Here is a 57063-nt window from a genome sequence, read left to right on the forward strand (position 1 = left end):
GCCCCCCCCCCCGCCGGCGCGGGCGCCCCCCCCCGCCCGCCCCCCCCCCCGCGGCCGGAGGGTGGAGCCGGATTTCCGAGGTCAGTCCGCCGAGGGCGGTGCCGTGCTGGAGCGCACCGTGAGGGTCGTCGCGATCTCCAGCCCGACCTGGGGGGCCTGCTCGCCGCGGCCGAGGGTGAGCGCCAGTTCGGTCGCGGCCACGGCCATTTCGGTCAGGGGCTGGTGGACGGTGGTCAGGGGCGGGTCCACCCAGGCCACGACCGGCAGGTCGTCGAAGCCCACGACGCTCAGATCGGCCGGAATACGCAGGCCCACCTCGCGCGCCGCCTGGTAGACACCGAGGGCCTGGAGGTCGTTGGACGCGAAGATCGCCGTAGGGCGCTCGGGCAGGTCGAGCAAGGTACGCGCCGCGGTAAGACCGTCCTCGCGGGTGAGGTCGGCGTGCACGACGAGTTCCGGGTCGGCCGCCAGTCCGGCGGAGCGAAGCGCGGAGCGGTAGCCGTCGAGGCGGGCGGAGCAGCACAGCTGGTCCTCGGGACCGCCGATCATCGCGATGCGCCGGTGCCCCAGATCGGCCAGGTGACGGGTCGCGGCCCGGCCACCGGACCAGTTGGTCGCCCCCACGAACGGCACGTCGTCCGGCAGTTCCATGATCGGGTCGAAGACGACGAACGGGATCCCCTTCGCCGTCAGTTGCTCACGCTCGGCCTCGGAGAGCTGCGCCACCGACAGTACGCAGTTCGGGCGCCGGGAGACCGTGTCCTCCCAGATCGGGGTGGTCGCGTCGTGCAGTCCGAACTCCGAGACCATGACCCCGACGCGGTGCTGGCGGGCCACCCGCTCCACACCCCGGATGATCTCCACGGCCCACATGTCCTTCAGCTCGCGGAAGACCAGTTCCACGACGTTGCTACGTCCGGCTCCGGCCGGCTTGCGGTAGCCGTAGCGGTTGATGAGTTCCTCGACCCGGGCGCGGGTGTCCGCGGACACCCCCGACTTGCCGTTGAGCACCTTGGACACGGTCGGGACCGACACACCGGCCGACTCGGCGATGTACGCGATCGTGACCGACTTGGGAGCGGCCTTCGTCTCGCCGCCCTCCACGCCGTCCCCGTCGGCCGGCTCCTCGATGTCCCGGCCGGCCCGTCCGTCTGCTGCGTAGTCCGCCAAGGTCGCCTTCCCGATCGTCGAACCGGCCGCGATCCGCCGGTGCCCGGCCCGAAAGCCGGTTGGACAGCTTGCGTGCCGTGCCCGGCATTCTCGCATCTCTTACCGCTGAACCTGTGGCCTCGGGCACATGTTCATGTTAATTTCTCCGCCGCGAACAACGAAACTTTCTCTCGCCGCAGTTCCCGCCCGACAGCTGGTGACCGATGATCGCCCCGGCGACCGAGAGTCCAGCCCACGTGTCGAACGCTTCTGGCAGTGACCTCTCGGGGTCCGAGCCGCCGACCCACCGAAAGGTGCGCGTGATGACGAGGAGACCGGCAAGATTCCTTCCGCGACGGCACCGCGCGTCGCGTCCCCTGCGGAGACTGGCCGCGCTCCTCCTGGCGGTGGCCCTGCTCCCGCTGGTGCCCGCCACGGCCCACGCCGCCGATCCCCCAGAGCCCCCGCCGAGCGCCCCGGCCGCCCGCACCATGGTCGCGGCCATGCAGCCCGGCTGGAACCTGGGCAACACCTACGACGCCATCCCCGACGAGACCTCCTGGGGCAACCCGCCCGTGACCCGGGCGCTGTTCAGGAAACTCAGGTCGCAGGGCTTCCGGAGTATCCGGGTGCCCGTCACCTGGGGCATCCACCAGGGCGCCGGGCCGGCCTACACCATCGACCCGGCATGGATGGCGAAGGTACGGCAGGTCGTCGACTGGGCGCTGGACGAGCACCTGTACGTGCTGCTGAACATGCACCACGACTCCTGGATGTGGGTCAACAACCTCTCGACCGACCACGACGCCGTCCTCGCCAGGTACGACGCCACCTGGACCCAGATCGCCGCGGAGTTCCGCGACGAGCCGTCCAAGCTGGTGTTCGAGAGCATCAACGAGCCGACGTTCAGCGGCAGTTCGGGTGACGACGAGAACTACCGGCTGCTGGCGGAGCTCGATCGCGAGTTCCACCGGATCGTCCGCGGATCGGGCGGCGCCAATGCGCACCGGCTGCTCGTCCTGCCCACTCTGTACACCAACTCCGACCAGGGCCGGCTGGACGCGCTGGCCGTCGAACTCACCGCGCTGCACGACCCGATGGTCGCCACGACGATCCACTTCTACGGCTTCTGGCCGTTCAGCGTGAACATCGCCGGGTACACCCGGTTCGACGTCACCGTGCAGCAGGACCTCACCGATCAGTTCGACCGCGTGTACAACACGTTCGTCGCCCACGGCGTCCCGGTCATCGTCGGCGAGTACGCCCTGCTCGCCTACGACCCCGACCGGCCCGGCATCATCGAACGCGGCGAGCAGCGCAAGTACTTCGAGTTCCTGGGCAACTACGCCCGCAAACGCAGGCTGACCACCATGCTGTGGGACGCCGGCCAGTTCCTGAACCGGGACACCCTGCAGTGGCGGGACCCCGAGCTGTTCGCCCAGATCAGGTCGAGCTGGACCACCCGCTCCGGCACCGCCTCCACCGACCAGGTGTTCCTCCCGAAGTCGAGCCCCATCACGAGCCAGACCCTCACCCTCAACACCAACGGCACCGACTTCCAGGGCCTCCGGTACGGCTCCCGCAACCTGCTCAAGGGCAGGGACTACACCCTCTCCGGCGACCGGCTCACGCTGACGTCCGCCGCGCTGACCGAGCTCGCCGGCGACCGTGCCTACGGCGTCGACGCGACGCTCCAGGCCCGGTTCTCCCGTGGCGTCCCGTGGCGGATCGACCTGATCGGCTACGACCCGCCCGCCCTGTCGGACGCGGCGGGCAACACCGACGGCTTGACGATCCCCACCCGGTTCCGCGGTGACCAGCTGGCGACCATGGAGGCCACGTACGACTCCGACGGCGGCAACGCGGGCCCGGCGAGCTGGACCCCGTACCAGCAGTGGGACAGCGCCTTCACCGCGTACACCGGCGACTCCGTCAAGCTGACCGCCGACTTCGTCAACTCGCTCAAGGACGGCTCCCCGGCCACGCTCACCTTCCACTTCTGGAGCGGCGCCACGGTGACTTACCACGTCACCAGGACCGACACCACCGTGACCGGCACAACCGCCTGACCTCGACGGTACGAGGTCGTCAGCTCACCAGGCCCGTCGTTGAAGCGCTTCGACACGAAAGCAGCCCGACCATGACTGAGCAGATGAACCGCAGAACCCTCCTGAACACGGCCGTGGCCGTGGCCGGCACCGCCGCGCTGGCGCCGCTGCTGTCCGCCTGCGGCAACGGCGGCGGCCAGGGCTCCGGCGGAGCCAGCACCAAGAAGGGCCTCAAGGCGGTACTCCCCGCCTACGTGCCCGACAGCTCCGTCAAGCCGGACATCCCTTCGGTGGCCGGCGGCACGGACATCGCCACCGACCCCGGCTTCCTCACTTACCCGGCCGCACGGCCCCGGACGGTGGACTCGGTCCCCGGCAAGGGGGGCAGCTACACGGCGGTCACACCGCTCTGGGGGACCATCCCCTCCCCCGGCAACTCCTTCTACCAGGCAATGAACAAGGCGCTGGGTCTCGACCTCACGATCAAGCCGGCCGACGGCAACAACTACCTCACCATCATCCCCACGATGACCTCGGCCAAGAAGCTGCCCGACTGGATCCAGCTGCCGGCCTGGTGGAACTCCGGTTTCAACACCGGCGGCCTGGCCGGCACCCAGCTCGCCGACCTCACCCCGTACCTGGCCGGAGACAAGATCAAGAAGTATCCGAACCTGGCGGCGATCCCCAGCGGCGCCTGGCAGGCCGGCGCCTGGGGCAACAAGATCTACGGCATACCGTCGTACTCCAGCAGCGCCGTCGTCTCGGGCACCACCTTCTACCGGCGCGACATCCTGGAGACCAAGGGCGTCACCGCCGACCATGTCAAGTCCGCCGACGACCTGTTCGCCCTCGGCAAGGAACTCACCGACGCCAAGCGGGGCGTCTGGGCCTTCGACGACGTGTGGACCTACCTCTTCCCCTTCTGGGGCGTGCCCAACAAGTGGAAGGTCGAGAACGGCAAGCTGGTCAACAAGTACGAGATGCCGGAGTTCCTGGAGGCACTCGACTGGCACTACAAGCTCGCCAAGGCCGGGTACGTCCATCCTGACGCGCTGGCCGGGCAGGACGCTGCCGGAGCCACCCGGTTCTACGCCGGGAAGGTACTGATCTCCGGTGGCGGCACCGGGGCGTGGAACCTGAGCGACCAGCAGTCCGGGGCGGCCGCCGACAAGAACTACCGGCGGGGCGCCGTCAACATCTTCGCGGCCGACGGAAGTTCCAAGCCCAGCCTGTTCCTCGGCAACTCCACCGGCACCATCAGCTACCTCAACCGCAGGCTGAAGAAGGACCAGATCGAGGAACTGCTGGCCGTCGCCGACTACTTGGCCGCACCCTACGGTTCGGCCGAGTACACCATGGTCAACTACGGAGTCGAAGGCGTCCACCACACCATGGTCAAGGGCGTTCCCACCTTCACCGACGCCGGCAAGAAGTACGTGCAGCCGCAGACCTACTCCTTCCTGGCCTCCTGCCCCCAGGTGATCAGCAACCCCGGCGCCGACCAGGTGACCAAGGACTTCGCCGCCTGGCAGGCCGCCAACGTCGAGTACCTCTACAAGCCGGTGTTCTGGAACATGAACATCAGCCTGCCCGCCACGCTGGCCACCGCGGACGCGGCCCAGTCGGTCGAGGACACGATCAAGGACTGCTGCCACGGCAAGCAGAAGGTCTCCGACGTCCAGGACGCGATCTCCGCCTGGAAGAGCAGCGGCGACCGGCTCAGGCAATGGCTGACAAGCAACGTCCTGGAGAAGTACGGCACAGGGCAGTGAGGGGAGCCGGAACCATGGCCGCCTCAGTCGCCGCCGAGACCGACCAGCACCAGGCCAAGGCGCCCGTGCAGCACGGACACGTCAAACTCCACTGGCGGATCCGGCTGCGCCGGGACCGGTCCCTCGTCATCATGACGATCCCGGCCGTCGTCCTGCTCCTGGTCTTCAACTACGCACCGCTCTTCGGCCTGATCACGGCCTTCCAGTACTACGACCCGCTGGTCGGCGTGTGGCACAGCCAGTGGGCGGGCCTGGAGCAGTTCACCGCCCTCTTTCAGGACCCCTTGTTCTGGGGCGCGTTGCGGAACACGCTCTACCTGAGCTTCGTCCAGCTGATCCTCTTCTTCCCCATCCCGATCGCCCTGGCCCTGCTGCTCAACACCGTGCTCAGCGAGCGGCTGCGCAATCTGATCCAGTCGATCGTCTATCTGCCGCACTTCTTCTCCTGGGTGCTGACGATCACCATCTTCCAGCAGATGCTCGGCGGCGCCGGCGTGCTCAACCAGTTCCTGCGCCAGCACGACCTCGGCACCTGGGACGTCATGACCAACTCGCACACCTTCGCGCTGCTGGTCACCTTCCAGGCCGTCTGGAAGGAGGCCGGCTGGGGCATCATCGTCTTCCTCGCCGCGCTCGCCGCCATCGACACCACCCTCTACGAGGCCGCGACGGTGGACGGAGCCGGCCCCTGGCGCCGCATGTGGCACATCACGCTGCCCGGGATGCGCGGCGTGATCGTCCTGATGCTGGTGCTGCGCCTGGGCAACGCCCTGACCGTGGGCTTCGAGCAACTCCTGCTCCAGCGCGTGGCCGTGGGCCACCAGGCGGCGGACGTGCTGGACACCTTCTCCTTCTACTACGGCATCGCCACCAACAACTACAGCTACGGCGCCGCGGCCGGCCTCTTCAAGAGCGTCATCTCGCTGCTGCTGATCTGGGGCGCGAACAAGATCGCGCACGCCTTCGGAGAGGACGGGTTGTACCGCTCATGAGCACCGCCATCCCGCTGCGCCGACGCGGCAGCGGCAGACGTCCGGTCTGGGACGGGCAGCCAACACTCGCGGGGAACACCGGCAAGGGCACGGCGCTCACCCTGGTCGTCGCAGCCGTCCTGGTCCCCCTGTGGATCATCGTGGTCACCAGCTTCTCCACCCAGGCAGCCGTCAACCGCGCGGGCGGCCTGGTCATCTGGCCGGACGGCCTCACCACCTCCGCCTACCGGGAGATGCTGGGCGACCCGACCGTACGCACCTCGGTTCTGGTGAGCCTCGGCATCACCGTCATCGGCACCGCGCTCTCCATGGTCGTGTCCGTGCTGTGCGCCTACGGCCTCTCCCGCGCCCGCTCCTACGGGCACCGGCCCATCCTGGCCCTGCTGGTCGTCACCATGTTCGTCAGCGGCGGCCTGATCCCGACCTTCCTGGTCGTCACCGGCCTCGGCGGCTACGGCCGGTACTGGTCCCTGATCCTGCCCAGCGCGGTGTCGGTCTTCAACATCCTCGTGCTGCGCTCCTTCTACTCCAGCACCTCGGCGGAGCTCATCGACGCCGCCCGGATGGACGGGGCCGGTGACTGGCGGATCCTGTGGTCGGTGGTGCTTCCCACGTCCCGCGCGGTGACCGCTGCCATCACCCTCTTCTACGCCGTCGGCTACTGGAACGCGTTCTTCAACGTCATGCTCTACATGCCCACGGAGAGCCAGAAATGGCCCCTGCAGTACGTCCTGCTCACCTACGTCAACCGCGGCAACGGCCTGCCGGGTTCCGTCAACAACGGTTTCGGCAACGCCCACGCGGAGACCGCACCCCTGTCCCTGCAGATGGCAGTGGTCGTACTGACCCTGGTGCCGTTGCTGGTCGTGTACCCCTTCATGCAGAGGCACTTCAGGACCGGCGTACTCACCGGCGCCATCAAGGGCTGACATCCGCCACGGGTCTGCCGGTGCCGGGCGCGGAGCCCGGCACCGGCAGGATGTGTCGGCAGGTCAGCCCACGACGAAGGTGTAGTCGCCTGCGGAGACCCGGTAGGACGCGGTGGAGGCGGTGCGGGCCTCGGGCGTCGGCCGCCTGGATCCGGTGGCGATGACGTTGTCCTGGGCGTCCGCGGGCGCGCGGACCACGGCCGTGCTGCCCACCGGGACACGGACCTTCAGGGTGAAGTGGCCGCGGCTGTCCTTCCGCCAGTCGCTGCTCACCAGTCCTTGGGGCGTGCGGTAGCTGCCGGAGGCGTGGGTGAGGTCCCCGACGACGGCCGGAGCGATCTCCAGCTCGCGGTAACCGACCGATTCCGGCGTCTGGTTGATGCCGGCGAGCCCGTTGACCAGCCAGGCGTCGACCTGGCCGAGGAAGTGGTGGTTCTGGGAGCCGGAGCCGTCGAGGGACTCGGCGAGGGTGGTGTGGCCGCTGGTGACGAGGTAGCCGTAACCGGGTGAGGTGGGGTTGACGACCATGTCGTAGAGGACGTCGTCGCGTCCGCCCGCGTGCAGGGCCCGGAAGAGCGGGCCGAGCCCGACCGAGCCGCTGGTGATGTGGTTGCCGGCCGTGCGGACGGAGGCGACCAGCCGGTCCAGGACCTGCTGCCGGTCGGCGGCGGGCACCAGGCCGGCGTCCAGCGCCATCGCGTTCGAGGTCTCGCTGTCACTCCCGTAGTAGACCCCCTGGGCGTCCTCGTGGCGGAACCTGGTGGTGAACTCGCCGGCCAGGGTCGAGGCGAGCGCGGCGTACTTCACCTGATCCGCCTTCTTGTCCAGCACCTGCGCGATCTGCGCCATGTCGTGCGCGGCGGTGTAGTAGCCGGCGAGGATCGCCAGTTGCATGGGGGTGGTGTTGTCGGCGGCGGACCAGTCGCCGAGGCCCGGGATGTCGCCGTTGTTCGCGGCCTTGTTGGCGGCTTCGTAGTCGAGCCACTTGACCATGTTGTCGTAGTACAGCGACATGGTCCGGGTGTCCCCGTAGGTCTTGTACAGCTGCCAGGGGATGCGGATGACGGCGCTGCCCCAGTTGACCTCGTCGAGGAACTCGATCGTCCCCTGCGGATACTGGAGTTTGACCGGGGCGACCCGGTGGAACTCCGGAGCGATGTTCGCGATCAGCCCCGGTGACTCGTCGCCGGGCTGCCGCTGCGCGGTGGCCATGTTGCGGACCAGCTGCGGCTCGTAGGAGGACAGGTCGTAGTCGGTGAGCAGGGCGTCTATGTTGTGCAGGTTGTCGCCAGTGTACGGGCCCTTCTCGCGGTCCGGGCAGTCGGTGAGGACCGACATCATGTTGCTCTGCGTCGCCCGGAGCGTGATGGCGTGGATCTCGTTGATGAGCTGGTTCGACGAGGTGAAGTCACTGGCCCTGGGGTTCGACGCGTGGACCACCTGCATGGTGACGGTGCCGGCCTTGGGCGCGGCGGGCAGGCCGTCGACCTTCAGATAGCGGAAGCCGCTGTAGGTGAAGCGCGGGTGCCAGGTCTCCCTGCCGTGCCCGGAGAGGGTGTAGCGGTAGGCGATCTGGTTCGCGGCCGTGGCGCCCGTGGAGGAGATGTCCAGGCTCCCGTCGGCGTCGAGCTTCTCCGCCGGGATCATGGAGACCGTGGTCCCGGCGGGCCCGGACACCCGCAGGCTGGGCCAACCGGAGCGGTTGGCGCCGAAGTCGAGGAGGTACGCCCCCTTGCCGTCCGGCGTGACGGACACCGGCTCGACGGTCTCGGCGACCGTGACCGGGGGCCGCGGGTCGGCCCGCAACGGCGTGGTGTCCCGCGGGGTCGTGGTGGAGGTGAGCTCGGCCAGGGACGCGTTCTGCCAGTCGGGCCCGTCCAGTCGGGTCGCGGAGGTGGGGGCGGTCGCGGAGCGACGGGCGTCGTACTCCTCGCCGCTCCACCAGGACGAGTACGTCGTGGGGCCGAGGGCGGTACGCCAGGAGGTGTCCGTGCCCAAGGTTTCGCGCCGGCCGTCGGTGTAGGTGATCTCCAGCTGGGCAATCGCCTTCGGCTCCCCGTAGACGGTGTACGACTCCAGGCGGCCTCCGAAGAAGTAGTGCCCGGGCGTCTTGACCCGCTGATAGGCGCCGCTGCCCGTCTCGATGCCCAACGTGTTCGTGCCGTACCGGAGTTGGCGGGTGAGGTCGTAGGTGCGGTAGTCGACCTCGGCGGAGTACGTCGTCTGGCCGGGCTCCAGCACGTTCGTGCTGACAGGCCTCCCGTTGAGCGTGGTGGCGTACATGCCCAGGCCGGTCATGTACAGCCGGGCCTTGGCCACCTTGCCGCGTACGGCGAACGCCTTGCCGAAGACGGGCAGCGGCGACACCGTGCCGTCGGGGCGGGTGTAGTCGTAGGACGAGTTCTCGATCCAACGGGCGGACCAGTCCGAGGCGTTCAGCAGGCCCATCTCGAAGGTGGCCGGGGAACTCCAGTCGGAGACACGGCCGCCGCCGTCCCAGACGCGGACCTGCCAGGCGACCGTCTCCCGGGCCGTGAGCGCGGCGGAGAAGGGGATGCCCGTGGACACGGACGAGACGACCTTGCCCGTTCGCCATACGTCGGCCCGGCCCTTGCGCAGGGCGTCCGCCGAGTGGGCCGCCCTGATCTCGTACGCGGTCTGCGGACTGCCCGCCGAACGCCAGGAGAGCAGGGGCGCGCGATCGTCGATGCCGATCGGGTCGACCTTGTTCTCCGTCTTCAGGTCGACGGCGTACGGATGGGTGGAACGGTGCGTCCCGGGCGCGGCATGGGCCACGCCGGAGACGGTGAGTGCCAGTGCGGCCGCGAGCGCGGCCGCACCAGTGTGGGTGCCTCTCACCAGGGCTTCCCTTCGAATGCTATGAAACGTTTCAGTCGCGGGTGTGGAAAGGTCCGCGCGGGGTCAGCGCAGGCTGCTCGTCAGGCGGTACGAGCCGGAGGGCAGCAGGTAGGAGGCGGTGCCGTCGGCGTGCCCGAGGAAGCGCACGCCGGCCACGCTCGACAGCGGGGTGCGTCCTTCTCGGACGGAGTCGGCGGAGACGGCTGTGAGTCGCAGCGTGGCCTCGCTGTTGGCCGGGACCGTCAGGTCGTACGACAACGTCTCGCCGCCGTCCGTGATCCGCCATTCGCTCCTGATCTCGCCGTACGGCGACTGGTGGGTGCCCGCGACATGGGTGATCTTCCCGGTGGGATCGAGGTGCGGTTGCAGCACGAAGTGCTTGAAGCCGGGGTTGTCGGGGTCACGAGCGATGCCGGCCATGTAGGCGTACATCCACTCCATGACGGCGCCGTAGGCGTAGTGGTTGAAGGAGTTCATGCTGACCGGGCCGAACCCGTCGGTCCTGGAGTAGGAGTTCCAGCGCTCCCAGACGGTGGTGGCGCCGCCTCGCACCGAGAACAGCCAGGACGGCAGCGCGTCCTGGTGCAGCAGCTTGTACGCCAGGTCCGTGCGGCCCTCGTCACTGAGGACGGGGGCGAGGACGTTGACGCCGAGGAAGCCCACCGACAGCGTGTTCTCGGCGTACTTGACCCGGCTGCTCTTCGGATGGGCTGCCTTGTAGGCCGCGTCGTTGCCAATGTTGTCCGCCAAGTGGCCGACCAGGGCCCGGTGTTGGGCCTCGGTGTCGTAGAAGCCGAGCTTGAGGACCCACAGGAGGGCGGTCTGGCTGTTGTCCTCGGTCTTCTGGTCGGGGTCGGAGCCCGGTTCGATCGGGGAGGCGTCGCCGAGGCTGGACTTCAGGATGACCGTGCCGTCCTCGGTGCTGAGGTACTTGGTGATGAACGCCCTCTTGATGTCGCCGAAGAGCTGCTCGTAGGCGGCGGCCTCGGCCGGGCGGTCGGTGGCTCGGGCCATCTGCGCCATGAGCTGGGCGACATAGCCGTAGTAGACGTCGCTCATGAGCTGCGCGCTGGTTTTCTGCGGGGCGAGCCAGTCGCCGGTGAGGGAGCCCTGCCCGGCGTAGGTGTCGCCGGTCTGCTCCCGGATCCAGTCGAGGTAACGGGTCATAGCCGGCCAACTGCTGTCGACGACGGCCGGGTCGCCGGTCATCTGCCACAGCGTCCACGGCAGCACGACCCCGCAGTCCGCCCAACCGCTGCCGCCGCCGGGGAAGTTGTAGCGTCCGCCCGGGGCGACCCCGGTGAACTGGGCCTTGTCCTGCCCGTAGATGGTCTGGGAGTCGATGACGGTGTGCTGGAAGTGGTCGAGGAAGAGACCGGCGTCCGCGTTGTACAGGCCCGTGGTGGCGAAGACCTGGGTGTCGCCGGTCCAGCCGAGGCGCTCGTCGCGCTGCGGGCAGTCGGTGGGCACCCAGAGGTAGTTGCCACGCTGCCCCCAACGGATGTTGCTGATGAGCTGGTTGGTGTCGGCGTCATCCGTGGTGACGGTGCCGGTCTCCTCGGTCGCGGAGGTGGCGACCTTGCCGGTCAGGCCGGTGATCGTGACCGTCTCGGTCGCGGTGACGGAGGCGTACCGGAAGCCGTAGAAGGTCAGGGAGTCCTGGTGGGTCTCGCCGTGGCGGTCGCCCTTGAGGATGTAGGTGCTGGTGGCCTTGGCGCTGCGGAGGTTGGCCCGGTAGAGGGAGCCTTCGGGGCCGTCGGCGCCGGCGCTGCTGTCGTTGAGCATCTCGCCGAACCGGAAGGTGACCTGGGCTCCGGCCGGACCGCGCAGGCGGTAGCGGGGTACGCCGACCATGTTCTGGCCCAGGTCGAAGATCGCGGTGTCGCCGGCGCCGATGGTGACGTGGGCGGAGACCGCCCGGTGCGGGTCGGTCACCGTCCGGTCGGGGTCGACGACGACTCTGCCCTTGCCCTCGCCGGTCACGCCCGTGCAGACGGTGATCGACTGCGGGCGGCGGTCCCAGCGGCTCATCAACCGGGCGGTCTCGGCCGGGTAGGCGGTGAGCCGCGCGTCGGGGTACCTGGTCTCATAGGAGACGCGTTCGGTGTCCGACCAGGCGGAGTCGTCGAAGCCGGACGACGTCCAGCCGGGCAGCTCCGCTCGGGCGTCGTAGGTCTGGCCGTCGTAGATGTCGTCGGCCCGGTAGGGACCGGTGTCGGTGGCCTTCCACGAACCTTCCGCCCGGGTGACGACGGACTCGCTCGTGCCGTCGGTGTAGCGGATCAGCAGCCTGGCCTTGAGGGCGAGGGCGTTGCCGTCCTCGGAGTAGTAGGTGCTTCCCTCGGAGATACGGCCGTTGTACCAGCCGTTGCCGAGGACGGCCGCCAGGGTGACGGCCGGTTCCCGGGCCACGAGGTGCGTGACGTCGTAAGTGAGGTAGTTGGCGCGCGCGTCGTAGTTCGTCCAGCCAGGGGCGAGCAGTTCCAGGGTTGCGGCGCCGTCCTGCGGGACGGTCACCTGGTGGCCGCTGACGTGCAGGTCGTAGATCCCGAGGGCGGAGACGTAGAGCCGCGCCTCGCGGACCCGGCTGCGCAGTGGGGCTTCGGTGCGCAGCATCGGGGCGCCGGGCGAGTTCGGCGTCTTGCCTGTCATCCCGATCCACTGCGCGCCGTCCCAGCCGGTGACGCCGTCCGTGCTCATCAGGCCCGTCTCGAACCAGGCCACGGGTCCGCTGCCGACCAGGCGGCCCGCGGTGTCCCAGACGGTGACGGTCCAGTAGTAGCGGTTCGAGGCGGTGAGGGGCGGGCCACCGTAGCGGACGGCCACCGAGTCGGTGGACCGGACCCGGCCGCTGTTCCAGACGTCGGCTCTGCCGCCGGTCAGCTTTCCAGGCGAACTGGCCACGGCGATCTCGTACGCGCCCTGGCTCCGCCCGCGTCCGACGGCCCGCATCAGCCAGCCGAAGCGGGGGTGCGTGGCGTCCACGCCGAGCGGGTCGATGCGGTGCTCCACCGTCAGTCCGTACACGGCGCCATCCTCCATGGGGCGATTCGGTGCGGCCTGTGCAGTGCCGCCGGTCAGGGCCGCCACTACCGGCACCGCGCCCGCGGTCGCCGCGAGCAGGGTCCGGCGGCGGGGTCCCGTCGTGCGCTGTCTGCCATCGTCTCCACTTCCTCTCCCGTCAAGCCGCACGTCGCCCGTGTCGCGCTCGTCATGGCTCACTCCGTTGTCCTCTCGGCCGCCGGCACCGCGCTCACGAGCCGGCCTTGTAGTCGGTGTCCATCTCCTTGAGGAGCTTGTCGGGCGTGGACTGCCCGCTGAAGATCTCCTGGAGGCCGCTGAGCATGGTCTGCTGCACCTTGGCGTTGGGCCAGCGCTGGTCCATGAAGGGCACGGTGCGGTTCGACTTGATGAACGTGGACAGTTCGGTGAGCGAGGGGTCGACCGCGAAACCCGTGTCCGGGAGGGAGGGCAGGCCGCCCTGCTTCTTGACGAACAGGTTCATGCCCTCGGGGGACATCACGAAGTCCACGAACTTCAGGGCCAGTTCGGGGTTCTTGGCCTTGGCGTTGACGCTGTAGCCGGCGCCCGCCGCGGCCGGGATGACGGTCTGGGACGGGTCGTCCGTCGCCGGGAGAGCCTTGAGGGCGAAGGTGCCCTGCGGGTTCTTCTGCTTGAGGAGGGCGATGACCCAGTTGCCCTGGACGATGCCGAGCGTCTTGCCGGTGGCGGCAAGCTGCTGGCTGGCCTCGTAGTTGGTGCCCAGCGGGTTCTTCTGGAAGCAGCCGGTCTTCTCCATCGTCACGTACTTGTTCAGGGCCGTGGTCCACGCGGACTGCGCGAAGGTCGTCTGCCCGGACTGCATCTTCTGGTCGAAGCCGCGGTCGGGGCCGTAGACGGTGGTGGCGACCAGCGAGTAGAGCACGAGCTGGGTCACCCAGTTGTCCTGGATGCCCAGCGCGAACGCGGGGGTTCCCTTCGCCTTGGCGGCCCGGCAGAAGGCCAGCAGCTTCGTCCAGGTGTCCGGCGGGGTGAGCCCGGCCTTCGCCATGGCCTGCTGGTTGTAGACCGCGCCGATGCCGTTCTGCCCGAAGACCGCGGTGTACGTCTTGCCCTGGTACTGGGCGACGCTCTTCATCGCCTCAGGCATCTTCCCGGCCCAGGGCTGGTCCGAGAGGTCGCGGAGGTAGCCGGGCTTGGCGAGGACGTAGGTGGCGCCCGGGTTTCCGTTGCCGGGCCAGACCGACATCACGTCCGGTGCGGTGCCGGAGGACAGCTGGGTGCGGATCTGCTGCTGGTACTGGTCAGCGCCGCTGGTGGTGTACCGGACCTTGACGCCCGGGTTGGCCTGCTCGAACGCCTTGACGACGTCCTCGACGGAGCCCTGGTCGACCGAGGCGAGGGTCAGCGTCTTGGAGCCGCCGCCACCGGAGCCCCGGGCCTGGGTGCCGCCGCTGCAGGCGGCGAGCAGGGCGGCGGCCGTCGTCGTGGCGACCAGAGCCGTGAGTGTGCGTGTCTTCATGGTGTCTCCTTCGAGGAGCAGAAGGCGGGGCTCATCCCCGCAGCCCTCCGGCAAAGCCGTTGATGATGCTGCGTTGCAGGAGGAAGTAGACGAGCAGGACGGGCAGGATGCTGATCACCAGGGCGGCGAAGATGAGGTTCCAGTCGGTGACGTACTGACCGACGAAGCCGGCGATCGCGACCGGCATGGTCTGCTGGGCGCTTCCGCTGAGGTACAGCAGCGGGGTGAAGAAGTCGTTCCAGACGGCGACCGCGTTGAGGACGAGGGCGGTCACGGTGACGGGTTTGAGCATCGGCAGGACGACGTGCCGGAAACCCTGCAGCGGGGTGCAGCCGTCGATCAGCGCCGCGTCCTCGAAGTCACGAGGCAGGGCGCGCAGGAAACCGACGTAGAGGAAGACGGTGAACGGCACCTGGAGGCCGGAGTAGAAGAGGACGAGTGCCCAGGGGGTGCCGAGGAGGCCGAGGTCGCGCATGGTCTGGTAGAGCGGGAGCGAGGCGAGCTGGAAGGGCAGCACCAGGCCGAGCAGGACGAGCAGGTAGGTGCCGCGCGACCAGCGGGCCGTCACGCGTGCCAGTGGAAAGGCGGCGAGGGCGGAGACGGCCAGGACGATCACGACGCTGCACACCGTGACCAGCACACTGTTGGCCAGAGCCCCGCCGAGCGAGCCCTGCTGCCAGGCGTGGGTGAAGTTCTCCAGGGTCGGCGAAGCGGTCGGGCGCAGCGGCGACGTGTTGTCCGACGCCGGCCGTACGGCGAGGTTGACCAGGACGTAGAGCGGGAAGCCGACCACCAGGGCGGCGGCGATCATGGCCAGTTCGAGTGCGAGGGTGCGCGGGCGGTAGCGGTTCATGCGGCGGCCCTCTCGCTGCGGGAGAGCGCCGCGTACTGTCCGGTGGAGACGACCGCCACGACGATCGTGAGGACCACCGCGAGGGCGATGCTGTAGCCGAACTCGCCTAGCGTGAAGGCGTCCTTGTAGATGAGGGTCGACAGGGTGTCGGTCGCGTGCCCGGGCCCGCCGCCGGTCAGCGCATAGACCTGGTCGAAGAGCTTGATCCCGCCGATGATCGACAGCATCAGGTTGATCGTGAACGCCGGGGCGAGCAGCGGCCGGGTCACCGACCAGAAGCGGCGTACCGGACCGGCCCCGTCGAGCGCCGCCGCCTCGTGGACCTCCTGGGGCACGGACTGCAGTCCCGCCAGGAAGATGACCATCGAGTAGCCCGCGAACTGCCACACGATCACCCCGACCACCGCCCACAGCGCCAGGTCCGGACTGCCCAGCCAGTCCTGCCGCCAGGCGCCCAGACCCACCGCGCCGAGCAGGCTGTTGACCGCACCGTCCGGGCCGAGCAGGTTGCGCCACAGGTAGGCGGTGACGATCGGGGTGACCACCGCGGGGGCGAACAGGAACACCCTGAGCACGTTGCGGGTCCTGATGGCCGAGTTGACGCCGAGGGCGAGCAGCAGTCCCACCGCGTTCTGCACGACCGTGATCGACACGGCGATCAGCAGGGTGTGCCACACGGCCTGCACCGCGTCGCCGTCACGGACCATGTCGGCGAAATTGCCCAGGCCCACGAAGCCGTAGTGGGGATCGAGGCCGTCCCAGTCGGTGAACGCGTAGTACACACCGCGAGCGCTCGGCACCAGGACGACGAAGGCGAACAGGAGCAGGGCCGGCGCCATGAACCACCACGGCGGCGTGGTACGGGCGCGACGGACCGAGTCCGCGGGGGCACGGTCCGGAGGGTGGCTGCGGTCCGGGAGTTGGGCATTCGAGGCGAGAGTCACAGGCGGACCTGCTTCCTTGAAACGTTTCAAAGAGTGCTCGGTGAGGGGCGTACCAGCTGGACGGGCTGAGGTACCTGCCGACTTCTTGGATTGCGGGATGCGGGCGGCGCCGAATGACACGCCCTCGGCGGCCCAGTGGGTAACGTTTCCCACCGGGTGTTGCCAGACCCTAGAGAGCGCTCTGCGTGACGTCAAGACGCTGCGCACGCTGCAGGATTGTTACGGTTACGCGTCGAACGGGGCGGCCCCGGCCAGAGAGCCGCCCCTTACCGAGGTGGAGGTTCGTCCGTACACTTTCAGCCAACGTTGCCCACGGCGTCGGAGGAAGTCACATGGAGCCGCCCGCATCACCCCGTCGCGTCACCATCATCGACGTCGCCCGTCACGCCCAGGTCTCCACTACGGCCGTGTCCAAGGTGCTGCGCAACGCCTACGGTGCCAGCCCGGCGATGCGGGCGAAAGTGCGCCAGGCGATCGACGAGCTGGGCTACCGGCCCCTGGCGGCGGCGCGGGCGTTGCGCGGGCAGACGTATACGATCGGCGTGATGCTGCCCGACATCCGCAACCCCTTCTTCCCCGAGATCCTCGACGGCATCACCGGCTGCCTGGCGGACAGCGAGTACCAGGTCCTCCTGGGCCCGGGCTGCAACGGTGAAAGGGAGGAGGCCCGGGTCATCGAGGCCATGATCGACCGCGGTATGGACGGCCTCGTCCTGGTCGCCCCCGTCTCGTCGCGCACCCGTTTGGAAGCTGTCGCCTCCGTCGTGCCGACCGTCGTGGTCGGCCGCCACGGCCACTCGCCGGTGTACGACACCGTCGCGGCCGACGACGTCGCGGGCGCGGCCCTGGTCGTCGGTCACCTGGCCGAGCTCGGGCACCGCCGGATCGCGCACATCGAGCACCACGAGACCGATCCGACACGCATCGCCGAGATGCCCAACACCCAGCGCGCCGACGGATACCGGCAGGCCATGCGGAACGTGGGCATGGCCGCGGAGATCGACGTCGCCTCCACCAGCTACACCCAGCAGGGCGGATACGACGGCATGCGAGAGCTGCTCGCGCGCCCCCGGCGGCCCACGGCCGTCTTCGCGGGCGCGGACATCGTCGCCATGGGTGTCCTGGATGCGCTCACCGAAGCCGGCCTCTCGGTGCCCGGTGACGTCTCGGTCGCGGGTTACGACAACACGACCTTCGCGGCGTTCGGCCCGATCTCCCTGACGAGCGTGGACCAGGCCGGCCATGAGCTCGGCCGGAACGCGGCCCGGCTCGTCCTGGAACGCATAGCGGACCGCGGCAAGCCGCCGGTCCAGGTCAAACTCTCCCCCTCGCTGGTGACGCGCCGCACCACGGCCGCGCCGTCGGCATAGGCCAGCGGCGCTACCAGACCACGGGGGAACTTCCGGTTTCTTGAGTCAGTGACTGCCGGGGAGGCCCGCGTGGGCCTCGGGTTCGGGCAGGGGTTCGGTGTTGCGGCTGCTGAGGCCGTCGAGAGAGATACGCAGGAGACGGCGCCACTGACCTGGGTGACTGTCGCCGGTCGTCAGGACGGCCTGGCTCAGGGAGCCGCTGAGCAGGACCAGGTCGTCGGTGGTGACATCGGGGCGCAGGAGGCCGGCGTCCATGCAGCGGGTGCGCAGCTCGTCGATGAAGGTGTAGCAGCGCTGGGCGCAGGAGGGAGTGGGGCCGCCCCTGGTGGTGTAGCTCTCGACGACGGCGCGGTTGCCGGCCTGCGTGGTGAGCATGTGCTCGAAGAACCCGGTCAGCGCCTGCCAGGGATCTTCGGTGGCGGTGGCCTGCTGGTGGGCGGCGGTGAGCCAGGAGCCGAATTGCTGTTCCAGGACGGTGAGAAGCAGGTCGTCCTTGGTCGGGAAGTGGCGGTAGAGCGTACCCATGCCGACGCCGCTGCGGCGGGCGATCTCCCGGACGTCGACGGTGCCGCCGTACTCGGCGAAGACGGCGCCGGCCGCCTCCATGATCGCGGCACGGTTGCGTTCGGCGTCCGCGCGGCGGCCGCGCGGTGCGGGCTGTTCGGGTGCAGGGGTCGGCTGCTCGGCGAGGGTCACAGCGTTCAGGGTACAGGGATCTCCGGCATTTCGGAGCACTCGCTCCGGTTGCGCTGGACTCAAGGGGAGCACTCGCTCCGGTTATGCTACCTTCAACAGGAGCACGCGCTCCGGTTTGATGATGCGGAGGGCTCTGGCCTTCGCCTGCCCCTTCCCGCCTGGGCCCGGCTTGCTACGAGAACCACCGGCGGACCGCACGGTCCGCGATATGAGGAGATTCCTTCCATGGCAACCCTTGGCTTCATCGGCAGCGGCAATATCGGCACGAACCTCGCGCGGCTCGCCGTCGCGGCGGGTATTGATGTCGTGCTGTCCAACTCCCGCGGCCCCGAGACCCTGGCCGAGACCGTGGCGGCGCTCGGCGAGCGGGCCCGCGCCACGACGCCCGAGGAGGCGGCCCGGGCTGGTGACTGGGTGATGGTGAGCATCCCGCTGGCCGCCTACCAGCAGCTTCCCGTCGCCGCACTGGAGGGCAAGGTCGTGCTCGACACGATCAACTACTACGCGATGCGCGACGGGCACATCGAGGTCCTCGACTCGGGCAGGACCACCACCAGCGAACTCGTCCAGGAACACCTGGCCGGCGCAAAGCTCGTCAAGGCGTTCAACAACATCAGCGACTTCCACATCCCCGCACTCGCCCGCCCCGCAGGTGCCGCCGACCGCACCGCCCTGCCCATCGCCGGCGATGACGCGCACGCCAAAGCGGACGTCGCGGCGCTGATCAGCCGGCTCGGCTTCGACACCGTCGACGCCGGCTCACTGGCCGAAAGCTGGCGCTTCGAGCCGGAGACCGACCCCTACGCGACGCCGTACTCCGCCGACCCCGACGCCATGCGGGCCTTCTGGGCGCAGGTGGGCGAAGCCCTGCGCTCCGGCACTCTGCCGCAGACGCCGCCCCCCGTCGACCAGGGTGTCCCGCTGCCCGCGGCACGGCTCCGCACTCTGCTCGCCGACACCCCCCGTAAGCTCACCGCCGACCGCGTGGTGGCCTGACCCCAATCAGTCCCTTGCCGGTCCGGCGCACCCGCTCTGGCCTGGAGAGATCCCGGCCGAGCGCGGACCCGGACGGGAGGGACTCGCTATGCCATCCCTGTGCCACGAGGAGACCCAACCATGCCGTTCACCGTCACTGACGTGCCGCATCTGCCCGCCGGGTTCGCCGACACGTTCACCAGTCACACCGTCAAGACAAGCGATCTCACCCTGCACGCCGTGGTCGGCGGCGACGGGCCGCCGCTGCTGCTCCTGCCCGCCTGGCCCCAGTTCTGGTACCACTGGCGCCTGGTCATGCCAGCTCTGGCCGAGCACTTCACCGTCGTCGCCGCCGACGTCCGCGGTCTGAGCGGCAGCGACAAACCCGCCACCGGCTACACCCTGGGCACGCTCGCCGACGACATGGCCGACCTGATGACCTCCCTGGGCCACGACCGCTTCGCCGTCGCCGGATACGACCTGGGCATGAACGTGGCTCACGGCCTCGCCGCAACCCACCGCGACCGTGTCACCCGCCTTGTCGTCGGCGAGTCCGTCCTCCCCGGGCTCTCCCCGTCCCCGCCCCTGATATCGGACGCGGCCACCAACGCGTTCCTGTGGCACTTGGCCTTCAACCGCCTCACGGACATCAACGAACGCATGGTCGCCGGACGCGAGGAGATCTACTTCGGGCACCAGTTCACCTCCAAGGCCGCCCGGCCCGACGCCATCCCGCAGCACGTGGTGGACATCTACGTCGACCTGCTGCGCGACCCGGCCGCCCTGCACGCCGTCTTCGAGTACTACCGCACCCTCGACCAATGGTCCGAGCAGGTCCAGCGCTGGCGCGACGACGGCCCGCTGAACATCCCGGTCTTGGCCGTGGGCGGCGAGTACGCCACCGGCACCGGCCCGGAGGAGGTCATGCGCCTGCTCGCCACCGACGTCACCGGACTGGTCATACCCGGGGCCGGTCACTTCCTGGCCGAAGAGGCCCCGGAAGCCCTGACCAAGGCACTGCTGGACTTCCTGCTCTGACCGGGCAGGGCGCAGGCCGGCCCAGCCACCACCGCGGGTGGTGGCCGCAGCCCGCAGGTGCAGGCGGCCACCACCCACTCCTCCTCTGCGTCGAGCACGCCAGCAAGGACAGCCGGCGCACTAGCCCGCACGAGTTCTCGTACTGACAAACATTCACCTTCCCCAACGAAGGATGCGCTCCCATGAACATCTTGATCCTCGGTGCGACCGGCCCCACCGGCCGCCACGTCGTCGACCTGGCCATCGCGGCCGGCGACACAGTTACCGTCCTGGCCCGCAGACCGGAGGCCCTGGCCGACCTGGCGGACCAGGTCAACGTGGTCGCCGGAGACGCCACCTCGCACCAGGACGTCGCCAAGGCCATGATCGGCCAGGACGCCGTCATCTCGGCCCTCGGCAGGAGCACATCCGTGCGCGCCGACGACCTGTTCACCCGCGCCGCCGCGGCCGTGATCGACGCGGCCGAGGAACAGGGCGTATCGCGTCTGGTGTGGATGTCCTCGTTCGGCGTGGGCGGCACCTACCAGTCGGCAAGCGTCATACAGAAGATCATGTACCGCACATTCCTGCAGGACATCTACGCCGACAAGGACCTCTCCGAGAAGGCGATCCGCTCCAGCAGCCTGGACTGGACGCTGGTCTACCCGACCTTGCTGACCAAGGGCCCCGCCAAGGGCACCTACCGCGCAGCCGACCGTCTCCCGATGAAGGGCAACCCGAAGATCAGCCGCGCGGACATAGCCGCTTTCATGCACAAGGCGGCCCACAGCCCCGAGTGGATCCACCGCAACGCCGTCATCACGGACTGACGAGCCCAGGTTCCCCCACTCAACGCGACGTCTTGCCGGTGCCCTTGGCAGCGGACATCGTGGCCGGCCCGGCACGCCAAGACCGGTGTCCCACTCACCGTCGCCGCCCTGTCCCCGCCCACCGCGGCGAGAAACGTGGCTCAAGGCCGGCTCTCAGCCGAGTTGCCGACCACGGCCAGGTCATCGACACCCCTACACAGGCTGCTCAAGAGTCAGCTGACCGAAGGAGTTCACATGACTGAGCAAGTCGACGCGCCCGTCTTCTCCACCACCCCCCCGGCCCGCCTTCGACCCCGAACTGATCCCCGCGCTCGAAGCGATGGGCGCGCTGCCGGGCGGATCGGCGACCGCCCTGTCCGTGGAGACGCTGCCGGTGATGCGGAGCATGCTCGGTGAGAGCCCCGTTCCGGGGCAACCGAAGGCAGACCTGACGGCCGGTGGGCTGGTCACCGTCGAGGACCGTCAAATGCCCGGTCCCCCCGGTGGGCCCGACCTCACGATTCTCGTCCTGCGCCCTGCGGAGCCCCAGGGACCTGTCCCTGGCATATATTTCATGCACCCGGGCGGCATGGTGATGGGAGACCGCAGGTTTCTCGTCGACCCGCTGGTGCCCTACGTGGCCGAGGGCAACGCGGTCGTCGTGTCCGTGGAGTACCGGCTCGCGCCCGAGCACCCGGACCCGATCGAGGACTGTTATGCCGGACTGGTGTGGACGGCGGACCATGCGGCCGAACTCGGCATCGACACGGACCGGCTGATCATCTTCGGAGCCAGCGGGGGCGGCGGGCTGGCCGCGGGGACGGCGTTGCTCGCGCGTGACCGGCGCTATCCCGTCCTCAGCCATCAGATCCTGCAATGCCCGATGCTTGATGACCGGATGACCACGCACAGCAGTCAGATGCTCGACGGTGAGGGGCCCTGGGACCGCAACAACAACCTCTTCGGATGGACCGCGCTGCTCGGCGACCGGCGGGGCGGGCCAGATGTCTCTCCCTACGCCGCGCCGGCGCGCGCGCAGGACCTGAGTGGACTGCCCCGCACGTACATCGACACCGGCACGGTCGAGACCTTCCGCGACGAGGTGCTCGACTATGCCGCCCGTTTGTCGGCCGCCGGGGTCAACGTCGACCTCCACATGTGGGGAGGCGGCTTCCACGGGTTCGACGGCTTCGTCCCCCACGCCGCCGTATCGCGGGCATCCGCGGCCACGCGCGACGAGTTCATTCGAAGGGCGCTGGAGCGGTAGACCTTGTCCGTGACGCGTTGGACAGCGCGTCACGGGTGAGCGCGTCGGAGGACAGTCCGAAGAGAACTGCGGACCCAACGAAGAACCGCCGTCATCGTCGGGAGCGAGGCCGTGGATGCCTGGACCTGTTCACGAGATGTACGAGTGGTTGGCTGTCCGGCATGCCGCGATCTGGGTCCGGCTTCCGAAGGCGAGCTCGTCAAAATGTTGTCGGATTGCCCGGAGCCAAGAGGCTTCCGAGCAACCGACTTCAGGTTCCAGAAGAACCCAGGTTTCCGGATTGGCGCCCTTGGCGGCGCGCAGTACCTGTGGTGTCGCCGCGACAGAGCACGACGCTGTGAGTGGCCGATCACCGGGGGGTCGTGAAGTGCGATACGCCGTACCCGACGCCTTCGCAGGGCGTGCTCGAGTCCTGGGGGCAGGGCACGGGTGAAGGCGCTGGTCAGCGCGTCGACCATCATCGAGCATGTGGCGCTTGCCGTGCACGTGGCCGAGACGGCCGCGAGGGTATGGCCGCAGTGTCGGCAGATCCTACAAAGCGGGAGAGGACGTGGTCTGTATCACCGCGACCACCATTCACGCGAAGGCCAGGACCGGGAAGATCGCCGAGGTGGTTCACCGGGCGGGCTGGTCTGCAGTCGTGTGGTCATTGCGTGGAGCCTTCGGGCCGGTAGGGGTGAAGCAGAGAGGGCGGCAGGAGCGGGTGGTGACCGTCGACACGTGGGACCACGGTCACCACCCGCGGTGGTGCTGCTGGTGGGCTGCCTCTGCCTTGCCGGGTCAGCGCAGGAAGTCGAGTATTGCCGTGCTGAGTTGCTCCGGCGTCTCTTCGGGCAGGAAGTGGCCGGCTCCGGGTATGACCATCTCGGTGACGTCCGTGGCGAGCATCCGCATGACGTCCGCCGGCATGGTACCGGTGCTGTACTGGCCGCCTATCGCCAGTACGGGGATAGTCAGCGAGCCCTCGTCGCGCAGCTGCTGCGCTTTCCCGGCGAAGGTCTCCTCGCGGTAGTACTCAAAGCTGGCGCGCAGGGCGGCCGGGTCGCGCAGCTGGTCGACGTAGACGTCGATGACGTGCTGCGGGATCGCGCCGGGGGTGGCGACCTTGGATGTGAACTGGTGGCCGAAGTAGATCCCCTCGCGGCCGGCGACCATGCGCTCGTTGATGTCCTTGAGCCGGTTGAACGCGAAGTGCCACAGCATCTCGTTGGTGGCCGGGTCCGCGAGGAGCGGCGGGGACGGGGCGATGCCGCGGATGATCGCCTCGGCGGCGACGAGGCGGGTGACGCGCTCGCGGTGCTGTTCGGCGAGGGCGTAGCCGACGACCATGCCGAGGTCGTAGCCGACGACAGCGAAGCGGTCGTGGCCGAGTTCGGTCATCAGGGCGGCCATGTCGTCGGCGAGGGTGCCGGCGTCGTAGCCGGTGGCGGGCTTGTCGCTGGCACCCATGCCGCGCAGGTCGGGGGCGATGACGGTGAAGTGCTCGGCCAAGGCGGGCATGACCAGTCGCCAGCTGTACCAGAACTGGGGCCAACCGGGCAGGAGCAGCAGCGGCGGCCCGTCGCCGCCGACCACGGCGTGCAGGGTCAGCTCGGCGGTCTTGACGGTGTGGCTGGTGAAAGTGTCGCTGAACCCGGCGGGCAGGCCAGGCATGTCGGTGACGGTGAACGGCACGGTGATTCCTCCTCGCGGCGCGGAGCCGCGACATCGAAACGGATGATCTATCCACTTCACCGTAACACAAATGGATGACCTATCCGGTTATGCTGTGCGTATGACCACAGCACCGATGCGCAGGGACGCTGCCCGCAACTGGCAGCGCATCGTCGACGTGGGCCGGCAGCTCGTCGACGACGGCACCCCGCTCCAGCTCAACGAGGTCGCCCGCCTCGCCAAGGTGGGGGTGGCGACCGTCTACCGGCATTTCCCGACACCGGAAGCCCTGATGGAGACCGTGGCTGCTCCGGGCTTGGAAGCGCTGGTCGGACGAGCGGAAGAGGCGCTGGCCGACGACGACCCCTGGCAGGCCGTGGCGGACTTCCTGCACACCACCCTGGAGGCGCAGCTGACCGACCCCTCGATCACTGCCGTGCGTTCCGCACCGGACCACGTCCTGCCTCGCACTGCGGAACTTGCCGGTGCGATGGATTCCCTGGCCGAGCGACTACTCAACCGTGCGCACGCTGCCGGGGTCGTGCGCGGCGCGGTGACCTGGGAGGACCTGCGGCCGCTCATGTGCGGGACCGCCTACGCCGCCACCATCCATGCCAATGACCAGAAAGCCCGCCTCGAAGCCGGCCGCCGCTACTTGAGCGTCATGCTTCACGGACTGCACACCTGAATCCTGCCGACAGCGCCACGGTCAGCTACGCGGTGGGCCGCGACTGGCACGGCCGACCGTTCCCGGCCGATTTCCCGTCGACGAGACTTGGACCTACGACGAGACCGTCACCGCCTCCCACGGCGACGAGTGGACCTTCGTCATCCACCCTGCCGGCCTGCCCATCAACACCTCCGAGGACGAGGTGTTGCAATGACCGATTGAATCCGCGCTGGGCCCCGTGATCGGTGTGGAAAGTGGCACCGGCGAGGGTGCCGCGGGTTCGCTCGGCCGCATGAAGGGCGTCGATGACGAGGTCGGCACGCAGATGGTCGGCGATCGCCCAGCCGGCCAGGCGCCCGGAAGCGAGGTCGATGACCGTGGCCAGATACAGGAACTTGCCGCCGGCCAACGGCAGATAGGCAATGTCGCCGACGTACTTCGTGTTCACCGCAGCGGCAGCGAAGTCGCGTCCGATGAGATCGGCTGCTTTCGCGGTCGCCGGGTCCGCGAGGGTGGTGCGGTGCTTTCTGCGCAGTCGTAGTCCGGCCAGTCCGAACTGGCGCATGATGCGGGCGATCCGCTTGTGGTTGACGGGCTCGCCTATCTCGCGCAGTTCGGCGGTGATCCTGGGGACACCGTAGGTGCCGCCCGAATCGTGGTGAACCTTGCGTATTCGCATGGCGAGTCTGGCATCGGCTGCCTGTCGGGCCGCCCGGTCGCCTGCGGTCTTGCGCCAGTAGTAGAAGCTGGAGCGGGCGATGCCGAAGATGGTGCACAGCCGCTTCACGCCATAGCGGCGCTGGTGGTCCGCGACGAACTGGAAACGGTTCACCAGCGCGTCTCCCCGGCGAAATACTTGGCCGCCTTCCGCAGGATCTCGCGTTCCTCCTCAAGCTCGCGGACCTTCCCGCGCGGAGCGGCGTTCTCCGCCTCCAGCGGCGTCCGCGGCTCGGCCGGCACCTCGGCCCGGCGTCCCCGCGGCCGGCTCGTTCCGGCCACCCGGACCCAGTTGCGCAGGGTCTCGGGATTGATCCCCAGATCGGCAGCGACCTGCCGAATCGTCGCCTCGGGCCGCGACTGGTACAGCGCGACCGCGACCGTCTTGAACTCCGGCGGATAGTGCTTCATGACCACGAGATGTCCGTTCTCAGATCCTCAGGATCCAGTGTCTCGAGTGTCCAAGATCCGGGGTCAAGGCCCACCGCCGACTCAGCCCTGTGCTGCTACAAGCGGCTCATCCGCCTCACCACATGGGACACGGTCTCAGCCCCAGTCTGGTGTCGCCGTCTGGAGAACCGCGGACGGGCGCTGGTGGTTCGGGGAAGCCATGCCGGTGCGGAACGGAACCGCCGGGAGACGGATCACGGCGTCGAGGCCACCGCCCGGGGCGCGGCGCAGGACGGCCTCGCCGCCACTGGCGTGGGCCAGGCGCTGGACCAGGGCGAGGCCCAGGCCGGTACCGCCCTTCGGGGCGTCTGGTGCCCGCCAGAAGCGGTCGAAGGCACGACGCCGCTGCTCATCGCTCATGCCGGGTCCTTCGTCCATGACGTGCAGTTCGACCCAGCCCGCGCCCGTAGGCCGGTGCGGGAAGCGTCGATCCGGCGTCTTCTGGCAGCGCGGGTCGACGGAGACCGTGGAGCCCGGCGGTGATACCCGCAGCGCGTTGGCGAGCAGGTTGTCGAGTACCTGCTCCACCGCGCCCGGCAGGGCCAGCACCTTGCCCGTGTAGTCCCCGGCGAGCGCCAGCCACACGCCGTGCTGCTCGTACAACGGCCGCCATGCGTTGTGCCGTTCGGCACAGACCCGCGCCAGGTCGATCCGCTCCGGTTCGGCCGCGCTCTCGTCGAGCCGGGCCATGGCGAGCAGCCCTTCGACCATACGTGCCAGCCGGTCGGTCTCGGTGAGGGCAGCAGTGAGCGAGCCCCGCGCGCCCAGCGCGATGTCGTTCTCCAGGTTCTCCAGCCGCAACCGCAGGGCCGCGAGCGGGGTCTTCAGCTGGTGCGAGGCCTCCCCCGCGAACGCCCGCTGCGACGCCAGGAGATGCTCAAGGCGGGCCGCCGTCCGGTTGAACGTGGCGGCAAGACTGCGCACCTCGGGCGGTCCCTTGGTGATCGCCACCGGTACAGCAGTACCTCCGAAGGCCAACGCGTGTGTCGCGTCCTCCAGTTCACGGATCGGCCGCCCGGTCCAGCGAGCGATACCGAAGCCCACGACAGCGACCGCGATCAGCGCCACGAGCCCGCCGGCGACGAGCAACAGCCAGACGTGGTGCACCCGTTCATGAACCGTCCGGGTCGGCACGGTGATCCGGACAGCGCCCTGCGTCACCACGCCGTGCGTCACCGGCCTGGCCACCGCGAGATACTCCACCCCGCCGATGGTGGAGGTACGGACGTCGGCCGTGGCAGTACCTCGCAGCGCGGCCGCGATGCCGGGCTGGCTGGCCAGTCGCCCCTGCTCCTGCTCGGACAGCGGATGTGAACTGGCCAGCAGTGCGCCGGACTGGTCCACGATCAGCACATTGCCGCCGATGCGTTCGGCGCAGTGCGCGGCCCGCTCGGGCAGATCCTGCGCGGCCCGGCCCATCGAAATCGACAGCGAGGCGAACGCAGACACCGACTCCGCCTCGTCCTGCGCCGAGTTGATCACCCGCTCACGCTCGCCGCGTGAGTAGACGAACCCGAGCGGGATCTCCAACGCGAGCAGCAGCAGTGCGGCGAGCGTGAGGTAGCTGAACAGCAGACGGCGGGTCATCAGAACGACGCCGAGGGGTGGGGGGCGGGGCAGGGGCGGCGGGCGAACGGCGCGTCATGACGCTGCTGCTCGTGCGGGGCGAAGTAGTGCTCGTCGTGGTAGCCGGGGAAGGAGTGTTCTGATCCGTATCCGGCAGGCGGCGCCGGTGATTCGGATGATGGCGCCGGCGGCTTCGGAGCGCTCGGCGGGCGGGTGTGGACCGCGAGCCGGAAGCCGACTCCGCGCAGGGTCTGAATCCACGCCGGGTTGCCCAACTTACGGCGCAGGGTGGCGACATGGACGTCGAGCGTCTTGGTGGGGCCCTCGTAGTGCGGGTCCCAGACCCGGTCGAGGATCTGCTGGCGCGAGTAGACCGCACCGGGGTCCTCGGTGAGCAGGGCGAGGATCTCGAACTCCTTGGGGGTGAGTGCCACGGCGTCGGTCCCGACCCACGCCTGCCGGGTCCGCCGGTCCACGACCAGCGGGCCGACGGTCCCCTGGATGGTTGCCTGCGCGGCCGGCCCCGGCGTCGGTTCGGGCTCGTAGGGGGTGAAGCCGGGTGTGTGGACGGGGGACGAGGCGTACGCAGGTGCGGGTGTGGCCGCCGTGGCACTGTCGAAGGGTTCTCCCCAGGCCTGTTCCGGCGCCCGACCCGCTTGAGCCGCCCCATAGGCCGCCGCTCGCGTGAACTCCCGCTCCGTCAGCCCCCGGTGGGTCCGCCGGGTCACCGCGCGTACCCGGGCCACCAGCTCGCGCATGCTGAACGGTTTCGCCAGATAGTCGTCGGCACCGAGTTCGAGGCCCAGCACCCGGTCGGCCTCCTCGCCTCGCGCGCTGAGGATGATGATCGGCACATCCGAGGTCTGCCGGATTCCCCGGCAGACGTCGATGCCGTCCACATCGGGCAGGCCGAGATCGAGCAGGACGACATCGCCGTACGGCCCTCTCAGCCCCTCGTTCCCCGTGCTGACGTGATGCACCGTCAGCCCGAAGTTTCCGAGGCCCTCGACGAGCGGCTCGGCGATCGTGTGGTCGTCCTCGATGAGCAGGACTCGTACGCCCATGCGTTCCCGTCTCTCCCATGAACCGAATTGGCGTGTTCCGTGGATCCGCCACGGTACAAGAACGACTGAAAAAACGCAGCATCAGTCAGGGAAATGAGAGAGGCAGGTCACTGTGCGACGAAAACTGTCCCATTCTTGTCGGTGGTTTAGTGTTCCTCTAACCTGCGCCTGGCCCACGCTCCTCTACGGTTCTGGGGAACTGGTCGGACCCTCACGGCGACCAGCCCCCATCGGCGCTGAACAGCTCTGACCTGGAGGAAAAATGAAGAACCTGCTGGACCGTGCCCGCTCGTTCAATCGGCGCATCGAATTCGAAAGCGGAGAATACCGGCGGCTGGCCGAGGGCCAATACCCCGAGGCTTTGTTCATCACCTGTTCGGATTCCCGGGTGATTCCAGCCCTGATTACGGGCGCACGCCCCGGCGATATATTCGAGCTGCGGAACGCAGGTAATATCGTCCCGCCGCACGACGGACCGGGCGCCTCGGGGGAGGCTGCCACCATCGAGTACGCGCTGGAGGTGCTCGGCGTTCAGGAGATCGTGGTGTGCGGTCATTCCCACTGCGGTGCGATGGGCGCGCTGAAGTCCGGAGACGACCTGTCCACGCTGCCTGGCGTGGACGCCTGGCTGCAACTCGCCCGCCCCCGACTGGCCCCCGTCCTGGACGGGGACAGCGGCCCCGGCCGTACCGTGGCGGACCCCCGGCTGCCGGAGATCTCCCAGCTGAACGTCGTCAATCAGCTTGCGGCGCTGCGCAGTTACCCGACCGCACGGCGCCGCCTGGACAGCGGACAGCTGCGGCTGCACGGCTGGTACTACGAGGTGGACACCGGCCGGGTGCACGAGTTGGAAGAGGATGGCCTCTTCCGGGTACACGCGGCGTGAGCGGCGCACACGCCCGGCACTCGGCGCCGAGGACACCGCCCGGACCGGCCTGGCACTCCGCGCCGCCCGGACCGGGCCATACCGCCGGCCGACCCGATCCGCATGCCGTGGGCCGGGAGTTCGACGACCAAGGCCAGGCCTTCGACGCGTGGCACGCCTCCTCCGAGCGACGCGCGTACGGCGGCTCCGAACAGCGATTGTTCAACGGCAGGCCAGCGCAACCGGGCTGGGACACCCAGCCCCCCACGAGGGAATCCGCCGACGGGTCGTCGCACGCAGGCGGGCCGCAGGAAACAGCGCGCCCGAAGGGCGGGAAAGGTGCGAGGGGCCCGAAGGCCGATCTCGCCACCGAGATCACCGCCTCCCTCGTGGTGTTCCTGGTCGCACTTCCCCTCTGCATCGGCGTGGCCGTGGCCTCCGGTGTCCCCGCCGAGCTGGGCATCATCTCGGGTGTCATCGGCGGTCTGGTGGTCGGCGCGGCGCGCGGCAGTACGTTGCAGGTCAGCGGACCGGCCGCCGGTCTCGCAGCACTCGTCGCGGAAACCGTCCTCGAACACGGCGTGGCGATGCTCGGCGTGATCGTCCTGTTCTCCGGCCTGCTGCAGATCGTCCTGGGACTGGTGAAGCTGGGCCGGTTCTTCCAGGCGATCTCGCTGGCCGTCGTCCAGGGCATGCTGGCCGGCATCGGTCTGCCGCTGATGTTCAGCCAGGCCTACCCGGCGATGGACGCGAAGGCCCTCGGCACCCCGCTCCAGAACATCGCCGGCATCCCGGGCCTGCTCGCGGACACGCTTGCCAACCCACAGGCGGTGATCGCGGCCGGTCTGGGCATCATGACGGTGGTCCTGAGCTTCCTGTGGAAGAAGATGCCAGGCCCGGTCAAGAAGGTCCCGGCCGCCCTGGTCGCCGTGGGCGTCGGCAGCACGGTGGCAGCGCTGCCCGGCGTCGAGGTGAAGACGCTCCAGGTGGGCAACCTCCTGGCCTCCATCGACGTACCCGGCCCGGAGCAGTTCGCGGGCCTGGCGGACGCGGGCATCATCACGGCGATCCTCACCTTCACGGTGATCGCGTCCGCGGAATCACTGTTCACGGCTGCGGCGGTGGACCGTATGCACGACGGCCCGCGCACCCGCTACAACCCCGAGCTGATCACGCAGGGCGTCGGCAACACGGTCGCGGGTCTGCTCGGCGCACTGCCCATCACCGCGGTGGTGGCCCGCAGTTCGGCGAACGTCCAGGCGGGCGCCAAGACCCGGCTCTCCCGTACGCTCCACGGGCTGTGGCTGCTCGCCTTCGCACTGCTGCTCCCCCAGGTGCTGGCACTGATCCCGGTCTCGGTCCTCGCGGGCGTGCTCGTCCACAGCGGCTGGAAGCTCTTCGCACCCGAGGAGTTCCCGAAGATGTGGAAACAGGACCGGGGCGAGTTCGCGGTCATGACCGTCACCACACTCGTCATCGTGGCGACCGCACTGCTCGAGGGCGTCCTGGTCGGCCTCGCGGCAGGCATCGTGCTGGCGGCGTTGCGGATGTCGCAGACCGTCATACGGCAGTACATCGAGGACGACACCGCGAAGGTGGTGATGGCCGGCAATGCAACCTTCCTGCGACTGCCCCAGGTGATCGAGGCTCTGGAGGCGGCGGCTGAGGCTGGCAAGTCGCGTCTCCGTCTCGACCTCACAGGCATCACGCACCTCGACCACGCCTGCCGCAGCCAGGTGGAGCAATTCACCCAGCAGCAGCGGGGGAAAGGCCTGCGGGTGGAACTCCTGATGCCGGGCACGGCGAAAGGGCCTGCGGCGGAACCGAAGGGGGCGGAAAGGCCGGATCTGCGACACGAGGGGATGCGGCGAGAAGAACCGCGGTATGGGCAACCGCTGCGGACCGGCCCGCTCCCCCGCCGTATGCCCCCCGTCACCGCTTCGCAACCGGTCGCCCCCGGCCCCACTGCCGAGTGGTTCTATCTGGACACGACCGTTGCTGAGTCCGTAGTCAGGACTCGGCATTCCGGGCATTTCGGCCCGGAAGGTCCGTCACATCACCAGAGCGTGAGGGGCTCGGCTTGAGTACGGTCTCTCGCTTCCTCTTGCCGCTGGTGCGGCAGGGTTGTGCCGCCTGCCCGCCCCGCACTCGCCTTGCGGCGGGGGCGGGTGATGCGGGTCTTCTGGTCGGCTCCACGAGGCTTCGACACCACCGGGGCGGTGTCCTGGTCTCCGGCCACTCCGGTACCAGTGGTGCAGGCTGCCGCTGCGAGGGCGGCGAGGTTGAGTGCGGCGTTGTTGTCCCGGTCGATGACCAGGCCGCAGGCGTCGCATTCGTAGATCCGGATGTGCAGCGGCAGTTTGGCTTTCACCGCGCCGCACCCGGAACAGGTCTTGGAGGAGGGGTACCAGCGGTCTGCGGTCACGAGGCGGGTGGTGTGACGCTGGCGCATCTTGTAGTCGAGCTGGCGGCGGATCTCGCCGAATCCGGCGTCGGCGACGCGGCGGGCCAGGCGCCGGTTGCGGACCATGCCGGCGACGTTCAGGTCTTCGACGACGACGGTGCCGTACTCGGCCGCCACGGCGGTGGTGAGCTTGTGCAGGGCGTTTTCGCGGAGGTTCGCGACCCGGTGGTGGACCTTGTTGCGGGCGGCGTTGGCCTTCTCCCAGCGGCGGGAGGGCTGCCGGCCGGTCCTGCGGTCGGGGCCCTGGCGGCGGGACACGACGCGGGAGGCGCGGCGCAGCTTCTTGCGCGCGGCGTCGTAGTGCCCAGGATTGGCGACGGCGCGGATCTCGCCGGTGCTGTCGGCCATGACCGCGAGGGTCTTCACGCCGAGGTCGATCCCGACCGCCACGTCCGGCCGGGCGACGCGCTCGAGGTCGCGTTTGACCTCGGCCTGGAAGGACACGAACCAGCGTCCGCGTTCGAGGCGGACGGTCGCCGACAGGATCCGCGCCGCCTGGGCCTTGACGCGGTCCAGCAGCTTGCTGGTGGGCTCGTGGACGCGGAGTGTGCCCAGGCGCGGCAGCGTGACGTGTCGGCCGTCGGCCCCGACGCGGATGGTGCCGGTGGTGAACCGGCAGGCGAGACGCGCCTTCCGCTTCGACTTGAACCGCGGCGCACCCATCTTGCGGCCCTTGCGCTTGCCGTTCTTCGACTTGGCGTAGTTGTCGAATGCGGCGGCCGCGCCTGCGAGCCCGGTGTTGTAGGCCTCCTTCGAGTTGTCCTCCCACCAGGCGGCGAACCTGGGGTCGGTGGTCTTGGCCTGGTTGAACGCCTTGCGGAGCGCGGGCAGCGACCACGGCCGCCACTGGGTCAGCGACGCTTCGGCGATGCCGTACGTCTCCTCGGCTCTGCGCTGCCACCACGAGGCGGTCACCCAGCCGACAGCCCAGTTGTACGCGGCACGCGCCGCGCCGCAGTGCGAACGCAGCGCATGCTCCTGGGAGGCGTTCGGGTCCAGAGCGAACCGGAACGCCTGCACCACGAACCCGGACTGCGGATGGAACTTCTTCACTCGGCGGCCTCGCCGGTCGCCACGGCCACCGCGCGGGCGGCCCGGTTCTTCGCCGCCCGCCGCCCATACAGGCGGACGCACATCGACGTGAGCACCTCGGTGATGTCCCGCACCAGGTCATCGGCGGTCTCGGTGGGATCGAGGACGACCAGACGCCGCCCGCACGCCGACAAGACGGCTTCGAGGTGCTCGACGCCGAACCGGGCCAGCCGGTCGCGGTGCTCGACCACGATCACCGCCGTCTGCGGGTCAGACAGCAGGCGGTGCAGCTTGCGGCGCCGTCCGTTCAGCCCTGAGCCGACCTCGGTGACGACCTCGGCGACGGCCAGACCCAGCCCATTCGCGCCGGCCACGACCCGGGCGGCCTGCCGCTCAAGGTCGGCCTTCTGGTCGGCGGACGACACGCGGCAGTACGCCACCACCCGCCCCGAAACCGCAGAGACGGCCGGAACGGGCTCAGCAACCAACCACGTTCCGGACGGCGCCTGGCGGACCGGAACGGGCATCTTCCCGTCCTTCACCCATCGCCAGGCGGTCTGGTAGCTCACGCCCTGCTGCCGCGCCCACTCCGAAAGCTTCACAAAGCCAAAATATTCGAGATGCACGACTAGAGATGACTATGAATGACCAGAAAATCTGTAGCAGCTTTCACCCCTTCAACGCCTGGGCGAAGGTGAGCATGTCGTCGTCGATGACCTTGGGGCGTCCGCCGTGGTTGCCCTTCGCGGCAGCGGCGTGCTGACCTTCCAGGGTATTCTCGATGCAGCGCGGCATTGGCCTGACGGTCGCCACCACGGTTGACACAACGGAACTGCCGACGTCCCGAGGAACGCGCGACCGGGCTCACACTGCACAGCGCGTCTTCCGCAGCTCGTTGGAGTGCCGGATCCTCTCAGAGTTTGCGGCTGACCAAATCGTGCAGCCGGTCCATGCCGGCATCCAGGCCACGATCGACCGCTGTCTCCGCTCGCCCCGCCACTAGCTGGGCTTTCCGAACCAGCCAGGCGAAAACCTAACCTGAAAGCTACGCTCTGACCGTACCCACACGCAGAACCCCGCGTCCTCAGCACACCGAGTTCTGGTGTGACGGCCTCATCGATCGGCTGCCCCTTCGTCGTCCAAGCGCCCCCTACCCTGTGCCCTCGCAGGGGGGCAGGATCGCCCAGGCTTCTGCTGCCCCTTACTCAGGAGGCGGCCGTAGGACCCCGCCGGGACGAGCAGTCGCCGGACCGACGACGGGGCGCCCCCCTCTTTGGGTTGGCGCCCCGCATCTGTGTCTCGGCCTGGTCAGTCGGCCGGCGTCAGCGCGACCTCGGCACTGCCTGAGAGGGCCGGCAGGCCGGCCGGCGGGGAGTCCGTGTAGGTGGCGTTGAAGACCGCCTTCAGGTTGTCCGCGCCGGCGTGTCCGCCGTCGACGAACGTTTCGAACGATCCGGAGCAGCCGCTGCTCGACGACAGCGGGTGGCCGTGCGAGTCGTGGCCGAGGATGAACGAGACGGTGACCTTCGAGCAGTCCACCGGCTGGTCGTCGGTGATGGTGACCTGCCAAGTGACCGTGTCACCCCAGTGGAACGCCGTGCCGCCGTGCGGAGCCGGGTCGGTGGTGAGCGAGACGACCGGCGCCTTGTTCCCGACCACGACGGGAACGGATGCGGAGGCCGAACGTCCGGTGCTGTCGGTGACCTTCAGCGTGGCGTCGTAGACGCCGTTCTTGTCGAAGGTGTGCCTCGGGTCGGCCTCCCTGGAGTCCACGGTGCCGTCGGCGTCGAAGTCCCACGCGTAGCGCAGGGCGTCACCATCGGCGTCTTTCGTGCCGGCGCTGGAGAACTGGACCGTCAGCGGGCTGGTGCCGTTGACCGCGTCCGCGGCGACCTTGGGCTCCGGGGTGCGGTTCCCGCGGGTGAAGTCGATGCGGGAGAGCTGGGCCTCGGGCAGTTCCGCGAAGTACCCGGTGCCGTACTCCAGGACGTACAGCGCGCCGTCCGGGCCGAACTCGGCGTCGATCGGGCCGTCCGTCGTGATCGCGGGGATCGCGTCCTCGATCTTCTGGACCTCGTTCTTCTTGCCGAGGGTGACGGCCTTCATCTGGTCGCGGGTCCACTCGTAGAAGAGCGGTTTTCCGTCGAAGTACTGGGGCCAGCGGTTCTGGGCCGTGTTCCGCTTGTCGTAGCGGTACGCCGGGCCGCCCATGGGGCCGATGCCGCCGGTGCCGAGCTCGGGGAACGTGTCGGAGGCTCCGTAGCCGTAGACGATCTCCGCGTCCGTGACCGGTGGCAGCTCGCTGCGGCCTGTGTTGTGGCGCGAGTCGTTGACCGGCTTGGCGCAGTCGAACGCGCCGCCCGAGGTCTTGGTCGCGAAGTCGTAGTCCTGGTAGGGCTGGTCGCGGGTGACGCAGAACGGCCAGCCGTAGTTGGCGGGGCGGTCGATGACCATCCAGCGGCCCTGGCCGGCGGGGCCGCGGCCGGGGTCGGCCTTGTTGGCGTCGGGTGAGTAGTCGCCGACGTAGAGCTCGCCGGTCCTGTCGTCCACGGCGAAGCGGAACGGGTTGCGCAGACCCATGGCGTAGACCTCGGGACGGGTCTTCGGAGTGCCCGGCGCGAAGAGGTTGCCGTCCGGGACGGTGTAACCGCCGCGGCTCTTGGGCTTGATGCGCAGGACTTTGCCCCGCAGGTCGTTCGTGTTGCCCGCGGTGCGCCGCGCGTCGTAGGCCGGGTTTCGGTCGGGGCGGTCGTCGAGGGGGGCGTAGCCGTCGGAGGAGAACGGATTGGAGTCGTCACCGGTCGACAGGAACAGGTTGCCCTTGTGGTCGAAGTCGATCTTGCCGCCGACGTGACAGCAGATGCCGCGGTCGGCGGGCACGTCGATGACCTTCTGTTCGGTGGCGAAGTCCAGCTTGTTGCCCTCCAGTTTGAACCGCGACAGCCGTGTGACGCCCTTGTACCGGGCGAAGTCCGCGGCCGTCCCGAACTGCGGTGCGTCCCCCTCGTTGACGCCCGGGGTGGCCGGGTCGTCCATGGGGGTGTCGAGGCGCGGCGAGTAGTAGAGGTAGACCCAGTGGTTCTTGGCGAAGCCCGGGTCGACGGCGATGCCCTGCACGCCCTCCTCGTCGTGCTGGTAGAGCCCGGCGGGGCTCTTCTTCATGTCTGCGGCCAGGAAGTTCACGCCGCTTCGGGGGTCGTGGATCCGGACCTCTCCGGTGCGCGCCGTGTGGAGGACCCGCCGGTCGGGCAGGACGGCCAGGGCCATGGGCTCACCCGGGCGGTCGTTGAGGGTGACCTTCTGGAAGTCCGACGAGGCCGGCGGCGCGGGGTCCGATGTGGTGGCCTGGGCCGGGGAGAGCGGCAGGAGCCCGACGGCTCCGGCCAACGCAGCCGCACCCACGAGGGTGACGATCCGTCTGTTGCGCACTCAAAACTCCTTCGGTCTGGTGATGGCTGATCAAAAACCGCGGAGAGTAGCTGAGTTGGACGCTAGGGCGCCTACTTTCGCCTCGTCAAGGACAAAGTTTTAACTTTCTTGAGGAAAGTTTGTCCAGGTATATCTGGCCTTTTCCGGCATGCCTGGGACCCGCCCGGCGTCGATACGCCGGGCGGGACTCCTGGGTGGTTCTCCCTCAGTTACACGCGCGCAGGGCCGCGAGGTTGTCGTAGCCGATCCGTGCGAACTCCAGGGACTGGCCGGGGACGCTCGTGCTCGGCGCGTTGTCCTGCTCGACCATCGGGTTGTGGTAGTTCTTCGCGCCCACCCGGGTGAAGAACCTGCGGTAGTCGATGTCGCCCGTACCGAACGGCACCATGTCGTAGCCCAGGCCGCTCTGGGTGTTCACGACACCGTCCTTGGCATGGAAGAGCGGGAAGCGGTTGGTGTTGCGGACCACGAGTGCGGCCGGGTCGAAGACGTCCTCCCGCTGCGAGCCGTCGTGGGCGGTGTACGTGTGGAACTTGTACTGGGCCACGTGTGCCCAGAAGACGTCCAGTTCCAGGTAGACGTTCTTGCGGTCGGTCGTCTTCAGGAAGTACTCCAGCTTCCGTGTGCCCGAGCTGCGGGTCGGACGGCCCTGGGAGTCGAGCGGGCCGCCGTCGAGCAGGAAGTCGTAGGCGCTGTCGTGGTTGTGGGTGTAGAGCTTGATGCCCTCCCTGCGGGCGATGGCACCCAGGGTGTTCCACTTCTGCGCGGCGGCGTCCCAGTCGGCCCGGTAGGGGGTGTTGGTGGGGTCTGCGCCGGTGCCCATGTGCTCCATGCCGAGGATGTTGGCGATCTCCAGCCAGCGCTTGAAGGCGTCCACGTCGGAGGACGTCAGCGGCCAGGACGGCGGGATGAAGCCGTGGCTGCCCTGCGCCCTCAGCCCGTACTCGTCGAGCCAGGAGCGCAGCAGCTTCGCGCCCTGGACGGTGCCCAGATCGGCGCCGCCGGGCGCGTTGGCGTGCTGGCCGAAGCCGGCGAACTCCACCTGGCGGTAGCCGAAGCGCGACAGCTGCCGGAACACCTCGCGGAAACCGGAGGGCAGGTCGGAGGCGAGCGGGTCGCGGCCGGTCGCGTCACGGACGGTGTAGAGGATGATGCCGCGCTTGTCCGGCGGGACCAGGGTGGCACGGCCCCGGTCGTGGCCGGCGGCTTCGGCTCTGCCCTGCGCCAGGGCGGGGGCGGCGCCGAAGACGGGGGCGGCGATCGCCCCGGCGGTGACGGCCGTGCAGGTGCTGAGGAAACGGCGGCGGTTGACGCCGAGGGTGCGGCGCAGGGCGTCGCCGGTGACGGCTTCGTCGTTGAACGCGGTCACAGTGGTTCTCTCTTTCGTCGTCGCGGTGCTGCGGGTGCCTGACGGCCGCCGTCTCAGGAGAGTCCGGCGAGCCTCAGGAGAAGGGACTTCACTTCGGTGGCCGCTACGCGGCCGGATACTGCGCGGGGGGTGGAGACCAGGACGAGCGGACCTTCTTCGTCGCTCGCGGGGCGGCGGCCGTGGCTGCCGCGGATGGGTGAGGGGTCAAGAGGTACGACCGCGAGCCGGTACCGCATGCCGAGCTTCTTGCGGGCCACCGCCTTGACGGCTCTGAGCCGCACGTAGGGATCACCGGGGTCCATGAACAGCTCGACGGGGTCGTAGCCGGGTTTGCGGTGGATCTCGACGAGCTGGGCGAAGTCGGGGGCGCGGGCGTCGTCGAGCCAGTAGTAGTACGTGAACCAGGCGTCCGGGGCGGCGACCGCCACCAGTTCGCCGGAGCGCGGGTGGTCGAGTCCGTTCGCCTTCTTGCCGTCGTCGTCGAGGATCTCCTCGATGCCGGGGAGGTCCTGGAGCGCTTCGCGGGTGGCTGCCAGGTCCTCGGGCCGGCGGACGTAGACGTGCGCCAGCTGGTGGTCGGCGACGGCGAAGGCGCGGGAGGCCATCGGGTCGAGGTACTCCATGCCGTGCTGGGTGTGGACCTCCAGCAGCCCGGCGCGCCGCAGGGCGCGGTTGATGTCGACGGGGCGGCTGACCGGCGTGATGCCGTACTCGGACAGGGCTACGACCGTGCGGCCCTCGGCGCGGGCGTCGTCGAGCAAGGGGCCGATGACGGCGTCGAGTTCGGTGGCGGCGCGGTGGGAGCGGGGGTCGTCGGGGCCGAACCGCTGGAGGTCGTAGTCGAGATGGGGCAGGTAGCACAGGGTCAGGTCGGGCCGTCGGGTGCGCATGACGTGGCGGGTCGCGTCGGCGATCCACCGGCTCGAGACGATGTCCGCGCCCGGTCCCCAGAAGTGGAAGAGCGGGAAGGTGCCGAACTTCTCGGTGAGTTCGTCGTGCAGGGCTGCCGGGCGGGTGTAGCAGTCGGGTTCCTTGCGTCCGTCGGAGTAGTAGACGGGACGGGGGGTGACGGTGATGTCGGTGTCGGCGCCCATGGCGTACCACCAGCAGATGTTGGCGACCGTGTAGCCGGGGTGGGCGCGGCGCGCCGCGTCCCAGAGTTTGTCGCCGGCGACCAGTCCGTTGTGCTGGCGCCACAGGAGTACGTCGCCGAGCTCGCGGAAATACCAGCCGTTTCCGACGATGCCGTGCTCGGCGGGAGGCTCGCCGGTGAGGAAGGTGGACTGTGCGGTGCAGGTGACGGCCGGGAGCACGGTGGACAGGTTCGCCCGCGAGCCGGAGGCGGCCAGCGCCTTGAGGCGGGGCATGTGGTCGAGGAGACGCGGGGTGAGGCCGACCACGTCGAGGACCAGGAGCGGAGTCGGGTGGATGCTCATGGCAGCTCCTTCAGGCCGAGGCCGGTGAGCAGGTCGCGGGCGAGGGCCAGTTCGGCCGCGATGCCCTCCACGAGCTGGGTTCTGGTGCGGGGGCGCAGCTTCGGCGGAAGGGCCTGCCAGGTGTAGGTCTCGACTTCGAGGTGGCGGGTGCGGGGCTCCGTGCCGCCCACCAGCAGGGCCAGGGCGTCCTGGAGCACGTGCAGGGTGGAGGTGAGCGGTGCGGCGGGCGGGGCGTGCAGGGGAACGTGGAAGTGGGCGCGCCAGGGTGTGCCGTCGGGCAGGGCGTCGCCCGCCAGTGCCTCGCCGAGGTCGTCGGTGCCGTGCAGACCGGTCGGCGTGCGGGCGCGGGTCTGGTGCAGGAAGCGCGGTTCGGCGAAGGCCGCGAGGGCGTCGCGGACCTCTGGCAGACGGGGATCCTCGGCGTGCAGGGCGGCCGACAGCTGCGCCTTGGGGACGCCGATACCCGCTGCGTCGAGCGCGGTCAGTGCGGTGGCCGGGTCCTCGAAGGACGTGGCGAGATGGCAGGTGTCGACGCATACACCGATACGGTCGCCGGGCAGGGCGGTGAGCGGTCCGATCGCGTCCGCGGTCGTCTCCACCGTGCAGCCGGGCTCCGGTTCGAGGGCGATGCGGACCGATTTGCCGGTCAGTTCCTCCAGTGCGTCGAGCCGCTCCGCCAAGGTGGTCAGCGCGGCACCGGCCGTGGCGGCGGCGCGTTCGTCGTAGTCGGTCCGCCAGGCCAGCGGCAGGGTGGAGATGGTCCCCTCGCTGACGTCGTCCGGTAGCAGCTCCGTCAGGAGCCGGGCCAGGCCGGTGGTGTACGCGAGGCGTTCGGTGTCGGCCCAGTCGGGCTTGTAGACGCGGTACTTGACCGCGTCCGCGCCGAATCCTTCGTAGGGGAATCCGTTGAGGGTGACGACTTCGAGGCCGCGCCGGTTCAGTTCGGCCCGGAGCCGCCGCAGCGCCGCCGGGTCGGCGATCAGCGCGCGTGCGGCGTCGCCGGCGAGCCACAGGCCGATGCCGAGGCGGTCGCGTCCCAGGGCTCTGCGGACCGGCTCGCAGTGGTCGCGGAGTTGGGCGAGGACACCGTCGAGGGTCTCGGCGGGGTGGACGTTGGTGCAGTAGGCGAGGTGCACCGTCGAGCCGTCGGCATGGCGGAAACGCATGACTCACTCCCCGCCGCGCAGGACGGAGTTGCCTTCGTGCAGGCCCTCCGGCTTCGGGACGTCGAGCCGGAGACGGCCGCTGAGTCCGTAGAAGGCCGCCGGGTTGCGCCACAGCACCTGGTCGACGTCGTCCTCGCCGAAGCCGGCCGCGAGCATGGCGTCGGCGACCTTGCGGGTCTTCAGCGGGTCGCTCTTTCCCCAGTCGGCGGCCGAGTTGACGAGGACCTTCTCCGTCCCGTAGGTCTTCAGGATCGTGACCATGCGGTCCTCGTCCATCTTGGTGTCCGGGTAGACGGAGAACCCGAGCCAGCAGCCGCTGTCCTTCGCGTGCTCGACGGTCGTCTCGTTGAGGTGGTCGAGCAGCACCCGCTCCACCGGCAGACTCGACTCGCGCACGACGTCGAGAGTGCGGTGCAGACCGGCGAGCTTGTCCCGGTGGGGCGTGTGGACCAGGGCGGGCAGGCCGTGGGCGGCGGCGAGCTGAAGCTGGGCGGCCACCGCGGTGTCCTCGGCCGGTGTCATGGAGTCGTAGCCGATCTCGCCGACGGCGACGACGCCGTCCTTGGCCAGGTAGCGGGGCAGGGCGTCCAGGACCGGCGTGCAGCGCGGGTCGTTGGCCTCCTTGGGGTTGAGCGCGAGGGTGCAGTGGTGGGCTATGCCGTACTGGGCCGCGCGGAAGGGTTCCCAGCCGAGGAGGGCGTCGAAGTAGTCGTAGAAGCTTGCCGGACCGGTGCGGGGCTGCCCGAGCCAGAAGGACGGTTCGACGACGGCGCGTACACCGGCGGCGTACATCGCCTCGTAGTCGTCGGTGGTGCGGGATGTCATGTGGATGTGCGGGTCGAAGATTCGCATCAAAGCTCCCTGGGCTCTTCGCCCGTCAGGGTCAGCACGCGGCCGAGGTCGTCGGGGACCTCGCGGCCGGCGGCCGTCCGCTCGGCGGCGTAGTCGGTGAGCATGCGGGCCAGTTCGCCGTCGCCGGCCGCGCGTTGCGCCAGGCTCGCGACCGCGTCGAGGGTGACGCCGGTGAACAGGCACTTCAGGACGGCGTGACGCCAGGCGTGCGGGTCGAGGTGCGCGGCGGTGTAGGGACCGACGGCGGCGGCGACGAGCCGGGTGTCGTTGCTGCGCAGGGCGTCCTCGACGAGGTGCAGGGCGTGCGGTCCGTCGACCAGCATCGGAAGGGCCCGGAGCACCCCGCGGCGTTCGGCGGCACTGCCGTGCCGGTAGAGCCGGGTCAGGGTCTCCGGTCCCGCCTGGGCCGTGGTCAGCAGCAGCGTGCGGACGGCGTCCGCGTTGTCATGGCCGCAGTGCCGTCCCGCGGCGGCGAACCGCAGCTCCCAGGTATCGGCCGCGTACGGGGCCGGCGCCGTCGGGGGTGCTGTCGGTACGCACGCGGCGTCGGCCAGCGCCTCGGTCAACCAGGCGCGCGCCGCGTCGTCGGGCAGCCGGGCCTCGACATCGGCTCGGGTCCAGGGAAGTGGGTGCGTCATGCTGCGGGCACTCCCTTCGCGGTCGTGGCCGTCGCGGTCCGCAGGAACTCGATGGAGGACCGGGCCAGCTCCGGCCCCGCGTGGGAGTGCCGGGGCAGCTCTACGACGGTGAGGCCCCGGTAGCCGGTGTCGGCGAGTGCGTCCAGCACGGACGGGAAGTCGATCTCGCCGTCGCCCAGGGGCAGATGCTCGTGCGCTCCGCGGCGCATGTCCTCGATCTGCACGTGCCGCAGCCAGGGCGCCGCCTCCCGGACGCACTCGGCGGGCGTGGCCGGCTCCAGGCACTGGCAGTGGCCGATGTCGAGGGTCAGGCCGAGCGGAGAAGGGTTGCCGAGCGCGGTGCGCAGGTGATGGAAGTCGGCGAGGGTGGCGAGGAGGTGTCCCGGTTCGGGTTCGATCGCGATCGGCACGCCGGCGGCGGCCGCCGCGTCGAGGACGGGAAGCAGCGCCTCTTCCAGGCGCCGCCACGCGGTGTCGTCGTCGGTGCCGGGCGGGGTGATGCCGCTGAAGCAGTGCACGGCGTGGGCCCCGAGGTCCGCCGCGACCCGAACCGCCGTGAGCAGCAGCCGGGTGCGGGCGGCACGGCCCTCGGTGTCCGCGTCGAGCAGCGACGGACCGTGCTTGCGGCGCGGGTCGAGCACGTACCGCGCGCCGGTCTCGACGGTGGCGGTGAGGCCGAGTTCGCCGAGCCGCCGGGCGGTACGGGCGGCGAGGTCGTCCGCGAGCGGGTCGAGATGCATGTGGTCGAGCGTGAGTCCGACGCCGTCGTAGCCCAGGTCGGCGAGCAGGCCGAGGGCGTCGTCGAGACGGAGGTCGGTGAGGCCGTTGGTGCCGTAGCCGAGGCGCAGTCGCTGCCGGCCGCTCATGTGGGGCTCACCTTCCGGGCGAAGGCACGGGCCGCGGGTGCGAGCCCGAGCACGGCGAGTGCGGTGCCGGTCGCCCCGGACCGGGCGGCGAGCGCGGCCTGGAGCGGGATCATGGCGCGGATGCCGCCGCCGACGGCGCGCTGCGTGAGGGGTGGGGACGGGTTGAGGGCGGCGTGCAGGAAAGGACCGGCGGCGGTGCGGACGTACGCGGCGGCCGACAGCGCCGGGACGGGTCCTGCCGTCGTGCGGGTCCGGGACAGCAGCAGACCGAGCGTGGTCGTCAGGCCGAGCGCGGCGAGGGGGGTGAGCGTCGAACCGCCGTGCGCCTCGTGCCGCGATACGGCGGTGACGGCGTAGGTGTGGGCGGCCAGCGCGGCGGCCGGAGCCGCGGCACGGAGGGCGGTACCGGGCGTGGCAGGAGCTCCCCCGCTCCGCCCTGTCCCGTGCCCTCTCCCCCGGCCGGGCATCGCGGACGGTGATGGGTCGGCGGCTCTGCGGGCGGTCGGCGGCATGGTGGGCGCGGACAGGGTTGCCGTGGCGCCGAGCAGGAGGTCCAGGGCGCGGGCCGCGGCCATCGCCGCCGGGGCGGCGGGGGTGTGCTTCAACCGGAGGTCGTACGCCCAGACCGTGGCGGTCAGGACCGTCGCCACCGCGAGTGCGGGCCGGCCGGCGCGGGCGGCGGACGTCAGGCCCGCCGCGGTCAGGAGTCCGGCCGCCGCCAGCGCCGCCGTCGGGGAGATACGGCCGGAGGGAACGGGTCGGTGGGGGCGGTCGAGGGCGTCCTCGTCGCGGTCGGCCCAGTCGTTGAGTGCCATGCCCGCCTGGTAGAGGAGGAGCGAGGCGCACGCGGCGTACGCCGTGCCCCGGTTGGGCCGCAGTCCGGTGGCCGCGGCGCCGGCGAGGGCATCGCCCGGCACGGTGAACAGCGCGGAGACACGAAGCAGTTCGGCCCAGTCCCGCAGCCGCGCCCGGGACCCGCGCCGCGGTGCGGTGCCCACGGGACCCCGGCCGTTTCCGGCTGCGGTGGACTCCCGAGCGTCGGCGGGCGCGGGTGGGGCCAGACCGGGCGGAGCGGATCGGATCACTTCGTCCCCCGCAGTCGGTCGGCGAACGACAGCAGGGCGGTGAACTGCTCCGAGAGGCCCGCCGGGCCGCCGTCGGGATCCTTGAAGTAGAAGCCGAGTTCCGCGAGCGGGCCGGACAGGCCCACCTCGTGGGAGCGGGCGACCAGGCGGGCCAGGTCCAGGACGAGCGGTGCCGCCAGGGCCGAGTCGCAGCCCTGCCAGATGGTCTGGAGGATCATGCGCGAGCCGAGGAAGCCTTCGAAGGCGATGTGGTCCCAGGCGGTCTTCCAGTCGCCGAGCACCGGTACGTCGTCGATGTGCACCTCGCCCTGCGGGGGGTGTCCGAGGATGTCGGTCAGGACGCGTTCCTTGCCGGCGTTCTTCGCCGCGGCCGCGCCGGGGTCGGCCAGCGCCGCTCCGTCCCCGCCGCCCAGCAGGTTGGTGCCGGACCAGGCCCGTACCTTCAGGACGCGCTGGACGAACATCGGGGCGAGCACGGCCCGCAGCAGGGTCTGGCCGGTCTTGCCGTCACGGCCCGCGTGCGGAAGTCCGGCGGCCGCGGCGACTGTTGTGAGCGCCGGGGTGTGCAGCCCGGTGGACGGCGTGAAGTTGACGTAGGGGCACCCGGTTCGCAGGGCGGCGGCCGCGTAGAGGGAACTCGGCGGGAGCCGCGGGTCTTCGGGTGCGGGCGGCGGCTCCGTGGAGGACACGTTGACGACGACCACCCGTGCCAGTGCGTTGCGCACGCGGAACGAGGTGAGGTCGGCGGCGAAGTCCGCGATGAGTTCCTCGTCGCCGCGCGTGTCGCCCGGGAGCGGGCCACCGGGTCGTATCTCCTCGTCCGCGGACCGGAGTTCGGCGTGCACGGCCGCGGCGAGTCCGTGCGGCAGGACGCCGGCGTCGGTGAGCTGGTCGGCCCGTTTGGGCAGCGGGCTGTGGGCGGTGTCGTGGCCGCCGAAGACGAGCGAGGACAGGGACGGCAGGCCGGTGCCGTCGAACGGTGGTGTCTCGGTGACCATGCCGGTCGGTCGGTGCAGTCCGGCGGTGACCGCCGCGCATCCGGCGACGGCGGTGGTGGCCACCGATCCGCGGGCTCCGACGAACCAGACACCGGTGCGTGCGGTCTGCCCACCGGTCCGGGGCTTCGATGCGTTCCCGTCGTTGTTCACGGGTGCCTCCCTGCCATGTCGATGTTCCGTTGCGGTTGGAGGACGGTGGGCGGGTGCGGGGCCGGTTTCCCCGCCCACCGTCGGCATAGGAGCGGGCCTTGGACGCGGCTTGGGAGGGCGACTCCCTGGCGGGCGCGCTCACGGCGAAGGTGTCATCGGTGAGTTGTGCGGGATTCGTGGCGGCGGTCGGCCGTGTGCTCTGCACGGATGTCGTCCGGCAGACGCAGCGGTGAGCAGTGCTGCCGGCGGGGTGTGCGCCGTCGCTGTCGGACCACTGTGTGGCGCCTGTGTCTGAGACGGGACCGTAACCCGGTTCGTCCCCTACAGAAAGACCTTGCGCAGAAAGAAGTCGAACTTTCTCCAGAGACAGGACAAAGAGGGGTCCGGGCAGCCCGGACCCGCCCGGCGGCCGTCCGGCGGCGGGCCTTCGTCCGGCTGGATCCGGGAAGCGATCGTCCCGAGTGGAGGTCTCTAGTTGTCGCGGCCTCCGAACGCCGCGTCGAAGGAAGCGGAGGGCGGGTCGAAGTCGAACCGCTTCAGATGGGCGAGTGCTTCCGGCGCGCCGGTGAGGCGGTCCATGCCGGCGTCCTCCCACTCCACGGAGACCGGCCCGTCGTAACCGATCGAACGCAGCATCCGGAAGACGTCCTCCCAGGGGACGTCTCCGTGTCCGGCGGAGACGAAGTCCCAGCCGCGCCGCGGATCGCCCCACGGCAGGTGGGAGCCGAGCCGCCCGTTGCGCCCGTCCAGACGCTTCCGGGCCTCCTTGCAGTCGACGTGGTAGATGCGGTCCCGGAAGTCGTAGAGGAAGCCGACCGGGTCCAGGTCCTGCCAGACGAAGTGGCTGGGGTCGAAGTTGAGCCCGAAGGCCGGCCGGTCGTCCACGGCCTCCAGGGCGCGTCGGGTGGTCCAGTAGTCGTAGGCGATCTCGCTCGGATGGACCTCGTGGGCGAAGCGGACGCCCTCGGTGTCGAACACGTCCAGGACCGGATTCCAGCGTTCCGCGAAGTCCTCGTAGCCGCGTTCGATCATCCGTTCCGGCACCGGCGGGAACATCGCCACCAGATGCCAGATCGACGACCCGGTGAATCCGACGACCGTGTCGACACCGAAGGCCGCCGCAGCACGCGCCGTGTCCTTGATCTCGGCCGCGGCCCGCTGCCGTACGCCCTCCGGCTCCCCGTCGCCCCAGATGCGGGCGGGCAGGATGCCCTGGTGCCGCTCGTCTATGGGGTTGTCACACACGGCCTGGCCGACGAGATGGTTGGAGATCGCCCAGCATTTCAGACCGTACTTGTCGAGCAGGGCGTGCCGCGCGACCAGGTAGGACGGATCGGTCAGGGCCTTGTCGACCTCGAAATGGTCTCCCCAGCAGGCGAGTTCGAGGCCGTCGTAGCCGAAGTCGCGGGCCAGCCGGCAGACCTCCTCCAAGGGCAGGTCGGCCCACTGACCGGTGAACAGGGTGAACGGGCGGGGCATGGCGGCTCCAAGAGAGGCGGAGGTTCGTGCCGGATCGCTACCGGACTTCGGCCACGACGGCCTGGACAGGGGTGTACACGGAGTTCTTCCGCGCGCTCTCCTCCACCGCGGCGAGCACCCGCTGCACCTGCAGACCGTCGGCGAACGACGGGATCGGATCGGCGCCGGAGGCGATGGCCTCCACCAGATCACGGGCCTGGTGGGCGAAGGTGTGCTCGTAGCCGAGCGCGTGGCCCGGCGGCCACCAGCCCTCCAGGTACGGGTGCTCGGGCTCGGTGACGACGATCCTGCGGAACCCCGCGGTGGCGGCGGGCTCCCGGTGGTCGTGGAAGGACAGCTCGTTGAGGCGTTCGAGGTCGAAGGCGAGCGAACCGAACTCGCCGTTCACCTCCAGGCCCAGGGCGTTCTTGCGCCCCGATGCCATCCGGGTCGCCTCGAACGAGGCGAGGGCCCCCGAGGCGAGCCGGCCGGTGAACACGGCCGCGTCGTCGACCGTGACCGGCCCGCGCCGGGGGCCGCCGGAAGCCGTGAGACCGGAAGAGACACCGTCGAGACGGGGGCGTTCCTTGACGAAGGTCTCCATCTGGGCGGAGACCCCGACCAGCGGCTCACCCGCCAGGTACTGGGCGAGGTCGACGATGTGCGCGCCGAGGTCGCCCAGCGCCCCCGACCCCGCGTGTTCCCGCTGCAGCCGCCACGTCAGGGGGAAGTCGGGGTCGACGAGCCAGTCCTGGAGGTAGCAGACCCGGACGTGGCGCAGCGTGCCCAGCCTGCCGTCCGCGATGAGCCGGCGGGCGTAGGCGAGGGCGGGCACACGCCGGTAGTTGAAGCCCACCATCGCCAACTGCCCGCGCGAGCGGGCCGCTTCGGCGGCCGTCACCATGGCCTCGGCCTCGGCGACCGAATTGGCCAGCGGCTTCTCGCACAGCACGTGCTTGCCCGCCTCCAGCGCCGCGATCGCGATCTCCGCATGGCTGTCGCCCGGTGTGCAGATGTCGACGAGTTGCACGTCGTCGCGGGCCACGAGGGCGCGCCAGTCGGTCTCCGCCGCGGCCCAGCCGTGCTTGTCCGCCGCCGCCCGCACGGCGTGAGCGTCGCGGCCGGCGATCGCGGCCAGCACCGGCCGCAGCGGCAGGTCGAACACGTGCCCCACGGTGCGCCACCCCTGTGAGTGCGCGGCGCCCATGAACGCGTAGCCGACCATCCCCACGCCGAGTGCCGGCGGGGCGGTCCGACTGTCCCTCTGTTCCATACGGATCTCCTCGTCGGAGTGTCACTGACTCGTCGCTGTGTTCGCGGACCCCCAGCCCCGGGCCGGTCAGATGAAGCCGGTCGGCAGGTACTGGTCGACGTTGTCCTTGGTGACCACGGCCGAGTAGAGCGTCACCGAGGACGGGATCTCGAACTCGGCGAGGCCGCCGACGCCCTTGCCCTGGGCGAGCGCCCGGGCCAGGTCGATGGCGGAGGCGGCCATCGTCGGCGGGTACAGGACGGTCGCCTTGAGCACACCCTTTCCGGCCTTGATGGCGTCCATCGCGGACTTGGCCCCCGCGCCGCCGACCATCAGGAAGTCGTCGCGGCCGGCTTGGTCGATGGCCCGCAGCGCGCCCACACCCTGGTCGTCGTCGTGGTTCCACAGGGCGTCGAACTGCGGCTGGGCCTGCAGCAGTTGCGCCATCTTGGCCTGGCCGGACTCGACCGTGAAGTCGGCCGCCTGGCGGGCCACCTTGCGGATGTTGGGGTAGTTCTTCAGTGCGTCGTCGAAGCCCTTGGTGCGCTGCTGGGTGAGTTCGAGGTTGTCGAGGCCGGCGAGTTCGACGACCTTGGCGTTCTTCCTGCCCTTGAGCTGCTCGCCGATGTAGTGGCCGGCGTTGAGCCCCATGCCGTAGTTGTCGCCGCCGATCCAGCAGCGGTACGCCTGCGGGGAGGCGAAGACGCGGTCCAGGTTGACGACGGGGATGCCGGCCTTCATGGCCTGGAGACCGACCTGGGTCAGTGCCTTGCCGTCGGCCGGCAGGATCACCAGGACGTCGACCTTCTTGTTGATCAGCGTCTGGATCTGGCCGATCTGCTGGGCGATGTCGTTGGAACCCTCGGTGATCTCCAGCGTGACGTCGGAGTACTTCTCGGCACGGGACTTGGCGTTGTCGTTGATGGCGTTGAGCCAGCCGTGGTCGGCCTGCGGGCCGGCGAAGCCGATGGTGACGGCCTTGCCCGGCTTGTCGTCCGCGACCGGGGCGTTGTCCGCGGCCGCTTCCTTGTTCTTGGGGTCGTTGCTGGTACAGGCCGTCAGCAGCGCACCGGCGGACACGGCCGCGGTGCCGAACAGCAGCGCTCTGCGGCTGGTGGCGGGGGTTCTGGGCATGGCGGATCGACCCTTCGACTGGGCGGTGTGTGTCGGATGAAGGCTGTGGAGGTGCCGGATGGAGGCTGTGGGGGGTGCCGGATGGTGGCTCTGGGGGGGCCGGACGGCGGTGTCAGGGGCCGCCGTCCGGCGGTGTGGGGCAGAGCGTCGGGTGGCGCCGACGCGTCAGGCGTCGCCGTGCGGCGAGCGGCGCTGGACCAGGACGGCGGCGACGATGATGGCGCCCTTGGCGATCTGCTGGACAGCGGTCTCAAGGTTGTTCAGGGCGAAGATGTTGGTGATGGTGGTGAAGACCAGCACCCCGAGGACGGAGCCGACGATGGTGCCGCGGCCGCCGCTGAGCAGGGTGCCGCCGATGATCGCGGCGGCGATGGCGTCCAGCTCATAGAGGTTGCCGTTGGTGTTCTGGCCCGACCCGGCGAGCACGATCAGCATGAACGCGGCGATTCCGCAGCACAGTCCGGACAGCAGGTACAGATACAGACGCTGGCGGCGGACGTCGATGCCGGCCAGGCGTGCCGCTTCCGCGTTGCCGCCGACCGCGACGGTGCGGCGGCCGAAGGTGGTGCGGTTGAGCAGCAGCCAGCCGATGACGGTGACAGCGGCGAATATCAGAACCAGGGGCGGGATGCCGAGGACGTAGGAGTCCCTCGCACCGAGATCGAGCACGGATCCGACGGTCACGATCTGGGTGGTGCCGCCCGTGATCTGCAGCGCCAGGCCCCGGGCGGAGGCGAGCATGGCCAGCGTCGCGATGAACGGCACCATCCTGCCGTAGGCGATCAGCAGACCGTTCACGAGACCGCAGCCCACGCCGACGACCACCGCGGTGAAGAGGATGCCCGCGAAGCCGAAGTCCTGTGTGGCCACCGTCGTCGCCCACACCGAGGCGAGCGCCACCATCGCGCCGACCGACAGGTCGATCCCGCCGCTGGTGATGACGAACGTCATGCCGACGGTGACGACGCCGATCACAGACGCCTGGGTGAGGATGAGTTGCAGATTGCTCGTCTTCAGGAACTCGTCCGGTGCGGTGATCCCACCGACCGCGACGAGCACGGCGAGGACGCCGAGCAGGGACAGGGTACGCACGTCCCCCCACCCGCCCAGTGGTCGGCGCGCTCCCGAACCCTCCTTGTCCGCCGCGGCCTTGGCGGTGGACGTCGGCGCGTCCTTGTGTGCCGATGCGGCCGGCTGCGTCATGACGTCGGGCTCCCTTCCATCACAAGATCGAGTACAAGGTGCTCGTCGAGCTCCCGGGCGTCCGCCGTGTGCACGACGGTGCCTTCACGGAGCACCAGCACCCGGTCGGCGAGCCCCAGGACTTCGGGCACCTCGCTGGACACGAGCAGTACGGCCAGCCCCTCGTCGGCCAGGCGGCGGATCACCGTGTAGAGCTCCGCCCGGGCACCGATGTCGACACCCCGGGTGGGCTCGTCCAGCAGCAGCACCTTGCAGCCGCGCAACAGCCAGCGTGCGAGCACCGCCTTCTGCTGGTTGCCGCCGGACAGCGTCCTGATCGCGGCATCGGGATTGTCGGGCCGCAAGGACAGCTCCCGGACCGCCTGGTGCGCCGCTGCTCGCTCGGTACGCCGGTCGAGCCAGCCCGCACGGGCGAACCGGGACAGGGTGGAGATCGAGACGTTGCTGCTGACGGACTCCAGCATCAGCAGGCCCTGGGCCTTGCGTTCCTCGGGCGCGAGGCCGATGCCGGCCCGCACGGCGGCCCGGACGCTGCCGGGACGCAGCGGCGTGCCGTCGACGAGGACACGACCGCCGTCGGGCTTGCGCGCCCCGTAGACCGTCTCCAGGATCTCGCTGCGCCCGGAGCCGACGAGTCCGGCCAGGCCGACGATCTCACCGGGCCGCAGTTCCAGATCGACGGGCGCGAACTCCCCTCGTCGGGTGAGTCCTTCCACCCTCAGTACCGGCTCCCTCCCCTCGGCGAACCCGGCCTCGGGCCGCTCGGGAAAGACGTACTCCACATTCCGCCCGGTCATCAGGGCCACGACCTCATGGGTCGGAGTCGACTTGGCGGGCAGACCGTCGGCGACCGACCGGCCCTCCTTCAGAACCGTTACCCGGTCTCCGATGCGCCGGATCTCCTCCAGGCGGTGGGAGATGTAGATGACGGCGACACCCTCGGCCGTCAGATCGCCCACGATCCTGAACAGGTTGTCCACCTCTTCGGGGTCGAGCGCCGCCGACGGCTCGTCCATCACGATCAGCCGCACATCGTGGGAGAGTGCGCGGGCCATCGAGACGATCTGCTGCTGCGCCGCGGACAGTTCACCGACGAGCCGTGCGGGATCGATCTCCGAGTGCCCGAGACGCTTCAGGAGTTCCGCGGTCGCCGTGCGGGCGGCCGAGCCGCGCACGACGAACCCGGCAGCGGTCGGTTCGTGTCCGAGGAAGACGTTCTCCGCGACGGACAGCCCCTCGATCAGGTCGAGTTCCTGGTAGATGGTGGCGATGCCGAGACGCATGGCGGCGATCGGCGATCCCAGGGTCACGGGCTCGCCCTGCCAGGTGATCTCACCGCCGTCGGGCTGGTGGGCTCCGGCGAGCACTTTGATCAGGGTGGACTTGCCGGCGCCGTTCTGGCCGAGGAGGCAATGGACTTCGCCGGCCTGAACATCGAGGTCCACACCGTCCAGGGCGCGGACGCCCGGGAAGGACTTGGTGATGCCGGACATGGTGAGCAGGGGTGGTAGTGGTGCCATGAAGAATCCCCTCGGCGGATGCGGGCCGTGAGTGGGCAGGCTGAACAGGGAGTTCGGGTGTGCGGGCAGCTCCAGGGAGCCCCAGGCGTCGTGCGTGCCGGGGCGTACGGGTGGTGCCGGAGAGGGCCTGACGGCCATGCGGTCGGCGCGGTGGCCGGACCAGGTCACCGAAGCGTCATGGAGTGGTACAGCGCTCTAGGGGGTTGAGGTGGCGGCCCGGGATTGCGGCCGTGCCACGGGATTGCGGCGATGCCATCGGATCGCGGTGGCATTCGGGATGATCTGTATCCGGTCAGGCAGGCGAGAAGACGTGATCGCTGATGAGCCGGGCCGCGCCGATGACTCCGGCGTTCGGCCCCAACTCGCCCAGCACGATGGGCAGGTTGCGTGTGGCAAGCGGCAAGGACTGCTGGTACACCTGGGTCCGGACACTGGCGAGCAGCGTGTGGCCGAGCCCGGTCACACCACCGCCGATCACCACCAGGCCGGGGTTGAAGAAACTGACCAGTCCGGCGATGACCTGGCCCAGGCGCTTCCCGCCCTCCCTGATCAGTTCGAGAGCCACCGGGTCGCCCGCCACGGCGGCTGCCGACACGTCCGCGGCGGTCAGACGCCCGGCCGCCTCCAGCCGGGCGGCAAGCTCCGGCGACCGGCCCGCTCGCGCGGCCTCCTCCGCGTCACCGGCCAGCGCGGCACCGCTGAAATGCGCCTCCAGGCAGCCTCGGTTGCCGCACGCACAAGCACGGCCTCCCGGTTCCACCGGAATGTGCCCGATGTCTCCGGCGCTGCCCGTCGTCCCCCGGTAGACCTCGCCACCGACCACGATCCCGCAGCCGATGCCGGTGCCGATCTTGATGCACAGGAAGTCACGCGCGGAACGTGCCACGCCCGCGTGCTGCTCTCCCACGGCCATCAGGTTCACGTCATTGTCGACCATGACCGGACAGCCAAGTTCCTGGCTGAGCGCCTCCCGCACCGGGAAGCCGTCCCACCCCGGCATGATCGGAGGCGCGACCGGCACACCTTCCGGAAAGCGGACCGGCCCCGGGACCCCGATGCCGGCGCCGTCGAAGCCCTCCACGACACCGGATGCTTTCAGCTTGGCCGCCATCGACAGCACTTGCTCGAAGACCGCCACCGGCCCTTCACGGACGTCCATCGGATGGTTCAGGTGCCCCAGGACCTCCAACTCCGCGTTCGTCACGGCCACATCGATCGACGTGGCACCGATGTCGACACCGAGGAAACGCAGCGTCGGCGCGAGCCTGATGTTGTGCGAGCGTCGGCCGCCGCGCGAGGGGGCGAACCCGTCCGCGACGACCAGCCCCGTCTCCAGCAGCCGGTCCACCTCGACGGCCAGCTTCGAACGCGACAGATCCACCAGTTCACCCAGCTGGGCACGGGAGTTGGACCCGCCGTCACGCAGCAGGCGAAGCAGCCGCGCCTGATGCGCGTTCTCAGGTCGAGCAGTCATGCGTCTCACGAACCCCTCCCCTCGTCCCAGGCTAGGGCCCAGGCCTCTGTCTGCGTCGGCAAAGTCCTCTGGCTTCGGGAAGGAACGTAGCAGCGATTTGCCAAACCGTGAAGAACTTAGGAGCGAAACGGATCCAACTTCTTCCATCCTGAGGACAAAGTCTGCATGGAACTCCGCTCGGAGCCACAGCGCCGCCGACGCCGGCCGGAACCGATCGACGTGGCGTTCTTGAGGCACGAATACACGGTCGGGGTGGCCGAGGGCGGAGTGAATCCGCAGCAGGCCAGGACATGCGCGAACACCGAGGGCGTCGAACTGGACCGTGAGCGGCCGGTCGCCCGGTACGCCTGACTTGCTGATCATCCGTACGCCGCAGCAGGGCGGGAAAGGGGTGTTCGACGGCGGCTAGTGCTGTGACCGCGTCGGTTCGCCGGGTTGGTGGTCATGTCCTCGTGCCGGTTGGATGTGACGACACGTCTGATCGGCGCGGGAGGCGAGATGGCACAGCCGGTCAGGGTCCGCACATTGACCGAGCAAGAGGGACAGAAACTGCTGCGGATCGTGCGACGGGGCAGCACCAGCACGGTGCGGTTCCGCAGGGCGATGATGCTGCTGGCCTCAGCGGGCGGGAACACCGTGCCGGTGATCGCGCGGCTCGTACCGGCGGACGAGGACACCGTCCGGGACGTGATCCAGAAGTTCAACGAGACCGGGCTGGCCTGCCTGGACCCTCGGTGGGCGGGAGGCCGTCCCCGCCTGCTCAGCGATGGCGACGAGGACTTCGTCATCCAGACGGCCACCACCCGCCCAGCCAAGCTCGGCAAGCCCTTCACCCGCTGGTCGATTCGGAAACTCGCCGATCACCTGCGCCGCGACCTCGCCCGCCCGATACGGATCGGCCGCGAGGCCCTGCGCTGCCTACTCGCCCGCCGCGGGATCACCTTCCAGCGCACCAAGACCTAAGGAGTCCACTGACCCGGACTTCGACGCCAAGCTGGACCGCATCGAGTACGTGCTCCACGAGCGCCCGGACCGGACCTTCGCCTACGACGAGTTCGGGCCGCTGGGCATCCGCCCGACCGCCGGGGCCCGCTGGGCCGAGCAGAGCAGGCCGGACCGGTTGCCGGCGACCTGTCACCGCACTCACGGCACCCGATACTTCCATGGCTGCTACTCGGTCGGCGACGACACCCTGTGGGGCGTCAACAGACGCCGCAAGGGCATCGGCCCGACCTGGGTCGCACTCAAGAGCATCCGTGCGGCCCGCCCGGACGGCGCCCCGGTCCACGTGATCCTGGACAGTCTCTCCGCCCACAAGAACGGGCGTATGCGCCGCTGGGCGACGAGGAACAAGGTCGAGCTGTGCTTCACCCCGACGAACGCGTCCTGGGCCAACCCGATTGAGGCACACTTCGGGCCACTGCGGCAGTTCACTCTCGCCAACTCCCACCACCCCAACCACACCGTTCAGACCAGCCAGTTGCACCGCTATCTGCGCTGGCGCAACCAGAACCGCCGGCACCCCGACGTCCTGGCTGCACAGCGCCGCGAACGCGCCCGCATCCGCATCCGCATCCGCAGCGAGAAGGGCATTCGCTGGGGCGGACGCCCCCTCGCCGCCGCAGCCTGACCAAGTGAGGGATCCCGCCGTGTCCGGACGTGGCGATCAGACAGTGGCCAGGCTCTTCGCCATGACCCGCTCCCTGCCAATGCCATCGGGCAGAAGATCGCCGGGCTCACCCGTGTCCGTGAAACCGTGCCGCTCATAGAGCGCGGTTGCCTGGCGGTTGTCCGGCATGACGGACAACCGCAGCGTCGTGGCACCGCGCTCCACCGCCCACCGCTCGATCGCCTGGATCAGGCAGTCACCCACGCCCTTGCCCCGAGCCGTGGGGTTGACCCACATCGAGATCAACTCCACGTTCTCTGCTCCCTCGCCCGGCACTCCGCTGGCTATGCCCACCGGAAGGCCGTCGAGGAGCGCGACGAGATCGTGCGCGCCAGGAACCGACAGGCGGGCACGCCAGCGTTCCTCTCGGTCGCCGGAGCCTTGCCACTGGGCCAGTGTCGATCCGAATGCGTAGGGCGCCTCAGCAAGCGCCGCCAGTCGCAACTCCCGCCAAAGGGGCCAGTCGTCTGATTCCAAAGTGCGTAGTTCAAGCATGATCCAGACCATGCCCGCGCGCCGCGGCGGGCAGCAAGTTGATTACCACCATGCAAACGAGGTCGTTCAGTCCTGCGACCAGCCGAAACCGGCGAGCAACGGTGACTCGCGCACCCGCAGACCACGAGACCTCGGTGAACCTATCCGGTCACGGCATTAGCTAGCCGCCCGAGATTTCTCCTCGGAGCACGGGCGCACCCTCGACACCGGTGGTGACCCGGAGCAGGCGGCCGGTCGTGTCGCCGGCCTCGTCCTCCAGGAACTCGACCACCAAGAGGGAGTCGCCGTCGAAGGCCAGGTTCATCGGCCGGTCGCCCTGGCCGAGGGACAGCGACCGCACGGAACTGCCGTCGGCTGCCACCACGTCGAGAGTGGAGGAGCCGAAGGACGTGATCCACAAGCTGCCGTCGGCGGCCCATCGGATGCCGTGCGGAACGTGCCCGGAGGGAAGCTGGGCGACGGTCTCCACCGTGCCGTCGGGGCGCCACCGGCGTACCCGGTCGAGGTACGCCTCGGTCCAGACGATCGAGCCGTCCGCGTGGGCCGCAATCCCGGCGGGGAAGGTGACACCGGTGTCGACCACGGTCTCGGCGGTGCCGTCGGGGGCGAGGGCGATGATCCGCCCGTTTCCGCTGCGTTCCTCGCGCAGGTCCGCGTCCCACTCCCAGATGTGTGAGTCGGCGATCCAGAGTCGTCCGTCCGCGCCCCAGACGAGATCGTGCGGGGCGACGAGCGGCACTCCGTCCACCTCGGTGAGCACGGTCTCGGCCTCGTCCGCTCCGATCCGCAGCCGCTGGACACAGGGTTCGGCGGCGTCGTCGGCGACCCAGAAGTCACCGATGCGCCCGCCGGTGTGCGCGAGATAGGCCGCCTGGTCGGTGCCCATCACAACCGCGATCGGGCCGGAGGTGGTTTTGGCCAGCGTGTGGGCTCCCGCGTCGGGCGACCAGCCGACGAGCCGGCCGGTCTCGGTATCCACACTGACGAACCGTCCGTCGGGCAACAGGTCACCGCCCTGTGGCATGCCCCCGAAATCGGCTTCCAGCACTTCGACGGTCGGCTCGGAGGTGGTGGGGGGAAGGGGCATGGGGACGTTCTCCTTGTATTCGTGGTCCGTCAGATGCCGAAGGTGTGGTCCAGCGCACCGCGCAGGACGGGGGCTCCGGCCGTTTCGCAGGGGACACGCTTCAGTTGACCCGGGCGGTAGCCGTACACGGTCTCGTGCTCGGTGAGTCCGAAGTCGATGACGTACAACTCCCCATTGCCGAATGCGAAGTTGATTGGCACGCCGCCGAGGACGAACTCGCGTAGGGGCGTTCCGTCGCGGGCGATGACGTCGATGCCACCGGCTTCGAAGTTGGCGATCCAGAGGTTGCCGTGGGCGTCGGCCTTGACGGCTTCCGGGGTATGTCCCTCCGGCAGGGTGGTGATGTGCTCGGTCCGGCCGTCGGGCAGCATGCGGCAGACCCGGCGGGTGTAGGACTCCACCCAGACCACGCTGCCGTCGTGTTCGGCCAGGACACCGTTGGGGAAGGTGGGTCCGAGTTCGAGGACGATCTCGACGCGCAGCCCTGGGCCGACCGCGTAGAGGTATCCGGGATCGGAACGGAGGTCGGGGTCCCACTGGCCCGAGTCGGTGATCCAGAGCCGTCCGTCGGGCCCCCAGGCCAGGGAGTTGGGGGCGGTGAAGGGCAGGCCATCGGCCTCGGTCGCAAGAACTTCCACCGCGGTGCCGTCGGGACTGACCCTCTGCAGTGAGGGCGGTACGGTCCGGGGCGCCAGCCTCCCCTCGCCGTCGTGACCGCTCTGCGTGACGTAGAGGTGGTCATCGCTGCCCAAAAGGCAACCATAGGGGCGGCCTCCGGGCACCGCGAAGGTGGCGAGCAGGCCGTCGGGGTAGCGGACGCAGATCCGGCCGCTGTCGGTCTCGGCGAACAAGACCCCTCCGTCCGACAGGAGTTCGGGGGTCTCGGGATGTCCGAGGAAGTCGACGAGGATCTCGGTTTCGGCCGGTGTCACAGGGCCACCTCCAGCAGCCTGCCGGTCATCTGAGCGGCTTCGGGTGCCGAGTCGTCGAAGGAGCCGAGATCCGTCACGTACAGGCAGCCGTCTCCGAGAACGCAGTTCAACGGCAGCCCGCCGGTGTGGACGAAGTCTGTCTGCCTGCCGTGCCGATCGAGAACGAC

At 69.6% G+C, this 57063-nt stretch carries 47 protein-coding genes and 1 pseudogene (1 of these 48 running past the window's edge); 14 read left to right on the forward strand and 34 right to left on the reverse strand.

What is annotated here, in order from left to right; translation table 11 throughout:
* Nucleotides 1-81 precede the first annotated feature (81 nt).
* On the reverse strand, nucleotides 82-1170 hold the full coding sequence (locus tag ACIRR9_RS41725; RefSeq protein WP_403763595.1) for a LacI family DNA-binding transcriptional regulator: 1089 nt from the start codon (nucleotides 1168-1170) through the stop codon (nucleotides 82-84).
* Nucleotides 1171-1472: 302 nt separating this feature from the next.
* Between ACIRR9_RS41725 and ACIRR9_RS41730 the strand changes: the two genes are divergently transcribed.
* The 4 genes from ACIRR9_RS41730 (at nucleotide 1473) to ACIRR9_RS41745 (ending at nucleotide 6890) form a co-directional block, all read left to right on the forward strand.
* Entirely contained in the window at nucleotides 1473-3218 is a 1746-nt protein-coding gene (locus tag ACIRR9_RS41730; RefSeq protein WP_403763598.1) for a cellulase family glycosylhydrolase, read from the forward strand.
* Nucleotides 3219-3289: 71 nt separating this feature from the next.
* Entirely contained in the window at nucleotides 3290-4969 is a 1680-nt protein-coding gene (locus tag ACIRR9_RS41735; RefSeq protein ID WP_403763601.1) for an ABC transporter substrate-binding protein, read from the forward strand.
* A gap of 14 nt (nucleotides 4970-4983) precedes the next feature.
* Complete coding sequence (locus ACIRR9_RS41740; protein ID WP_403763604.1) at nucleotides 4984-5961, forward strand: ABC transporter permease; 978 nt, start codon at nucleotides 4984-4986, stop codon at nucleotides 5959-5961.
* Nucleotides 5958-6890 (forward strand): carbohydrate ABC transporter permease, encoded by a 933-nt coding sequence (locus ACIRR9_RS41745; RefSeq protein ID WP_403763607.1) that lies wholly within the window; start codon nucleotides 5958-5960, stop codon nucleotides 6888-6890. Before ACIRR9_RS41740 ends, ACIRR9_RS41745 begins: the two co-directional genes overlap by 4 nt.
* Before the next feature lie 63 nt (nucleotides 6891-6953).
* Here ACIRR9_RS41745 and ACIRR9_RS41750 read toward each other — a convergent pair whose 3' ends face one another.
* The 5 genes from ACIRR9_RS41750 to ACIRR9_RS41770 all read right to left on the reverse strand — a co-directional run bounded on the left by ACIRR9_RS41750 (nucleotide 6954) and on the right by ACIRR9_RS41770 (nucleotide 16068).
* Complete coding sequence (locus tag ACIRR9_RS41750) at nucleotides 6954-9749, reverse strand: family 78 glycoside hydrolase catalytic domain (RefSeq protein WP_403763610.1); 2796 nt, start codon at nucleotides 9747-9749, stop codon at nucleotides 6954-6956.
* A 63-nt stretch (nucleotides 9750-9812) separates the two neighbouring features.
* Entirely contained in the window at nucleotides 9813-12791 is a 2979-nt protein-coding gene (locus ACIRR9_RS41755) for a family 78 glycoside hydrolase catalytic domain (protein ID WP_403763613.1), read from the reverse strand.
* 211 nt (nucleotides 12792-13002) lie between these two features.
* Complete coding sequence (locus ACIRR9_RS41760; protein ID WP_403763616.1) at nucleotides 13003-14271, reverse strand: ABC transporter substrate-binding protein; 1269 nt, start codon at nucleotides 14269-14271, stop codon at nucleotides 13003-13005.
* Nucleotides 14272-14302: 31 nt separating this feature from the next.
* Nucleotides 14303-15124: a carbohydrate ABC transporter permease gene (locus ACIRR9_RS41765; RefSeq protein WP_403763619.1), complete on the reverse strand. Its 822-nt coding sequence runs from the start codon at nucleotides 15122-15124 to the stop codon at nucleotides 14303-14305.
* Nucleotides 15121-16068 carry a carbohydrate ABC transporter permease gene (locus ACIRR9_RS41770; protein ID WP_403763621.1) on the reverse strand — a complete coding sequence of 316 codons (948 nt, stop codon included), beginning with the start codon at nucleotides 16066-16068 and terminating at the stop codon, nucleotides 15121-15123. Before ACIRR9_RS41770 ends, ACIRR9_RS41765 begins: the two co-directional genes overlap by 4 nt.
* Before the next feature lie 332 nt (nucleotides 16069-16400).
* Between ACIRR9_RS41770 and ACIRR9_RS41775 the strand changes: the two genes are divergently transcribed.
* Nucleotides 16401-17438: a LacI family DNA-binding transcriptional regulator gene (locus tag ACIRR9_RS41775; RefSeq protein ID WP_403763624.1), complete on the forward strand. Its 1038-nt coding sequence runs from the start codon at nucleotides 16401-16403 to the stop codon at nucleotides 17436-17438.
* 45 nt (nucleotides 17439-17483) lie between these two features.
* Here the strand turns inward: ACIRR9_RS41775 and ACIRR9_RS41780 are convergent, their stop codons facing one another.
* On the reverse strand, nucleotides 17484-18134 hold the full coding sequence (locus tag ACIRR9_RS41780) for a TetR/AcrR family transcriptional regulator (RefSeq protein WP_403763627.1): 651 nt from the start codon (nucleotides 18132-18134) through the stop codon (nucleotides 17484-17486).
* A gap of 225 nt (nucleotides 18135-18359) precedes the next feature.
* Between ACIRR9_RS41780 and ACIRR9_RS41785 the strand changes: the two genes are divergently transcribed.
* The 4 genes from ACIRR9_RS41785 (at nucleotide 18360) to ACIRR9_RS41800 (ending at nucleotide 22202) form a co-directional block, all read left to right on the forward strand.
* On the forward strand, nucleotides 18360-19130 hold the full coding sequence (locus ACIRR9_RS41785) for an NADPH-dependent F420 reductase (RefSeq protein WP_403763630.1): 771 nt from the start codon (nucleotides 18360-18362) through the stop codon (nucleotides 19128-19130).
* A gap of 120 nt (nucleotides 19131-19250) precedes the next feature.
* Nucleotides 19251-20147, forward strand: a complete 897-nt coding sequence (locus ACIRR9_RS41790; protein WP_403763633.1) for an alpha/beta fold hydrolase — start codon at nucleotides 19251-19253, stop codon at nucleotides 20145-20147.
* Between the two features lie 182 nt (nucleotides 20148-20329).
* Nucleotides 20330-20956 carry an NAD(P)-dependent oxidoreductase gene (locus ACIRR9_RS41795; RefSeq protein ID WP_403763636.1) on the forward strand — a complete coding sequence of 209 codons (627 nt, stop codon included), beginning with the start codon at nucleotides 20330-20332 and terminating at the stop codon, nucleotides 20954-20956.
* Between the two features lie 319 nt (nucleotides 20957-21275).
* Nucleotides 21276-22202: an alpha/beta hydrolase fold domain-containing protein gene (locus tag ACIRR9_RS41800; RefSeq protein WP_403763639.1), complete on the forward strand. Its 927-nt coding sequence runs from the start codon at nucleotides 21276-21278 to the stop codon at nucleotides 22200-22202.
* A gap of 780 nt (nucleotides 22203-22982) precedes the next feature.
* On the opposite strand, the gene ACIRR9_RS41805 is transcribed toward ACIRR9_RS41800, so the two are convergent.
* Complete coding sequence (locus tag ACIRR9_RS41805) at nucleotides 22983-23876, reverse strand: alpha/beta fold hydrolase (protein WP_403763642.1); 894 nt, start codon at nucleotides 23874-23876, stop codon at nucleotides 22983-22985.
* Nucleotides 23877-23976: 100 nt separating this feature from the next.
* Between ACIRR9_RS41805 and ACIRR9_RS41810 the strand changes: the two genes are divergently transcribed.
* Nucleotides 23977-24543, forward strand: coding sequence for a TetR/AcrR family transcriptional regulator (locus tag ACIRR9_RS41810; RefSeq protein ID WP_403763645.1), 567 nt, complete (start codon nucleotides 23977-23979; stop codon nucleotides 24541-24543).
* A 25-nt stretch (nucleotides 24544-24568) separates the two neighbouring features.
* Here ACIRR9_RS41810 and ACIRR9_RS41815 read toward each other — a convergent pair whose 3' ends face one another.
* From ACIRR9_RS41815 to ACIRR9_RS41830, 4 genes are all read right to left on the reverse strand, one after another.
* Complete coding sequence (locus ACIRR9_RS41815) at nucleotides 24569-25357, reverse strand: IS3 family transposase (RefSeq protein WP_403763647.1); 789 nt, start codon at nucleotides 25355-25357, stop codon at nucleotides 24569-24571.
* Complete coding sequence (locus tag ACIRR9_RS41820) at nucleotides 25354-25653, reverse strand: transposase (protein WP_403763650.1); 300 nt, start codon at nucleotides 25651-25653, stop codon at nucleotides 25354-25356. The genes ACIRR9_RS41815 and ACIRR9_RS41820 overlap by 4 nt, the downstream gene beginning before the upstream one ends.
* Nucleotides 25654-25788: 135 nt before the next feature.
* Nucleotides 25789-27279, reverse strand: a complete 1491-nt coding sequence (locus ACIRR9_RS41825) for a sensor histidine kinase (protein ID WP_403763653.1) — start codon at nucleotides 27277-27279, stop codon at nucleotides 25789-25791.
* Nucleotides 27279-28322, reverse strand: a complete 1044-nt coding sequence (locus ACIRR9_RS41830; RefSeq protein ID WP_403763656.1) for a response regulator transcription factor — start codon at nucleotides 28320-28322, stop codon at nucleotides 27279-27281. Before ACIRR9_RS41830 ends, ACIRR9_RS41825 begins: the two co-directional genes overlap by 1 nt.
* 262 nt (nucleotides 28323-28584) lie before the next feature.
* Here ACIRR9_RS41830 and ACIRR9_RS41835 point away from each other — a divergent pair, with 262 nt between their 5' ends.
* Both ACIRR9_RS41835 and ACIRR9_RS41840 read left to right on the forward strand, forming a co-directional pair.
* A complete protein-coding gene (locus ACIRR9_RS41835; RefSeq protein WP_403763659.1) occupies nucleotides 28585-29208 on the forward strand; it encodes a carbonic anhydrase in 624 nt (207 codons plus the stop codon).
* Nucleotides 29209-29561: 353 nt separating this feature from the next.
* Complete coding sequence (locus tag ACIRR9_RS41840) at nucleotides 29562-31271, forward strand: SulP family inorganic anion transporter (RefSeq protein WP_403763731.1); 1710 nt, start codon at nucleotides 29562-29564, stop codon at nucleotides 31269-31271.
* Here ACIRR9_RS41840 and tnpB read toward each other — a convergent pair.
* The 12 genes from tnpB to ACIRR9_RS41900 form a co-directional block, all read right to left on the reverse strand.
* A complete protein-coding gene (gene tnpB / locus ACIRR9_RS41845; protein WP_403763662.1) occupies nucleotides 31244-32704 on the reverse strand; it encodes an IS607 family element RNA-guided endonuclease TnpB in 1461 nt (486 codons plus the stop codon). The two genes, ACIRR9_RS41840 and tnpB, sit on opposite strands and share 28 nt — an antisense overlap.
* Nucleotides 32701-33285 carry an IS607 family transposase gene (locus ACIRR9_RS41850; protein WP_403763734.1) on the reverse strand — a complete coding sequence of 195 codons (585 nt, stop codon included), beginning with the start codon at nucleotides 33283-33285 and terminating at the stop codon, nucleotides 32701-32703. The genes tnpB and ACIRR9_RS41850 overlap by 4 nt, the downstream gene beginning before the upstream one ends.
* 67 nt (nucleotides 33286-33352) lie before the next feature.
* Nucleotides 33353-33478 (reverse strand): hypothetical protein, encoded by a 126-nt coding sequence (locus ACIRR9_RS41855; protein ID WP_403763665.1) that lies wholly within the window; start codon nucleotides 33476-33478, stop codon nucleotides 33353-33355.
* A gap of 513 nt (nucleotides 33479-33991) precedes the next feature.
* Nucleotides 33992-36112 (reverse strand): PQQ-dependent sugar dehydrogenase, encoded by a 2121-nt coding sequence (locus ACIRR9_RS41860; RefSeq protein WP_403763667.1) that lies wholly within the window; start codon nucleotides 36110-36112, stop codon nucleotides 33992-33994.
* 205 nt (nucleotides 36113-36317) lie between these two features.
* Nucleotides 36318-37481 (reverse strand): sugar phosphate isomerase/epimerase family protein, encoded by a 1164-nt coding sequence (locus ACIRR9_RS41865; RefSeq protein WP_401700257.1) that lies wholly within the window; start codon nucleotides 37479-37481, stop codon nucleotides 36318-36320.
* 53 nt (nucleotides 37482-37534) lie between these two features.
* The gene (locus ACIRR9_RS41870) at nucleotides 37535-38917 is read right to left on the reverse strand and encodes a nucleotide pyrophosphatase/phosphodiesterase family protein (protein ID WP_403763670.1); all 1383 of its coding nucleotides are present in this window, start codon (nucleotides 38915-38917) and stop codon (nucleotides 37535-37537) included.
* A complete protein-coding gene (gene eboE / locus ACIRR9_RS41875; protein WP_403763673.1) occupies nucleotides 38914-40083 on the reverse strand; it encodes a metabolite traffic protein EboE in 1170 nt (389 codons plus the stop codon). The genes ACIRR9_RS41870 and eboE overlap by 4 nt, the downstream gene beginning before the upstream one ends.
* Nucleotides 40084-40086: 3 nt before the next feature.
* The gene (locus ACIRR9_RS41880; RefSeq protein WP_359213670.1) at nucleotides 40087-40935 is read right to left on the reverse strand and encodes a TatD family hydrolase; all 849 of its coding nucleotides are present in this window, start codon (nucleotides 40933-40935) and stop codon (nucleotides 40087-40089) included.
* Nucleotides 40935-41573 carry an EboA domain-containing protein gene (locus ACIRR9_RS41885; protein WP_403763676.1) on the reverse strand — a complete coding sequence of 213 codons (639 nt, stop codon included), beginning with the start codon at nucleotides 41571-41573 and terminating at the stop codon, nucleotides 40935-40937. Before ACIRR9_RS41885 ends, ACIRR9_RS41880 begins: the two co-directional genes overlap by 1 nt.
* Nucleotides 41570-42439 (reverse strand): sugar phosphate isomerase/epimerase family protein, encoded by an 870-nt coding sequence (locus tag ACIRR9_RS41890; protein WP_403763679.1) that lies wholly within the window; start codon nucleotides 42437-42439, stop codon nucleotides 41570-41572. The genes ACIRR9_RS41885 and ACIRR9_RS41890 overlap by 4 nt, the downstream gene beginning before the upstream one ends.
* Entirely contained in the window at nucleotides 42436-43524 is a 1089-nt protein-coding gene (locus ACIRR9_RS41895; RefSeq protein ID WP_403763682.1) for an SCO3242 family prenyltransferase, read from the reverse strand. The genes ACIRR9_RS41890 and ACIRR9_RS41895 overlap by 4 nt, the downstream gene beginning before the upstream one ends.
* The gene (locus tag ACIRR9_RS41900; RefSeq protein ID WP_403763685.1) at nucleotides 43521-44672 is read right to left on the reverse strand and encodes an inositol-3-phosphate synthase; all 1152 of its coding nucleotides are present in this window, start codon (nucleotides 44670-44672) and stop codon (nucleotides 43521-43523) included. Before ACIRR9_RS41900 ends, ACIRR9_RS41895 begins: the two co-directional genes overlap by 4 nt.
* 98 nt (nucleotides 44673-44770) lie before the next feature.
* On the opposite strand from ACIRR9_RS41900, the gene ACIRR9_RS41905 reads away from it, so the two are divergent.
* Nucleotides 44771-44905, forward strand: coding sequence for a hypothetical protein (locus ACIRR9_RS41905; protein ID WP_403763688.1), 135 nt, complete (start codon nucleotides 44771-44773; stop codon nucleotides 44903-44905).
* A 238-nt stretch (nucleotides 44906-45143) separates the two neighbouring features.
* On the opposite strand, the gene ACIRR9_RS41910 is transcribed toward ACIRR9_RS41905, so the two are convergent.
* The 6 genes from ACIRR9_RS41910 to ACIRR9_RS41935 form a co-directional block, all read right to left on the reverse strand.
* On the reverse strand, nucleotides 45144-46151 hold the full coding sequence (locus ACIRR9_RS41910; RefSeq protein WP_403763691.1) for a sugar phosphate isomerase/epimerase family protein: 1008 nt from the start codon (nucleotides 46149-46151) through the stop codon (nucleotides 45144-45146).
* A 37-nt stretch (nucleotides 46152-46188) separates the two neighbouring features.
* On the reverse strand, nucleotides 46189-47403 hold the full coding sequence (locus ACIRR9_RS41915) for a Gfo/Idh/MocA family protein (RefSeq protein ID WP_403763693.1): 1215 nt from the start codon (nucleotides 47401-47403) through the stop codon (nucleotides 46189-46191).
* A 66-nt stretch (nucleotides 47404-47469) separates the two neighbouring features.
* Complete coding sequence (locus ACIRR9_RS41920; RefSeq protein WP_355720599.1) at nucleotides 47470-48516, reverse strand: substrate-binding domain-containing protein; 1047 nt, start codon at nucleotides 48514-48516, stop codon at nucleotides 47470-47472.
* A 165-nt stretch (nucleotides 48517-48681) separates the two neighbouring features.
* Nucleotides 48682-49719 carry an ABC transporter permease gene (locus tag ACIRR9_RS41925; RefSeq protein WP_359213698.1) on the reverse strand — a complete coding sequence of 346 codons (1038 nt, stop codon included), beginning with the start codon at nucleotides 49717-49719 and terminating at the stop codon, nucleotides 48682-48684.
* The gene (locus ACIRR9_RS41930; protein WP_403763737.1) at nucleotides 49716-51239 is read right to left on the reverse strand and encodes a sugar ABC transporter ATP-binding protein; all 1524 of its coding nucleotides are present in this window, start codon (nucleotides 51237-51239) and stop codon (nucleotides 49716-49718) included. Before ACIRR9_RS41930 ends, ACIRR9_RS41925 begins: the two co-directional genes overlap by 4 nt.
* A gap of 292 nt (nucleotides 51240-51531) precedes the next feature.
* Entirely contained in the window at nucleotides 51532-52713 is a 1182-nt protein-coding gene (locus ACIRR9_RS41935; RefSeq protein WP_403763740.1) for an ROK family protein, read from the reverse strand.
* Nucleotides 52714-53211: 498 nt separating this feature from the next.
* Between ACIRR9_RS41935 and ACIRR9_RS41940 the strand changes: the two are divergent.
* Nucleotides 53212-54343 (forward strand): annotated as a pseudogene (locus tag ACIRR9_RS41940) (IS630 family transposase).
* 36 nt (nucleotides 54344-54379) lie between these two features.
* On the opposite strand, the gene ACIRR9_RS41945 reads toward ACIRR9_RS41940, so the two are convergent.
* From ACIRR9_RS41945 to ACIRR9_RS41960, 4 genes are all read right to left on the reverse strand, one after another.
* Nucleotides 54380-54877 (reverse strand): GNAT family N-acetyltransferase, encoded by a 498-nt coding sequence (locus ACIRR9_RS41945; protein ID WP_403763743.1) that lies wholly within the window; start codon nucleotides 54875-54877, stop codon nucleotides 54380-54382.
* A gap of 160 nt (nucleotides 54878-55037) precedes the next feature.
* On the reverse strand, nucleotides 55038-55964 hold the full coding sequence (locus tag ACIRR9_RS41950) for an SMP-30/gluconolactonase/LRE family protein (protein ID WP_403763698.1): 927 nt from the start codon (nucleotides 55962-55964) through the stop codon (nucleotides 55038-55040).
* 29 nt (nucleotides 55965-55993) lie between these two features.
* Nucleotides 55994-56896 (reverse strand): SMP-30/gluconolactonase/LRE family protein, encoded by a 903-nt coding sequence (locus ACIRR9_RS41955; RefSeq protein WP_403763701.1) that lies wholly within the window; start codon nucleotides 56894-56896, stop codon nucleotides 55994-55996.
* On the reverse strand, nucleotides 56893-57063 hold the 3' portion of the coding sequence (locus ACIRR9_RS41960; protein WP_403763704.1) for a hypothetical protein. It continues 216 nt past the right edge of the window; only the last 171 of its 387 coding nucleotides appear in the window; its start codon lies off the right edge, out of view — the gene reads right to left on this strand; it ends in the stop codon at nucleotides 56893-56895. The genes ACIRR9_RS41955 and ACIRR9_RS41960 overlap by 4 nt, the downstream gene beginning before the upstream one ends.

Source organism: Streptomyces sp. NPDC101234 (genome assembly GCF_044767525.1).
Lineage (GTDB): Bacteria > Actinomycetota > Actinomycetes > Streptomycetales > Streptomycetaceae > Streptomyces > Streptomyces sasae.

What these genes read in the sequence shown, in the direction of transcription:
- ACIRR9_RS41880 (WP_359213670.1), bottom strand. Translation starts at nt 40,935, where the DNA reads ATGCGAATCTTCGACCCGCACATCCACATGACATCCCGCACCACCGAC.
- ACIRR9_RS41790 (WP_403763633.1), top strand. Translation starts at nt 19,251, where the DNA reads ATGCCGTTCACCGTCACTGACGTGCCGCATCTGCCCGCCGGGTTCGCC.
- ACIRR9_RS41810 (WP_403763645.1), top strand. Translation starts at nt 23,977, where the DNA reads ATGACCACAGCACCGATGCGCAGGGACGCTGCCCGCAACTGGCAGCGC.
- ACIRR9_RS41930 (WP_403763737.1), bottom strand. Translation starts at nt 51,239, where the DNA reads ATGGCACCACTACCACCCCTGCTCACCATGTCCGGCATCACCAAGTCC.
- ACIRR9_RS41825 (WP_403763653.1), bottom strand. Translation starts at nt 27,279, where the DNA reads ATGACCCGCCGTCTGCTGTTCAGCTACCTCACGCTCGCCGCACTGCTG.
- ACIRR9_RS41950 (WP_403763698.1), bottom strand. Translation starts at nt 55,964, where the DNA reads ATGCCCCTTCCCCCCACCACCTCCGAGCCGACCGTCGAAGTGCTGGAA.
- ACIRR9_RS41835 (WP_403763659.1), top strand. Translation starts at nt 28,585, where the DNA reads ATGAAGAACCTGCTGGACCGTGCCCGCTCGTTCAATCGGCGCATCGAA.
- ACIRR9_RS41890 (WP_403763679.1), bottom strand. Translation starts at nt 42,439, where the DNA reads ATGAGCGGCCGGCAGCGACTGCGCCTCGGCTACGGCACCAACGGCCTC.
- ACIRR9_RS41935 (WP_403763740.1), bottom strand. Translation starts at nt 52,713, where the DNA reads ATGACTGCTCGACCTGAGAACGCGCATCAGGCGCGGCTGCTTCGCCTG.
- ACIRR9_RS41785 (WP_403763630.1), top strand. Translation starts at nt 18,360, where the DNA reads ATGGCAACCCTTGGCTTCATCGGCAGCGGCAATATCGGCACGAACCTC.
- eboE (WP_403763673.1), bottom strand. Translation starts at nt 40,083, where the DNA reads ATGCGTTTCCGCCATGCCGACGGCTCGACGGTGCACCTCGCCTACTGC.
- ACIRR9_RS41920 (WP_355720599.1), bottom strand. Translation starts at nt 48,516, where the DNA reads ATGCCCAGAACCCCCGCCACCAGCCGCAGAGCGCTGCTGTTCGGCACC.
- ACIRR9_RS41730 (WP_403763598.1), top strand. Translation starts at nt 1,473, where the DNA reads ATGACGAGGAGACCGGCAAGATTCCTTCCGCGACGGCACCGCGCGTCG.
- ACIRR9_RS41800 (WP_403763639.1), top strand. Translation starts at nt 21,276, where the DNA reads ATGGGCGCGCTGCCGGGCGGATCGGCGACCGCCCTGTCCGTGGAGACG.
- ACIRR9_RS41775 (WP_403763624.1), top strand. Translation starts at nt 16,401, where the DNA reads ATGGAGCCGCCCGCATCACCCCGTCGCGTCACCATCATCGACGTCGCC.
- ACIRR9_RS41760 (WP_403763616.1), bottom strand. Translation starts at nt 14,271, where the DNA reads ATGAAGACACGCACACTCACGGCTCTGGTCGCCACGACGACGGCCGCC.
- ACIRR9_RS41915 (WP_403763693.1), bottom strand. Translation starts at nt 47,403, where the DNA reads ATGGAACAGAGGGACAGTCGGACCGCCCCGCCGGCACTCGGCGTGGGG.
- ACIRR9_RS41945 (WP_403763743.1), bottom strand. Translation starts at nt 54,877, where the DNA reads ATGCTTGAACTACGCACTTTGGAATCAGACGACTGGCCCCTTTGGCGG.
- ACIRR9_RS41870 (WP_403763670.1), bottom strand. Translation starts at nt 38,917, where the DNA reads ATGAGCATCCACCCGACTCCGCTCCTGGTCCTCGACGTGGTCGGCCTC.
- ACIRR9_RS41795 (WP_403763636.1), top strand. Translation starts at nt 20,330, where the DNA reads ATGAACATCTTGATCCTCGGTGCGACCGGCCCCACCGGCCGCCACGTC.
- ACIRR9_RS41830 (WP_403763656.1), bottom strand. Translation starts at nt 28,322, where the DNA reads ATGGGCGTACGAGTCCTGCTCATCGAGGACGACCACACGATCGCCGAG.
- ACIRR9_RS41765 (WP_403763619.1), bottom strand. Translation starts at nt 15,124, where the DNA reads ATGAACCGCTACCGCCCGCGCACCCTCGCACTCGAACTGGCCATGATC.
- ACIRR9_RS41745 (WP_403763607.1), top strand. Translation starts at nt 5,958, where the DNA reads ATGAGCACCGCCATCCCGCTGCGCCGACGCGGCAGCGGCAGACGTCCG.
- ACIRR9_RS41925 (WP_359213698.1), bottom strand. Translation starts at nt 49,719, where the DNA reads ATGACGCAGCCGGCCGCATCGGCACACAAGGACGCGCCGACGTCCACC.
- ACIRR9_RS41820 (WP_403763650.1), bottom strand. Translation starts at nt 25,653, where the DNA reads ATGAAGCACTATCCGCCGGAGTTCAAGACGGTCGCGGTCGCGCTGTAC.
- ACIRR9_RS41855 (WP_403763665.1), bottom strand. Translation starts at nt 33,478, where the DNA reads ATGCCGCGCTGCATCGAGAATACCCTGGAAGGTCAGCACGCCGCTGCC.
- ACIRR9_RS41735 (WP_403763601.1), top strand. Translation starts at nt 3,290, where the DNA reads ATGACTGAGCAGATGAACCGCAGAACCCTCCTGAACACGGCCGTGGCC.
- ACIRR9_RS41755 (WP_403763613.1), bottom strand. Translation starts at nt 12,791, where the DNA reads ATGGAGGATGGCGCCGTGTACGGACTGACGGTGGAGCACCGCATCGAC.
- ACIRR9_RS41910 (WP_403763691.1), bottom strand. Translation starts at nt 46,151, where the DNA reads ATGCCCCGCCCGTTCACCCTGTTCACCGGTCAGTGGGCCGACCTGCCC.
- ACIRR9_RS41885 (WP_403763676.1), bottom strand. Translation starts at nt 41,573, where the DNA reads ATGACGCACCCACTTCCCTGGACCCGAGCCGATGTCGAGGCCCGGCTG.
- ACIRR9_RS41740 (WP_403763604.1), top strand. Translation starts at nt 4,984, where the DNA reads ATGGCCGCCTCAGTCGCCGCCGAGACCGACCAGCACCAGGCCAAGGCG.